The sequence below is a fragment of the Actinoplanes awajinensis subsp. mycoplanecinus genome (assembly GCF_001509495.1).
Lineage (GTDB): Bacteria > Actinomycetota > Actinomycetes > Mycobacteriales > Micromonosporaceae > Actinoplanes > Actinoplanes palleronii.
The window spans coordinates 1-57,671 of the sequence record NZ_LLZH01000281.1 but is presented as its reverse complement, the minus strand read 5'-3'; the positions used below and the strand labels follow the sequence as shown (position 1 = coordinate 57,671).

At 70.6% G+C, this 57,671-nt stretch carries 39 protein-coding genes (1 of these 39 running past the window's edge); 27 read left to right on the top strand and 12 right to left on the bottom strand.

The window, feature by feature from the left end; genetic code table 11:
* Positions 1-3,354: the 5' portion of a type VII secretion protein EccCa gene (eccCa, locus tag ADL15_RS28850; RefSeq protein ID WP_067697748.1), read on the bottom strand. It extends 600 nt beyond the left edge of the window; 3,354 of the gene's 3,954 nt are visible here — the first part of the coding sequence; its start codon is at positions 3,352-3,354; its stop codon lies off the left edge, out of view.
* A gap of 180 nt (positions 3,355-3,534) precedes the next feature.
* Here eccCa and eccD point away from each other — a divergent pair, with 180 nt between their 5' ends.
* Positions 3,535-4,929, top strand: coding sequence for a type VII secretion integral membrane protein EccD (eccD, locus tag ADL15_RS28845; protein ID WP_067697747.1), 1,395 nt, complete (start codon positions 3,535-3,537; stop codon positions 4,927-4,929).
* A gap of 31 nt (positions 4,930-4,960) precedes the next feature.
* On the opposite strand, the gene ADL15_RS28840 is transcribed toward eccD, so the two are convergent.
* Positions 4,961-5,638: a hypothetical protein gene (locus tag ADL15_RS28840; protein ID WP_067697746.1), complete on the bottom strand. Its 678-nt coding sequence runs from the start codon at positions 5,636-5,638 to the stop codon at positions 4,961-4,963.
* A 37-nt stretch (positions 5,639-5,675) separates the two neighbouring features.
* The gene (eccE, locus tag ADL15_RS28835; RefSeq protein ID WP_083971869.1) at positions 5,676-6,887 is read right to left on the bottom strand and encodes a type VII secretion protein EccE; all 1,212 of its coding nucleotides are present in this window, start codon (positions 6,885-6,887) and stop codon (positions 5,676-5,678) included.
* Positions 6,888-7,050: 163 nt separating this feature from the next.
* Between eccE and eccB the strand changes: the two genes are divergently transcribed.
* The 3 genes from eccB (at position 7,051) to ADL15_RS28820 (ending at position 10,265) form a co-directional block, all read left to right on the top strand.
* Positions 7,051-8,478 (top strand): type VII secretion protein EccB, encoded by a 1,428-nt coding sequence (eccB, locus tag ADL15_RS28830; RefSeq protein WP_338025579.1) that lies wholly within the window; start codon positions 7,051-7,053, stop codon positions 8,476-8,478.
* A gap of 132 nt (positions 8,479-8,610) precedes the next feature.
* Positions 8,611-8,967: a hypothetical protein gene (locus tag ADL15_RS28825; RefSeq protein WP_067697742.1), complete on the top strand. Its 357-nt coding sequence runs from the start codon at positions 8,611-8,613 to the stop codon at positions 8,965-8,967.
* Positions 8,967-10,265 carry a WXG100 family type VII secretion target gene (locus tag ADL15_RS28820; RefSeq protein WP_067697741.1) on the top strand — a complete coding sequence of 433 codons (1,299 nt, stop codon included), beginning with the start codon at positions 8,967-8,969 and terminating at the stop codon, positions 10,263-10,265. The genes ADL15_RS28825 and ADL15_RS28820 overlap by 1 nt, the downstream gene beginning before the upstream one ends.
* Before the next feature lie 57 nt (positions 10,266-10,322).
* Here ADL15_RS28820 and ADL15_RS28815 read toward each other — a convergent pair whose 3' ends face one another.
* Positions 10,323-11,564: an ROK family transcriptional regulator gene (locus tag ADL15_RS28815; RefSeq protein ID WP_067697739.1), complete on the bottom strand. Its 1,242-nt coding sequence runs from the start codon at positions 11,562-11,564 to the stop codon at positions 10,323-10,325.
* Positions 11,565-11,776: 212 nt separating this feature from the next.
* Between ADL15_RS28815 and mmsA the strand changes: the two genes are divergently transcribed.
* The 4 genes from mmsA (at position 11,777) to ADL15_RS28795 (ending at position 16,921) form a co-directional block, all read left to right on the top strand.
* Entirely contained in the window at positions 11,777-13,324 is a 1,548-nt protein-coding gene (mmsA, locus tag ADL15_RS28810) for a multiple monosaccharide ABC transporter ATP-binding protein (RefSeq protein WP_067697732.1), read from the top strand.
* Positions 13,321-14,625 carry a multiple monosaccharide ABC transporter permease gene (gene mmsB / locus ADL15_RS28805; RefSeq protein ID WP_067697730.1) on the top strand — a complete coding sequence of 435 codons (1,305 nt, stop codon included), beginning with the start codon at positions 13,321-13,323 and terminating at the stop codon, positions 14,623-14,625. The genes mmsA and mmsB overlap by 4 nt, the downstream gene beginning before the upstream one ends.
* A gap of 45 nt (positions 14,626-14,670) precedes the next feature.
* Positions 14,671-15,786 carry a substrate-binding domain-containing protein gene (locus ADL15_RS28800; RefSeq protein ID WP_067697728.1) on the top strand — a complete coding sequence of 372 codons (1,116 nt, stop codon included), beginning with the start codon at positions 14,671-14,673 and terminating at the stop codon, positions 15,784-15,786.
* Positions 15,787-15,889: 103 nt separating this feature from the next.
* Positions 15,890-16,921, top strand: coding sequence for an ROK family protein (locus ADL15_RS28795; protein WP_338025578.1), 1,032 nt, complete (start codon positions 15,890-15,892; stop codon positions 16,919-16,921).
* 76 nt (positions 16,922-16,997) lie between these two features.
* On the opposite strand, the gene ADL15_RS28790 is transcribed toward ADL15_RS28795, so the two are convergent.
* Entirely contained in the window at positions 16,998-18,041 is a 1,044-nt protein-coding gene (locus ADL15_RS28790; protein WP_067697724.1) for a LacI family DNA-binding transcriptional regulator, read from the bottom strand.
* 231 nt (positions 18,042-18,272) lie between these two features.
* Here ADL15_RS28790 and ADL15_RS28785 point away from each other — a divergent pair, with 231 nt between their 5' ends.
* From ADL15_RS28785 to ADL15_RS28765, 5 genes are all read left to right on the top strand, one after another.
* Complete coding sequence (locus tag ADL15_RS28785; protein WP_083971866.1) at positions 18,273-19,082, top strand: hypothetical protein; 810 nt, start codon at positions 18,273-18,275, stop codon at positions 19,080-19,082.
* Positions 19,083-19,153: 71 nt separating this feature from the next.
* Positions 19,154-21,550 (top strand): glycoside hydrolase family 127 protein, encoded by a 2,397-nt coding sequence (locus tag ADL15_RS28780; protein WP_067697722.1) that lies wholly within the window; start codon positions 19,154-19,156, stop codon positions 21,548-21,550.
* 11 nt (positions 21,551-21,561) lie between these two features.
* A complete protein-coding gene (locus tag ADL15_RS28775; RefSeq protein ID WP_067697720.1) occupies positions 21,562-22,965 on the top strand; it encodes a family 43 glycosylhydrolase in 1,404 nt (467 codons plus the stop codon).
* A 41-nt stretch (positions 22,966-23,006) separates the two neighbouring features.
* Complete coding sequence (locus ADL15_RS28770; protein ID WP_232344421.1) at positions 23,007-26,237, top strand: discoidin domain-containing protein; 3,231 nt, start codon at positions 23,007-23,009, stop codon at positions 26,235-26,237.
* A 44-nt stretch (positions 26,238-26,281) separates the two neighbouring features.
* Entirely contained in the window at positions 26,282-29,794 is a 3,513-nt protein-coding gene (locus ADL15_RS28765) for a hypothetical protein (protein WP_157441665.1), read from the top strand.
* A gap of 124 nt (positions 29,795-29,918) precedes the next feature.
* Here the strand turns inward: ADL15_RS28765 and ADL15_RS28760 are convergent, their stop codons facing one another.
* On the bottom strand, positions 29,919-30,188 hold the full coding sequence (locus tag ADL15_RS28760; protein ID WP_067697716.1) for a hypothetical protein: 270 nt from the start codon (positions 30,186-30,188) through the stop codon (positions 29,919-29,921).
* Positions 30,189-30,746: 558 nt separating this feature from the next.
* On the opposite strand from ADL15_RS28760, the gene ADL15_RS28755 reads away from it, so the two are divergent.
* Positions 30,747-30,950 carry a cold-shock protein gene (locus ADL15_RS28755; protein ID WP_067697713.1) on the top strand — a complete coding sequence of 68 codons (204 nt, stop codon included), beginning with the start codon at positions 30,747-30,749 and terminating at the stop codon, positions 30,948-30,950.
* Positions 30,951-31,170: 220 nt separating this feature from the next.
* Positions 31,171-32,757 carry a peptide chain release factor 3 gene (locus tag ADL15_RS28750; RefSeq protein WP_067697711.1) on the top strand — a complete coding sequence of 529 codons (1,587 nt, stop codon included), beginning with the start codon at positions 31,171-31,173 and terminating at the stop codon, positions 32,755-32,757.
* Between the two features lie 26 nt (positions 32,758-32,783).
* Here ADL15_RS28750 and ADL15_RS28745 read toward each other — a convergent pair whose 3' ends face one another.
* Genes ADL15_RS28745 through ADL15_RS28735 form a run of 3 tightly spaced genes read right to left on the bottom strand, consistent with a single transcriptional unit; the run spans position 32,784 to position 37,691 of the window.
* Entirely contained in the window at positions 32,784-35,975 is a 3,192-nt protein-coding gene (locus tag ADL15_RS28745) for a helicase HerA domain-containing protein (protein WP_067697709.1), read from the bottom strand.
* A complete protein-coding gene (locus tag ADL15_RS28740; protein WP_157441664.1) occupies positions 35,972-36,691 on the bottom strand; it encodes a hypothetical protein in 720 nt (239 codons plus the stop codon). Before ADL15_RS28740 ends, ADL15_RS28745 begins: the two co-directional genes overlap by 4 nt.
* On the bottom strand, positions 36,645-37,691 hold the full coding sequence (locus tag ADL15_RS28735; RefSeq protein WP_157441663.1) for an endonuclease domain-containing protein: 1,047 nt from the start codon (positions 37,689-37,691) through the stop codon (positions 36,645-36,647). Before ADL15_RS28735 ends, ADL15_RS28740 begins: the two co-directional genes overlap by 47 nt.
* 217 nt (positions 37,692-37,908) lie before the next feature.
* Here ADL15_RS28735 and ADL15_RS28730 point away from each other — a divergent pair, with 217 nt between their 5' ends.
* From ADL15_RS28730 to ADL15_RS28705, 6 genes are all read left to right on the top strand, one after another.
* Positions 37,909-38,631, top strand: coding sequence for a hypothetical protein (locus tag ADL15_RS28730; RefSeq protein ID WP_232344419.1), 723 nt, complete (start codon positions 37,909-37,911; stop codon positions 38,629-38,631).
* Positions 38,628-40,601 (top strand): ATP-binding protein, encoded by a 1,974-nt coding sequence (locus tag ADL15_RS53325; protein WP_067697705.1) that lies wholly within the window; start codon positions 38,628-38,630, stop codon positions 40,599-40,601. The genes ADL15_RS28730 and ADL15_RS53325 overlap by 4 nt, the downstream gene beginning before the upstream one ends.
* Complete coding sequence (locus ADL15_RS28720) at positions 40,598-42,574, top strand: hypothetical protein (RefSeq protein WP_157441662.1); 1,977 nt, start codon at positions 40,598-40,600, stop codon at positions 42,572-42,574. Before ADL15_RS53325 ends, ADL15_RS28720 begins: the two co-directional genes overlap by 4 nt.
* A 38-nt stretch (positions 42,575-42,612) precedes the next feature.
* Entirely contained in the window at positions 42,613-43,146 is a 534-nt protein-coding gene (locus ADL15_RS28715; RefSeq protein WP_157441661.1) for an SMI1/KNR4 family protein, read from the top strand.
* Between the two features lie 113 nt (positions 43,147-43,259).
* Positions 43,260-44,051, top strand: a complete 792-nt coding sequence (locus ADL15_RS28710) for an alpha/beta fold hydrolase (protein WP_067697700.1) — start codon at positions 43,260-43,262, stop codon at positions 44,049-44,051.
* Positions 44,052-44,160: 109 nt separating this feature from the next.
* On the top strand, positions 44,161-44,712 hold the full coding sequence (locus ADL15_RS28705) for a TetR/AcrR family transcriptional regulator (protein ID WP_232344417.1): 552 nt from the start codon (positions 44,161-44,163) through the stop codon (positions 44,710-44,712).
* 110 nt (positions 44,713-44,822) lie between these two features.
* On the opposite strand, the gene ADL15_RS28700 is transcribed toward ADL15_RS28705, so the two are convergent.
* Together ADL15_RS28700 and ADL15_RS28695 are read right to left on the bottom strand one after the other, a co-directional pair.
* Positions 44,823-46,976, bottom strand: a complete 2,154-nt coding sequence (locus ADL15_RS28700) for an AAA family ATPase (RefSeq protein ID WP_198171060.1) — start codon at positions 46,974-46,976, stop codon at positions 44,823-44,825.
* A gap of 46 nt (positions 46,977-47,022) precedes the next feature.
* Complete coding sequence (locus ADL15_RS28695; RefSeq protein ID WP_157441660.1) at positions 47,023-50,091, bottom strand: S8 family serine peptidase; 3,069 nt, start codon at positions 50,089-50,091, stop codon at positions 47,023-47,025.
* Positions 50,092-50,383: 292 nt separating this feature from the next.
* On the opposite strand from ADL15_RS28695, the gene ADL15_RS28690 reads away from it, so the two are divergent.
* From ADL15_RS28690 to ADL15_RS28670, 5 genes are all read left to right on the top strand, one after another.
* Positions 50,384-50,875, top strand: coding sequence for a hypothetical protein (locus ADL15_RS28690; RefSeq protein WP_083971856.1), 492 nt, complete (start codon positions 50,384-50,386; stop codon positions 50,873-50,875).
* Between the two features lie 90 nt (positions 50,876-50,965).
* The gene (locus ADL15_RS28685; protein WP_232344415.1) at positions 50,966-51,730 is read left to right on the top strand and encodes a hypothetical protein; all 765 of its coding nucleotides are present in this window, start codon (positions 50,966-50,968) and stop codon (positions 51,728-51,730) included.
* Positions 51,731-51,994: 264 nt separating this feature from the next.
* Positions 51,995-52,858: a TIGR03620 family F420-dependent LLM class oxidoreductase gene (locus ADL15_RS28680; protein WP_067697692.1), complete on the top strand. Its 864-nt coding sequence runs from the start codon at positions 51,995-51,997 to the stop codon at positions 52,856-52,858.
* A gap of 227 nt (positions 52,859-53,085) precedes the next feature.
* Positions 53,086-53,289 (top strand): cold-shock protein, encoded by a 204-nt coding sequence (locus ADL15_RS28675; RefSeq protein WP_067697690.1) that lies wholly within the window; start codon positions 53,086-53,088, stop codon positions 53,287-53,289.
* Between the two features lie 429 nt (positions 53,290-53,718).
* Positions 53,719-55,710 carry a beta-1,3-glucanase family protein gene (locus ADL15_RS28670; protein WP_067697688.1) on the top strand — a complete coding sequence of 664 codons (1,992 nt, stop codon included), beginning with the start codon at positions 53,719-53,721 and terminating at the stop codon, positions 55,708-55,710.
* Between the two features lie 83 nt (positions 55,711-55,793).
* Here the strand turns inward: ADL15_RS28670 and ADL15_RS28665 are convergent, their stop codons facing one another.
* A complete protein-coding gene (locus ADL15_RS28665) occupies positions 55,794-56,273 on the bottom strand; it encodes a hypothetical protein (protein ID WP_067697686.1) in 480 nt (159 codons plus the stop codon).
* Positions 56,274-56,425: 152 nt separating this feature from the next.
* Between ADL15_RS28665 and ADL15_RS28660 the strand changes: the two genes are divergently transcribed.
* Entirely contained in the window at positions 56,426-57,484 is a 1,059-nt protein-coding gene (locus ADL15_RS28660) for a hypothetical protein (protein ID WP_157441659.1), read from the top strand.
* Positions 57,485-57,671: the final 187 nt, after the last annotated feature.

Here is a 57,671-nt window from a genome sequence, read left to right as displayed (position 1 = left end):
GTCACCGAAAATGATCAGATGCGGCTCGGTGGCGAAATCGAGCATGACCGGGGCCAACGCGGCCTCGTCGACGCCGAGCCCGATGCCCGGCGCGGCCGGGTCGATCAGCCGGGCCAGTTCGGCGACCGGCAGCTCGCGCGGCAGCAGCCGGACCTTCGGCGCGGGTTCGCCGGGCCAGGCCGCGGCGATCCGCTTGACCATGTCGCCGGTGGCGTCGCCCAGGTCCTCGATGTCGTGCCGTCCGTCCAGACGCGACACCGCGGCGAGCATGTGCAGCTTGTCCCGGGTCAGACCGCGACCCGGCGACTTCTGCGGCACGTTCGCGGCCGACCGGCGGTCGATCTCCGACTCGCCCGGTTCGCCGAGCCGCAGCTCCAACCGGGTGCTCAGCAGGTCCCGCATGTTGATCCGGATCTCCGCCCAGCGGGCCGCAGTGATCACCACGTGCACACCGAACCCGAGCCCGCGGCCGGCCAGCAGGGTGATCGCCTGCTCCAGCTCCTCGTACTCCTGGCGCAGCGTGTTCCACCCGTCCACGACCAGGAAGACGTCGCCGAACGGGTCGTCGCGGAACTCGCCCGCGGCACGCCGCCGACGGTATCCGGACATCGACTCGACGCCGTTCTCGGCGAAGTGCAGCTCGCGCTGGTCGAGCAGCGCGGTGACCTCGGCGACGGTCCGGCGGACCCCCTCGACGTCCCGGCGGCGCGCCACCCCGGACAGGTGCGGCAGGCCGTCCAGGCTGGCCAGCGCGCCACCACCGAAGTCGAGGCAGAAGAACTGCACCTCACGCGGGGTGTGGGTGAGCGCCATCGAGGACAGCATGGACCGCAGCAGCGTGCTCTTGCCGGACAGCGGAGCTCCGACGATCACCACGTTGCCGCCGGCGCCGTCGAGCTCGACCATCATCGGGTCGCGGCGCTGTTCGTACGGCCGGTCCACCACGCCGACCGGCACGTGCAGCCGGCCACGACCGGCCCAGCCCGCCGTGGTCAGCCCGAACACCGGGTCGACCACCAGGGGCGGGAGGATCTCGTCGAGGCTCGGCGGCTCGCCCAGCGGCGGCAGCCAGACCTGGTGTGCCGGGCTGCCGTGCCCGCGGAGCCGGTCGACCATCACGTCGAGCATGCTCAGCTGCTTGCCGGAGGCCTCCTGCTCGGACTCCGGCGCGGTGATCTGCTCGCCGATCGGTTCCGGCACCGGTACGAAGTCGATGCCGTACGGCACCACCTGCCGCTGCACCACCGCCTGCGAGCGCGTGGCGCGGCCGGCCTGGCGGTAGTCGCCGGACACGTACGCGCCACGGAACCGCAGCATGGTCTGGGTGTCGGTCTTGAGGTAGCCGTGCCCGGGTGCGTTCGGCAGCTCGTACGCGTCCGGCACCCCGAGCACGATCCGGCTCTCCACCGCGGAGAACGTGCGCAGACCGATCCGGTACGACAGGTGCGTGTCCAGCCCGCGCAGCTTGCCCTCCTCCAGCCGCTGACTGGCCAGCAGCAGGTGGACGCCGAGCGAGCGGCCCAACCGGCCGATCATCACGAACAGCTCGATGAAGTCCGGCTTCTTCTCCAGCAGCTCGCTGAACTCGTCACAGATGATCAGCAGGCTGGGCATCGGCTCGAGCGGCTCGCCGTCCTGGCGCGCCTTCTCGTACTCGAAACGGGAGACGTAGTTGCCGGCGGCGCGCAACAGCTCCTGACGCCGCACCATCTCGCCGGCCAGCGAGTCCTTCATCCGGTCGACGAGCGGCAGCTCGTTCTCCAGGTTGGTGATCATGGCGCTGGTGTGCGGCAGCACGTCCAGCGACGCGAACGTCGCGCCGCCCTTGAAGTCGACGAGGACGAAGTTCAGTTCCTCGGACGAGTGGGTGACCGCGAGCGCGCCGACGATCGTGCGCAGCAGCTCGCTCTTGCCGGAGCCGGTGGCGCCGATGATCAGGCCGTGCGGGCCCATGCCCTCGTGCGCCGACTCCTTGAAGTCCAGCTCGATGACGCTGCCGTCCGGTCCGACGCCGAGCGGGATCCGCAGCCGTTCCCGGTGCGGGCGGACCCGCCAGGTGAGCCGGGGGTCCACCGCGCCGGCGTCGCCGACGCCGAGCAGGTCGGGCAGCTCCATGCTGCGCGCCAGCGGCTCGTCGGTGACCGCCGGGGCGGACAGCCGGAACGGCGCGATCTGCCGGGCCAGCGCCTCGACCTGCGGGACGGAGAGCCGGTCCGGCCGGCCGAGCGGGGTGCTCGCGGCGCCCCGGTCGATGCCGACGCTCTCGGCGCCGACGTCCAGGCACAGCAGCCACCGGCCGGCGTCGCGGGGCACCGCCCCGGAGAGGTCCAGCACGGTGGTGCCGAGCAGACCGGAGCCGAGCAGCTGGCAGGTCGGCGTCACTTCACCGCCGTCGAGCACCACGAGTACGTGCGGCGCGGTGGTCAGCGGCCGCGCGTCCGCGCTGTGCCGGGGGCGGCTGCCGAGGTCCTCGCCCAGGGCGGCCTCCGCCTCGGCGAGAGTGCTGAAGACCATCCGCCGGCCACCGGCCGCATCGGTACGCCGGGTGTTCTGTGCGTGCGGCAGCCACTTCACCCAGTCCCACACCGGCTGCCGGTCCGCCGCCGCGACCACGACGACCAGCAGGTCGTCCGGCGCGTGGAAGGTGACCAGCTGGCCGAGCAGGGCACGGGCCATGCCCAGGACCGGGTCGCGCTCGCCGCGCAGCACGATCCGGCTGAACGCGCGCACCGACAGCGCGATCGGCAGTCCGGGGATGCTGGACTGGGCCCGGACGAACCGCCGCAGCGCGACGGCCGTCATCGGCTCCAGGTCCTCGACCGGCTTGGTCTCCGGCGGGACGATCTGGATCGCCAGCCGCTGCGAGCCGACCGCGACCCGCACCTCACCGAAGTCGTCCTCGGTGATCCGGCGCTCCCACAGCCGCCGGGACGCGGCGATCGACCACAGCGCGTCCGGCTCGGGGTGCTTCCAGGTGGTCGCGGAGCGCTGCTGCGCAGCCGCGCGACGGGCCCGCTTGCGCATCTGGGCCAGGTACCGCATGTAGTCGCGGCGTTCGGCGTTCAGCTCCGCCTTGGAGTCGTTGTTGCCGCCACCCATGGTGCCGACCGCCATGCCGAGCATCGAGACGCCCATCAGGCCGCCCGCCACCCACATCATGGTGCCGCCGCCCTTGCCGGCGTACAGGAACGCCATCGCGCCGACGCCACAGATCATCGGCAGCACCATCAGCATCTGCCCCATGCTGCGGGGAAGCGCCTCGGGAATTTCGGGCGGCGACTCCAACAGCAGTTCGCCGCGTGGCATTTGCGGGCCCATGCGCCTGGGCGGGCGTCGGAACAGCACCGTACTCACGACGGGTCACCTCCCCCGGATGTCCGTCTGCCGGCTGACGCCGATCTCTTTGGGTGGGCATCGTACGCGCACGACATCATAGGTACGCTGCACCGGTCGTGCGCGTGCCCCATCGATGGACGTGGTCGGTGAGGGTGACGGGCACCGGACATACGCGACTTCAACGGCACGGGGGCGAATGTGACGAGCAGCATCGTGGGCGGTCTCACCCGGGTCACCATCGTCGCGCCACGGACCAGGATGGATCTGGCGCTGCCGGCCGACGTGCCGATGGCCGACCTGCTTCCGATCCTGCTGTGGCACGCCGGCGAGGACCTCGCCGACGAGGGCGCCAAGAACGGCGGATGGTCGCTGAACCGGCTCGGCCAGTCGCCGCTGGACTCCAGCCGGACATCGATGGAACTCGAGATCCGCGACGGTGAGGTGCTCTACTTCACCCCGCGCAACGCGGCCGCGCCCGAGGTCCTCTTCGACGACGTGGTGGATGCCGTGGCGACCGGCACCCAGAACCGCTCGGGCCGCTGGGAGGTCAAGCACACCCGGCGGTTCGCCGTGGTGTTCGCGGCGACGATGGCCCTGGCCGGGGCGGTGGCCGTGCTCTTCTCCGGCCCGCCGCAGCTGCCCGGCGGGCTGGTCGGGCTGTTCGCCGCGATCGCCCTGCTGGCCACCGCGGCCGTGCTGTCCCGGGCGGCCGGGCACACCACCGCGGCCACCCTGGTCGCGCTCGCCGGGCTCGGGTACGCCGCGGTCGGCGGCCTGCTGGTGCTCGGCGGTGACCGCAAGCTCGGCGAACTGGCCGCGCCGCACGTGCTGCTCTCCGCGGTGACCCTGCTGGTGGCCGCGGCGGCCGCCACCGTGGCGGTCGGCGCGTCCGGGCCGTTGTTCCTGGGCACCATGGGCGTGGCCGGGGCGCTGGCCCTGGGCACCGGCGTCTGCCTGGCGTTCGGGGTGGCCCCCGGTGCGGGCGCCGCGGTCGCGGCCGCGCTGGCGTTCGCCGTCGTGCCGTCGCTGCCGCTGCTGGCGTACCGGCTGGCCCGGCTGCCGATCCCGTCGGTGCCGACCGGCCCGGACGACCTCAAGACCGACGACGACTTCGTCGACGGCGCCCGCATCCTGATGCTCAGCGACCGCGCCGACCGGTTCCTGACCGGCCTGATCGCGACCGTGGCGACCATCATCTGCGGCGCGTCGCTGGTGCTGGTCCTCGACGGCGACGCGCCGAACCTGGCGCTGTGCGCGGTGTTCGCGCTGCTCCTGCTGCTGCGGGCCCGCCCGCTGCTGACGCAGGCCCAGCGGCTGCCGATGCTGGGTGCCGGCAGCCTGGCGCTGGCCCTGGCCGCGTACGGGCTGTACCACCAGGGTGGACCGGCGCTGCGGCTGACCGCGGTGACCGGTGGCCTGGTGGTGGCGGCCGCGATCAGCCTGGTCTACGGCACCGCGGTGGCCGGCCGGCGGATCTCCCCGGTCTGGGGACGGCTGCTCGACATCGCCGAGATCCTGCTGATCGTCGCCGTCGTGCCGCTGGCCGCCTGGGTCTGCGGCCTGTACGGCTGGATCACCACGGTCAAGTCGTGAACCCGGGGCCCCCGGTGACGGGGGCCCCGCCTCACGTGGTCAGGCCCAGGTGCTGGCGCTCGGTGGCGGTCGGCGTGAGCCACACGTAACTGGCCGTGTCCGCCTGCACCACGCCGACCATGTCCGGGTTCAGCACCGCGAGCGGGTCCACTGCTCGTACCGGAAGCCGGAGGCTGGAGACCGCGACCGAGACCTCCTCCGCCGTCAGGCGGGAGAAGACGTAGGCGTCGGCGTCGGCGACCGTCCGGGCGTTGCTCACACTCAGGTCCGGCAGCAGGGTCAGCCGGGTGTGCCACGGCTGCTCCGGCGTGGTCACCGACAGCGCGGCGGACCCGAGGTCCAGCACGATCAGCGCCGGCTGGGTGGCGTCGGACGGGATCGGCGGGACCACGTTGCCCTCGGTCATCAGCCACAGCCGGTCGGACCGGCCGGTGGCCCACTCGCCGAGGCCCTGCCAGTGCGCGGGCGACTCGGTGCGCACCACCACCCGGGCGCCCATGGCGAGTGCCCGGAAGACCAGCAGCCGGCCCAGCGCCAGCTTGCCGATCAGCGCGATCCGGGTCCGCTCGGGCCGGAACATCGGCACCGTCGCGACGCTGCCGTCCTGCACCCGGCCCAGGACCAGCCCGGTCGGACCGGCCGGCAACGGCTGCACGGCCGGCGACGCGGGGTCGGCGGCGTGCCGCAGCATCAGGGTGTTGTCGCTCACTTCGTCGGCCTCCCGGTCGTCAGGCGCGTGCAGGGTCTCACAGCGGGCCGGCCGCGGTGGGTGCGGCCGCGTAGACGCCCACGGCCTGCTGCCCGTCGAGGCGCTGCATGCTCACCCCGGCCTGGTCGGCCCGGGCCCGCACCCAGGTGCCGACCTCCTCGAGGCCGTCCGGCGCCGCGGCGACCCGCAGCACGCCGCTGAGCGTCAGCGCGCCCTCGGCGGCCGGTGCCATCCGCACCGCGACGGTGGTCGAGGTGACCGGGCCCTGCGCGGTCTCCTGCAGCAGCCCGCTGAGCGAGCGCGGCGGGATGCCGGTCAGCGCGAAGACCAGGTGCCCGGCCTCGCCGCTGACCCAGCGGGCCCACTCCTCCCGGGGCGGGGTCGGCGATCCGGTCAGGCCGGCCGCGGTGGCGATCGCGGCGGTCAGCTGGTCGGCATCGAGGATGCGATATGTCACATCGCCGCCGCGCAGGGCCTTGCCGACCCGGCCGGCGAACGCGGTGAGCGCGCGGTGCACGCCGTCGATCCCGCCGCCGCGCGCGGCCGACGCGGTCCGCGCGTCGCGCGGATCGAGCCGGATCACCACCCAGATCTGCCGGCTGGCCGGCACCGCCTCACCGTTGAGCAGCTCCAGGTACGACTGCACGGCCGGCGCCGACCGGTGCAGCAGCGCGCTGGGACCGGGCACGGTGTGCACCACGATCTGGATCGCGGAGGCCGGGTTGCCGCTGGTGGTGACGGCGGCCAGCCGTTCCAGCACCGGGATCGGCAGGGCGTGCGGCTGCTGCCGGGGCAGCGTCACGGCCAGCGCCACGAAGAAGCCGTCGCCGTCCTGGCCGATGCCGACCTGGTTGCCGCGGTCGGTGATCTGGGCGATCCGCAGGTCCGGCGCCAGGGCCGCGAGAGCCGCCGGGAGCGCACCGGTGCGGGTCTGCGCGGCCGCCGCCGCCGACCGCCGGGCGCGACGCTTGAACCGCCGGTTGACCAGCAGGTGCTCGAACCACCACCGGCCCTGACGGCGGCCGAAGCCGGCGATCAGCACCAGTGCCGCGGCGCCGCCGACCACGCCGACGATCCACATCGGCTGGTGCAGGCTCAGCGCCACCGCGAGGGCCGCGATCTCGACCGCGATCACCTGTCCGACGTGCAGGCCGGCGATGCGCCCTGTCCGCCGTCGAGCCGGGGACGCCGGTCCTCCGGCCGCGACCGGCTCGCTCCCCCGGGTCGGTTGCGCCTGGGTAATCGTCATCCCCCGCGTTCTCCTTCTCGACCGTGCCCCGCTGTCCGGGCCAAGCGTGTGTCACACGCCGCCCGGCGGACCCTTATCGTAGGGAAGCTCCGCGGAGCCGGTAGGGCCGCGGCGGGGGTGCTTCCGGACTTTCTCCGGGTGTATTGGCGGATTCGGCTCGGAGGTGACCGTGCGCACGCGGCGGGAGCAGGTTCAGGCGTACCGGTTCGTGACGCGGCGGATCGTATCCGCCATGTTGTCCGGGGAACCGGAGAGTAACGAGCTACCCATGCGCCGGCTCGGCATGGCGCTGTTCGCCAGCGCCATGGTCGGCGCGATCGTGCTGGCCGGGCTCGGCGTCTACGGTCTGGTGACCGGGAAGCAGAGCGGGCTGTCCGACCAGGCACTGGTCATCGAGAAGGAGACCGGTGCGAAGTACGTCTATCTGAACGGCAAGCTGTACCCGGCGCTGAACTACACGTCGGCGCGGCTGGTGCTGGACTCGGAGGCGCCGGACGTCCGCACCATGTCGCAGAAGTCGTTGCAGGGCCTGCCCCGGGGTCTCCCGGTGGGCATCGCCGGCGCGCCCGACGCGCTGCCGGCGGCCGGCAACCTGCTCGGCCTGCCGTGGCAGGTGTGCCAGGCGGCCAGCGAGACGACGGCCGGCGGCTCGGTCTCGCGCGCCGTGATCGGGCGCGAGCTGCCCGGCGCGGCGCCGCTCGGCGAGCGGGGCCTGCTGGTCAGCTCCGGTGACGCGACCTATCTGGTGTGGCACAACACCCGCCTGCGGATCGCCAGCACCGCGGTGATGGCGGCGCTCGGCCTGACCTCGGCCACCCCGGTCGAGGTGGACGAACCGCTGATCAACGCGATCGCGGCCGGCCCCGACCTGGAGCCGCTGGCGCTGCCCGGCAAGGGGCTGCCCAGCTCCAAGCCGATCGGTGGCGCGTCGGCACTGGTCGGCGACCTCTTCCAGTCCGCCGGGCAGTACTACGTGCTGACCCGTACCGGTCTGGTCACGATCGGCGAGGTGAGCGCCCGGCTGGCGCTGGCCGGTGGTGGCAGCCCCCGGCAGATCACCCCGGACCAGGTCGGTGGCGCACTGGTGCGGGAGAGCGTCGAGCCGGCGGGCATGCCGCCGGCGATGCCGGCGCTGAACAATCTGCCGGCGCCGGTGGCGGTCTGTGTCGCGGACCGGGACACCGCCGGCCGGATGCCGCTGACCACCACGGTCGAGGTCTTCAAGACGCTGCCCCCGGATCTGCAGACCGCCACCGCCGACGCGGTGGCCGGCCAGCAGGGCGCCCGCGACCAGGTGCAGACCGTCGACCAGGTGGTGATGACCGGTGGCCGGGCCGCCGTGGTGCGCGCGATCGCGGGCAGCGGTGAGTCCTCGGGCACCGCGGTCTACCTGGTGGCCGGCGGGGTGCGGTACCCGTTCGGCGAGCGCAACGGCGACGCGCGCAAGGCGCTCGGGTACGGCGGGGTGACGCCGACGCCGGTGCCCGCCGCGATGCTGACGCTGGTGCCGACCGGGCCCACGTTGGACATCGCCGCCGCCAAGGCGTTCGCCACGACGCAGGCCGCTCCGGCGGCATCGACCGGATCATGAGGAATGTCCTGACAAATAGCGACAGGTCTATAGGCGGTCGCTTCGCTGGCCGGGATCCATTAATCTGACGTCTGCACAGCGAACGACAGTAGATCGCCGATGCGGTCGCGCAGATCGAACGGGGATGACGCGATGACCGACCAACGCACCACGGTGGATGTCCTCTCGTTGGAGGATTTCCACGACACACTCACCGCCCGGCTGGCCGAGGCCGAGTTCGTGCTGCGCCAGCTCGACAACGAGCTGGCGTGCCGGCCGCCGCAGCTGGGCGAGTTCGCCGACGCGAACGCCGGCGCCAAGCGGTACAACGAGTTGCTGCAGGAGCACCGTTCCCGGGCGCTGAGCCTGCGGGCGGCGATCGTGGCCGCCAAGGAGGCGACCACCACGATCATCGCGAACTACAGCACCACGGAGGCGCGCAACCGCGCCAACGCCGAGGCCATCGGCTCGGCCCTCACCGGTGTCTACACGGCCCTGGAGGGCGAGTAATGGCTGACGAGTTCTACGCCAAGTACGAGGGCGTGAGCCACGAGAAGTTGTACAACGACCTCAAGGCCGGTGACCCGGGCCAGATCGACGGACTGGCCGCCAAGTGGTCGGCGATGACGAGCACCCTGGCCGACCTGGCCCGGGCCCTCGACACCGATCTGGGCAAGCTCTCCGGGTCGTGGGACAGCACCGGTGGCGCCGAGTTCAAGCAGCGGCTGTCGCTGGTGTCCGGGCACGCCCAGACGCTGAGCGAGGAGTACCAGCGGTTCGGCACCGGGCTCACCGAGCAGGCCGCCGTGCTGCGCTCGGCACAGGCCAAGGCCGAGGACCCGGCGGAGACCGACGACAACGACAAGGCGATCTCCGGGGCGTTCAAGGGCGGCCTGGTCGGTGGCGCGCCCGGCGCGCTGATCGGCAGCATCTACGGTCGTCAGCAGGACAAGGCCGAGCAGGACAAGGCGCACAACCGCATGATCGAGCTGGTCGCGGGCCTGGCGGCGTCCTACCAGACGGCCGAGGGCTCGACGTGGGCGCCGCCGCTGAAGCCGGTCGACCCGGGCCTGCCGCGCAGCATCAACGACGACGGCTACAAGGCGACGTCGGTCGGCACGTCCGCCGCGGTCAGCAGCGCCGGGTCCACCGGGCTCGGCGGGCTGAAGTCCGAGCGCACCATCGCCACGCCGACGCACGCCTCGACCGGGCCGGACATCGGCACCGGTGGCGGCGGTGACCACGCGACGACCTCACCCACCCTGGGTGTCGGCGACGAGCCGCCCGGCACCGGCCTGGCCGGCGCGGGTGGTGGCGGCGGCACGACCGGTCCGGGCACCAGCCCGGGTCTGATCACGGCCGGCGGCGGCTCCTCGCTGACCGGTGGCAGCGGCAACGGCTGGCTCGCGGCCGGTGGCGGGCTCGCGCTCGCCGCCGGTCTGGTCGGTGGCGCCGCGCTGCTCACCAACGGCTCCTCGGGCGCCGGTGTGCAGGGCGCCAACCCGCCCGGCGGCCGGTCGATGTCGGCCGGTGGCAGTGGCGGCGGGCGTGGCGGCGAGACGGCTCGCGCGTCGTCGTCCGGCGGTCACGGTGCCGGCAACGGGCCCGGTGCCGGTCGCGGGACGGCCGGTGACCTGGGTGTCCGGGACGGCTTGCACGGCAAGGGCGGCCAGGTCCCGGGCAACGCCGCCGGGCGTGGCGCGGGCCGGGGCGACGAGGACGAGGCCGACGAGCGCACCACCTGGCTGACCGAGGACGAGATGGTGTGGGGTGGCAGCAACGCCGCTCCCCCGGTTCTGGGCGGCTGACCAGGCTGTTCGTCCGAAAAGGCTCGTCCGCGTCTCACGCGGGCGAGCCTTTTCCGGTCAGAGCGACAGCAGCTCGGACACCTGCGGCGAGTAGGTGTCGTAGAGGACCAGGGCGGCCGCACCGATCACGGCGGCGCCCGGGCCGAGCGGCGACAGTTCCACCTTCACCGTACGGATACGACGGGCCAGCGTGCGGGTCGCCAGCGCCCGTTCCGCCGCGCTCCGGAACCGGTCCTCGATGTGCCGCAGGCCGTGCCCGCCGAGCACGAACAGGTCCACGTCGACCACGTTCGCGACGTTGACCACCGCGGTGGCCAGCCGCTCGGCGGCCGCCTCGATGATCTCCACGGCCAGTGGCTCGCCGTCGGCCGCGGCCAGGCGCAGCGCGTCGTAGTCCACCGAGGCCGGGTCGTCCTCGAACAGCTTCGCGAGCCGGGATTTCCGGCCGGCCCCCGCGGCCAGCCGGCGCCGGGTCTCGCCCACCAGGGCGGCCGGGCTGATCAGGCTCTCCAGGCAGCCCCGGTTGCCGCAGTAGCAGGGCGGACCGACCTCCTGCACCGAGGTGTGCCCGAACTCGGCGGCGTTCATCGATCCGCCGCGGTAGATCTGGTGGCTGAGGATGAGCCCACCGCCGATGCCGGCGCCGAAGAAGAAGTACGCGAAGTTGCCCACCCCGCGCCCGGCGCCCGCCCAGCGTTCGCCTATCGCCGCCGCGGTCGCGTCGTTGTCCAGGGTGACCGGCATGCCGGTCGCCTCGACCAGCATCTTCTTCAGCGGCACCCGGCCCCAGGTGGGCAGCAGCGGGGGCACCACCAGGATGCCCAGGGACTGGTCGATCGGTCCCGGGGTGGCCAGGCCCAGGCCCAGCACCTGGTCGTGCCGCAGGCCGGCCGCGGCGAGCACCTCGCCGACGATCTCGGCCACCGCCTCGGTGATCCGTTCCGGGTCGGCGTCCGGCGGGGTGGGCCGCTGCATGGTGACCAGCGGCTGGCCCAGCAGGTCGACCACCACGCAGGTGATCTGGACCGGGTCGAAGTGCACACCGACCGCGAGACCGGCGGCCGCGTTGATCCGCAGGCGGGTCCGGGGTTTGCCGCCGGAGGACGACTCGGCGCCGTCCTCCCGGACGATGCCGTCACCGATGAGCCGGCGGACGATACTGGACACGGTCTGCGGGGTGAGACCGGTGAGCTGGGCGATCTCCACACGGCTTATGCCGTCGGCGTGCTGGATCTGGTCGAGTACGACCGCTTGGTTGTACTGACCGACCTTTGGAAGATTCGTCCCTGTTCGTCGCACGCGCGAGCCTCCATCGAGCTGTTACCAACATGATGCCGCCTCGCGTTGACTTAGTAAAACAATTGGATTTACAGTCCCGGCACAAGAAAGTTTCCGTCTCGAAAAGACGGGGCCAGCCTCGAGTAGAGCTACCCCGGCTGCTTCGACAGCTGTACGAGCCCAGCCGCCCCCGGGCGGATGACGGTCTTCGTCTGGCACCCCTGGAGGCGAACATGGGCGGCGCTCCGCCGTTGCTGGAGATGCGAGGCATCACCAAGGAGTTCCCCGGCGTCAAGGCGCTGTCGAACGTCAACCTGGTGGTCGGCTCCGGCGAGATCCACGCGATCTGCGGGGAGAACGGTGCGGGGAAGTCGACGCTGATGAAGGTGCTCAGCGGCGTCTACCCGTACGGCTCCTACAGCGGATCGATCCTGTACCAGGGTGCGGAGACCAAGTTCTCCGACATCCGGGCCAGCGAGAACGCCGGAATCGTGATCATTCACCAGGAGCTCGCGCTGGTGCCCGGCATGTCCATCACCGAGAACATCTTCCTCGGCAACGAGCCGCGCCGGTTCGGCCGGATCGACTGGCAGGCCGCGAACCGTCAGGCCCTCGAGCTGATGGCCCGGGTCGGGCTCAGCGAGGACCCGGACACCCTGATCAAGGACATCGGCGTCGGCAAGCAGCAGCTCGTCGAGATCGCCAAGGCGTTCGCCAAGGACGTCAAGCTCCTCATCCTGGACGAGCCGACCGCCGCGCTGAACGAGAACGACTCGCAGCACCTGCTGGACCTGCTGCGCGGGTTCCGGTCGCGCGGCATCACCTCGATCATGATCTCGCACAAGCTGAACGAGATCGAGGCGGTCGCCGACTCGATCACGATCCTGCGCGACGGCAAGTCGATCGAGACGATCGACGTCAAGGGCGAGGGCGCCGACGAGGACCGGATCGTGCGCGGCATGGTCGGCCGTGACCTCAACAGCCGGTTCCCGGACCACGAGCCGAAGATCGGCGAGGTGTTCTTCGAGGTCCGCGACTGGACGGTCCGGCACCCGATCTCCGCCGACCGGCTGGTCTGCAAGAACTCGAACTTCACCGTGCGGCGTGGCGAGATCGTCGGCTTCGCCGGTCTGATGGGCGCCGGCCGCACCGAGCTGGCGATGAGCATCTTCGGCCGGTCCTACGGCGTCTTCCTCGATGGCACGATCATCAAGGACGGCAAAGAGGTCAAGCTCAAGAACGTCTCGGACGCCATCGCGAACGGCCTGGCGTACGTCAGCGAGGACCGCAAGGCGGTCGGCCTGAACCTGCTCGACGACATCAAGACCTCGGTCGTCGCCGCCAAGCTCTCCAAGATCACCAAGCACGGTGTCCTGGACGAGGCGGCCGAGTACCAGCAGGCCGAGGAGTACCGCAAGAACCTGCGGATCAAGACCCCGACCGTCGATGAGGGGGTCACCAAGCTCTCCGGTGGCAACCAGCAGAAGGTCGTCCTGGCGAAGTGGATGTTCACCGACCCGGACCTGCTGATCCTCGACGAGCCGACCCGTGGCATCGACGTCGGCGCGAAGTACGAGATCTACGGCATCATCCAGCGGCTCGCCGACGAGGGTAAGGGCGTCATCGTCATCTCCTCCGAGCTGCCCGAGCTGATCGGGCTCTGCGACCGCATCTACACCGTGTTCGAAGGCTCGATCACCGGCGAGATCGCCCGGCGTGACGCCGCACCCGAACTCCTCATGAAGCAGATGACCTCGATGAAGAAGCTGGCCACGTCATGAGCCGATTTAAAGAATTGCAGAAGAACCTGTTCGGGGGCGGTACCTCGAACGCGCGCCAGTTCGGGATGATCTTCACGCTGCTGGCGATCATCGTGTTCTTCCAGGTGAAGACGGACGGGCTGACGCTCACCTCCGGCAACCTGATCGCGCTGACCCAGCAGTACGCGTACATCTCGATCCTGTCCATCGGCATGCTGATGGTGATCGTGGCCGGCCACATCGACCTGTCGGTCGGCTCGGTCGCCGCGTTCACCGGCATCATCGTGGCCAAGGCGATCACCGAGCACGACGTGCCGTGGCCGCTGGGCATCCTGCTCGGCCTGGTCGTCGGCGCGGCGATCGGCGCGTGGCAGGGCTTCTGGGTGGCGTACGTCGGCGTACCGGCGTTCATCGTCACGCTGGCCGGCATGCTGCTGTTCCGCGGCGGCAACCAGTACATCGGCGACGCCAGCACGGTGCCGGTGCCGGAGGGCTTCCGGGAGATCGGCTCCGGCTACCTGCCGGAGTTCGGCCCGAACACCGGGTACAACAACTGGACCCTGATCCTCGGCCTGCTCGCCTGCCTCGCGGTGATCTGGCGGGAGCTGCGCGCCCGGCAGGTCCGGCAGCAGATGGTCGGCGCCGAGCCCAGCCCGCTGTGGATCGCGATCCTGCGGATGGCCCTGATGGTCGCCGTGATCGTCTTCGCGACGCTGCGCTTCGCCGGTGGCCGGGTCGGCACCAGCTTCCCCATCTCGGGCATCATTCTGGCCGTTCTGGTGATCGCGTACTCGTTCTACACCCGGAACACCTCAGGTGGCCGGCACATCTACGCGGTGGGTGGCAACTCCCGCGCCGCCGAGCTGTCCGGCGTCAAGCTCCGCCGGGTCAACTTCTACGTCATGATGAACATGTCGGTCCTGGCCGCTCTGGCCGGCATGATCTTCGTGGCCCGGTCCGCGGCCTCCGGCCCGCAGGACGGCAACGGCTGGGAACTCGACGCGATCGCCGCCGTCTTCATCGGTGGCGCGGCAGTCGCCGGTGGCCTCGGCACGATCAGCGGCGCCATCGTCGGTGGTCTGGTCATGGCAGTGCTGAACAACGGCCTGCAGCTGATCGGCACCGGCTCCGACAAGGTCCAGATCATCAAGGGTCTGTTCCTGCTCGGCGCGGTCGCCCTGGACGTCTACAACAAGAAGCAGGGCAAGTTCTCGATCGTCGGTGCGTTGACGAAACCGTTCCGCCGCGACGAGCCGGTCACCCCGGCCGCGGCGCCGGTCGTCGAGCGCGTCGCCGACGACAAGACCCCCGCTTCCAACTGACTTCTCTCACTCCCAGATTAAAGAAACAGAAGGGTCTACCGCACCATGAGCAAATTCTTCACCCGGAGCCTGGCCGTCAGCACGGCCGCTCTGCTCGCCCTCGGTCTCGCCGCCTGTGGTGGTAGCGACCGTGACGGCGACACCGGCACCGACACCGGTACCGCCGCCAAGGGCTTCGCCAAGGACGCCCTGATCGGCGTGGCGCTGCCGTCGAAGACCTCGGAGAACTGGGTCCTCGCGGGTGACCTGTTCACCAACGGCCTCAAGACCGCCGGCTTCCAGTCCGACGTGCAGTACGCCGGTGCGTCGACGACCGTCGCCGACCAGCAGGCGCAGATCACCGCCATGGTGACCAAGGGTGCCAAGGTCATCATCATCGGCGCGACCGACGCCGCGCAGCTGTCGACCCAGGTCACCGCGGCCAAGGCCGCCGGCGCGACCGTGATCGCCTACGACCGGCTGATCACCAACACCAAGGACGTCGACTACTACATCGCGTTCGACAACTTCAAGGTCGGCCAGCTCCAGGGCCAGGCCCTGCTGGACGGCATGAAGGCCAAGAAGCCGACCGGCCCGTGGACCGTCGAGCTGTTCTCCGGCTCGCCGGACGACAACAACGCCGGTGTCTTCTTCAACGGTGCGATGGACGTCCTCAAGCCGCTGATCGACAAGGGTGACGTCGTCGTCGGCTCCGGCCAGAAGGACGTCAAGCAGACCGCCATCCAGGGCTGGAAGGCCGAGGGTGCGCAGTCCCGCATGGACTCGCTGCTGACCTCCACCTACAACGGCGCCAAGACCCTCGACGGCGTCCTCTCGCCGAACGACACCCTGGCCCGCGCCATCATCACCTCGGTCAAGGCCGCCGGCAAGCCGATCCCGGTCGTCACCGGTCAGGACTCCGAGGTCGAGTCGGTCAAGTCGATCATGGCTGGCGAGCAGTACTCCACCATCAACAAGGACACCCGCACCCTGGTGGCCGAGAGCATCAAGATGGTCCAGGCCCTGCAGACCGGTGCCGCGCCGACCGTCAACGACACCAAGTCGTACGACAACGGTTCCAAGGTCGTCCCGGCCTACCTGCTCCCCCCGGTCATCGTGACCAAGGCGAACGCTGCCGAGGCCTACGCGAACGACCCGAAGCTGTCCGCGCTCACCAAGTAATTCCCGGTTAGCGACTGCGGGTGTCCCCGGCTCTGCCGGGGGCACCCGTTCGCTGTTTGCGACACCATCAGAGGGATTTGCGATACCACCAGAAGGAGACGTCGTGTCCGTCCCTCACCAGGAGGCGGTGCGCCGGCGGAACCTGGGCGCGGTGCTGCGCTACGTGCACCTACGAGGTGCCACCTCACGCGCCGAACTGACCAGCGAACTGGGACTCAACCGCAGCACCATCGGCGCGCTCGCCGCCGAGCTGACCGCCGTCGGGCTGGTCCACGAGGGCGCGCCCCGGGCCAGCGGCCGCGCCGGGCGCCCGTCACCGGTGGTGCGCACCAACGCCGCCGGCTTTTCCGCGTACGCGCTGACCGTGGAGGCAGGCCGGCTGCGCGCTGCCCGGATCGGGCTCGGCGGCGACATCCTGGACAGCCGGACCGTCGCCCGGCCGTCCGGAAACGATCTGACCGCCACGCTCACCGGGCTGGCCCGCGAGCTGCGCCCCACCGATGGCAGCGTCCCGCTCGGCTGTGCCGTCGCGGTGGTGGGAACGGACCGCGACCCGGCCCTGGGCGAGACCCTCGGCGAGGCCCTGGGCCTCGATCACCCGGTCCAGGTCGGCAACCTCGCCGACCTCGCGGCGCTCGCCGAACACACCCGTGGCGCGGCGGTCGGCGTCGACGACGTCATCCACCTGCACGGCGACGACGGCATCAGCGCCGGACTGATCATCGGTGGCCGCGGGTTCACCGGCCACAACGGCATCGGCGCCCAGGCCGGCCACATGGTGGTCAACCCGGACGGCCACCCGTGCCGCTGCGGGCACCGGGGCTGCTGGGAGGCCGAGATCAGCGCCGCGGCCGGCGATCGGGCCCGCGCGGCACTCTGGCTGGGCCACGGCCTCGCCAACCTGGTCAACATCCTCAACCCGGGCGCCGTCGTCTTCGGCGGCACCCTGGCCGGCCTCTACCGCGACGGCCACGACCAGGTCCGCGGCCGCCTGCACGCGTCCGCCCTGCCGGCCTGCCGCGCCGGCCTGCGACTGAGCGTCGCCCTGCTCGGCGACGACGCCCCGCTGATCGGCGCTGCCGAACTGGCCTTCGAACGCCTCCTCAGCGATCCGCTGAACACCGCCGCCGCCTGACGACCCGGCCTCCGGTCGCGGTGATCCGCCGACCATCAAGACCCCTTGGGTACGGTGTGGAGCCGCCGTCCCGGCACTATCCGGGGCGGCGGCCCGCCGGTTCCGGGCCGGGCACCGTGGAGTCGCGGACCACCAGGCGGCACGGTTCGCGCAGCACGCCGCGGGACGGGTGGCCCTCGATCGCCGCGAACAGGTGCCGGACCGCCGTCGCGCCCAGCTCCTCGAGGTTGAGGTCGACGGTGGTCAGCGGCGGGCGGCAGTCCGCGGCGAACTCGGTCCAGTTGTCGTAGCCGACCAGGGCCACGTCGTCCGGGATCCGGCGGCCGCGTTCGCGCAGGGTCTGTGCCACCCCGGCGGCGATCTGGTCGTTGCCGCAGAAGATCGCGTCGAGGCCGGGATGCGCGGCGAGCAGCCGGTGCGCGGCGAGCCGGCCCCAGCGCTGGGACCACTCGCCGTACCAGGGTTCGCCGCCGGCCAGCGGCAGGTCGTGCTCGGCCAGCACCGCGCGCAGCCCGGCCGCCCGGTCGCGGGCCGCCCGGTAGCCGCGCGGGCCGGTGATGTGCGCGATGCGGCGGCGACCGAGACTGATCAGATGGTCGGCGGCCAGCCGCGCACCGCCCTCGTCGTCGGCGATCACCGAGACGTCGTCGGGATGCCCGGACTCGCCGTACGCGTAGACGACCGGGACCGGGAGGTTCCGCGGCAGCGCGGGCCGCAGGTCGTTGTTGTCGCCGACCACGATGAAGCCGTCCACCTGCCGGGCCAGCAGCGTGGTGACGTAGTGCCGGCGCCGGGCGTCGTCGCCGCGGGCGTCGCAGAGCAGCACCGACATCCGCTCGTTGCCCAGGGCGTTCTCCGCGCCGAGCAGGATCGGGATCGAGAACCGGCCGCCGAGCTCGTCGGTGAGCAGGCCGATGGCCCGGGTGCGGCCGGAGATCAGGCCGCGGGCGAGCGCGTTGGGGTGGAACGACAGCTCGGCGGCGGCGTCCAGCACCCGCTGCCGGGTGGCCTCGGCGACCTGATCGCGGGCATTGAGCGCCTTCGACGCGGTGGCCACCGAACAGCCGGCCCGGCGGGCCACGTCGGCCAGGGTGATCGCCTCGGATCTTCGCCGTCCCATCAACTGCCTTTCGGTGCCGGTCCTCTGTGGTTGCGGGGACGCTACCAGCACTATCGCCCGTTACGGAGGACCCATTCGTAACACGGTGCACATCTTGCCGAAAACCTTTTCGTAAGGAAGTCTCACCTACGGGCGGCCCGGATCAAGAGTGCCGCTCATCCACCAGCACCGATCGTCGTGGGGGTGAAGTGCCGGGACATAGATAGATCAACATCGATTAAAGGAGGCCTCGTGAAAGCAAAGTGGATCGCCCTGCTGCTGGCGGTCGTCATGGTGCCGGCCCCGGCCTGGGCCGCTCCACCGACCTGGAGCCCGCCGGCGAACCTGGTCACCCCGCTGGCCCAGGTCTGGCAGCACCAGGAACAGACCTACGGCGACCTGTACGGGTTCCGCAACTACGGCTGGGACCAGGTGATGGCCAACCGCGGGTACATCAACTACTGCGTCCGCTGGGACTCCACGGCCTCGGTGACCGCGGCCCAGCGCGACCAGATCCAGGCCACCCTGGCCCGGCAGCACAAGAAGTGGATGGACGAGCTGGTCGGGCACAACGCCTGGCCGTACGCCGACGTGCCGGTCAAGGTGGTCGGCTGGGCCGTGCGCAACCGGTCCCAGCTGCAGTGGACCGACTCCTCGGTGGACATCTACGTCAACGACATCCGGGAGAACGCGCCGCAGTGCTCCGAGCCGTGCGGGCGGTTCTTCCACCAGAACGCGCAGTACCCCAGCTGCCCGGGCGGCTACGCCCACCACTACGACCAGTCGCTGTGGCTCACCGACGGCTTCGGCGGAGGCGCCGGCGGCGACTGGGGCCAGCGGATCGGCCGCGAGTACTTCATGGGCAACCTGACCGCCACGAACATCCACATCCTGCTGCACGAGATGGGCCACACCTGGGGCCTTGACGACTTCTACGACTGGACCCCGACCGGCGTGGGCGGCTTCCTCATGCAGGCCGGCACCGCCACCCAGATCACCGAGTTCGACGCCTGGATGTTCCGCGACTGGTGGCGGCACCTCAAGAACCGCTACGGCTACTGATCGCGCCGTCCCCCTGCAGATCCCGTCCCGGCCGGGCCCCCGGCCGGGACTCCGGCGAAAGGTGCCGTCCCATGCCGTCCCGTCGTACCCTCCTCAAGGCCGCCGCCCTGCTGCCGGCCGGCCCGGCCCTCGCGCTCCGCCCGGACGCCGGCGTCACCGCGTACGCGTTCCCGCTCACCGCCGTCCGGCTGGGCGCCGGTCGGTTCGCCGAGAACACCGCGCGCACCCACGCCTACCTGCGCTTCCTGGACGCCGACCGGCTGCTGCACATGTTCCGGGTGACCGCCGGGCGGCCGTCGTCGGCGACACCCTGCGGCGGCTGGGAGTCGCCGTCCACCGAGCTGCGCGGGCACTCGATCGGGCACGTGCTGACCGCTCTCGCCCAGGCGTACGCGAGCACCGGCGAGGCCGCGTTCAAGACCAAGGGCGACTACCTGGTCGCCGAGCTGGCGCTCTGCCAGCGCCCGAACGGGTTCCTGTCCGCATACCCGGAGAGCTTCATCGACCGGCTCGAGGCCGGCCAGCAGGTGTGGGCGCCGTACTACACGCTGCACAAGATCGTTGCGGGTCTGCTGGACATGCACCAGCTGACCGGGTCCGCGCTGGCCCGGACCGTGCTCGAGCGCAAGGCCGCGTGGGTCCAGGCCCGCAACAGCCTGCTTTCGTACGCGCAGCGGCAGCAGATGTTGCGCGTCGAGTTCGGCGGGATCGGCGAGACCCTGTTCAACCTGTACCAGCTCAGCGAGAACCCGGCGCACCTGACCACCGCGCAGTACTTCGACCACGCGCAGGTGCTCGACCCGCTCGCCGCCGGCGTGGACGCGCTGGCCGGGTTCCACGCGAACACCCAGATCCCGAAGGCGCTCGCCGCGATCCGCGGGTACCACGCCACCGGCGACACCCGGTACCGCGACATCGCGGTCACCTTCTGGAACCTCGTGGTGAAGCAGCACTCGTACGCGATCGGCGGCAACTCCAACGGCGAGTACTTCCAGGCGCCGAACCGGATCGCTAGCGAGCTGTCCGACACCACCTGCGAGTGCTGCAACAGCTACAACATGCTCAAGCTGACCCGCCAGTTGTTCCTCACCGACCCGGCCCGCGGCGCCGAGTTCATGGACTTCTACGAGAAGGCGCTGGTCAACCACCTGCTCGGCGCGCAGAACCCGGCGTCGGCGCACGGTTTCCACTGCTACTACGTGCCGCTGCGGGCCGGCGGGCTCAAGACGTACAGCAACGACTACGACAACTTCACCTGCTGCCACGGCACCGGGATGGAGACCAACACCAAGTTCACCGACAGCATCTGGTTCACCAGCGGCAACACGCTGTATCTGAACCTGTTCATCCCCGCGACGCTCACCTGGCCCGGCCGCGGGATCACGGTCACCCAGGCGACCGGCTTCCCGGAGACCGCCACGTCCCGGCTGACCATCACCGGGACCGGGCAGATCGACCTGCGCGTACGCATCCCATCCTGGACCACCGGCGCCCAGGTCCGGGTCAACGGCGTCCTCACCGGCTCCCCCGTCCCCGGGTCCTACCTGGCGATCAACCGGACCTGGGCGAGCGGCGACACCGTCGACATCAGCCTGCCGATGGCGCTGAGCCTGGAACCCACCCCGGACAACCCGGCGGTCCGCGCGGTCCGGCACGGCCCGGTGGTGCTGGCCGGGCAGTTCGGCACCACCAACCTGAGCGCGCTGCCCAACCTGGACCCGGCCGCCCTGCAACCGACCGGGGTGCCGCTGGAGTACACCGCCGGTTCGGTGCTGCTGCGGCCGTTCTACCAGACCCACGGCCAGCGGTACTCGGTGTACTGGAACGTGGCCGGGACGTTCGCCGCGCACTACCCGTTCGACGAGGCGTCCGGGAGCACCGCGCTCGACGCCACCGGCAACGGCCGCGACGCCGCGCTGGCCGGCGGCGCCACCCGCACCACCGGGCGCAGCGGCGGCGCGGTGCAGCTCACCGGCTCCGGCGCGTACGTGAACCTGCCGGCCGGGCTGCTCGCCGGCGCCACCTCGTTCACCATCGCCGCCTGGGTCCGGCTGGACACCGCGGCCACCTGGCCCCGGCTGTTCGACCTCGGCGCGGGCACCGGCACCTACCTGTTCCTCACCCCGCGCAGCAGCGCCGGCACCCCGCGGTACGCCATCACCACCGGCGGCGCGGGCGCCGAGCAGCGCATCGACGGCCCGGCCGCCCTGCCCACCGGCGTCTGGACGCACGTGGCCGTCACCCACACCGGCAACCTCGGCGTGCTCTACGTCAACGGCGCCGAGGTGGCCCGCAACAGCGCGCTGACCATCCGGCCCAGCGTGCTCGGCGCCACCACCCAGAACTGGATCGGCCGCTCCCAGTACGCCGGCGATCCCTATCTCGCCGCGGCCGTCGACGGGTTCCGGATCTACAGCCGGGCCCTGTCCGCGGCCGAGGTGTCCCAGCTGAACTCCACCGGTCAGTGAAGGAGTCCCCCATGTCCGCCAGAAGATGGGTTGCCGCCGCGTGCGGGGTGGTCACCGCGGTCGCCGCGGTGGCCCTGCCCGCGCAGGCCGCCAACCCGATCATCACCAGCATCTACACCGCCGATCCCGCGCCCCTGGTGGTCGGCAACACCATGTACATCTACGCCGGGCGCGACGAGGCGCCCGCCGGGACCAGCAACTTCGTGATGCGCGAGTGGCACGTGCTGTCCTCCACCGACGCGCAGACCTGGACCGACAACGGCGCCAAGGCCAACATCGGCACCTTCGCCTGGGCCGGTGCCGACGCCTGGGCCGGTGAGGTGGAGCCGCGCAACGGCAAGTACTACTGGTACACCTCGATCAACGGCAACGGCGCGGGCTGGATGAACATCGGCGTCGCGGTCGGCGACACCCCGCTGGGGCCGTTCACCGACGCCAAGGGCGGACCGCTGATCAGCGACAGCACGGCGAACTCGTCCGGGCTCAACATCGACCCGACGGTCTTCGTCGACGACGACGGCCAGGCGTACATGTACTGGGGCGGGTACTGGTCGCCGCGGGCGGTGAAGCTCGCCGCCAACATGATCGACACGGTCGGCGCGGTGGTCACGCCGACCGGGCTCACCAACTACTGGGAGGCCCCGTGGATGTTCAAGCGCAACGGCCTCTACTACCTGATGTACGCCGCGAACGACACCAACGGCTGCGTCACCAACTCCAGCTACGCCTGCCAGCGGTACGCGACCGCGAGCAGCCCGCTCGGGCCGTGGACCGAGCGCGGCATCGTCCTGGGCCAGGTCTCGTCGACCACCAACCACGCCGGGATCGCCGAGCTGAACGGCCAGTCGTACCTGGTCTACCACACCGCTGACGCGCCGGGCGGCGGCAACTTCCGCCGGTCGGTGGCGGTGGACAAGCTGACCTTCAACGCCGACGGCACGATCCAGAAAGTCATCCCGACCGTCGGCGGCGGCACCGGCAGCGGCACCAACCTGGGACCGTCGGCGACCGCGTCGACATCCTACGTGTCCTCGTGGGAGAGCCTGGCCGCGATCAACAACGGCGGCACCCCGGCCGGCTCCGCGGACCGTTCCAACCTGGCCTACGGCAACTGGCCGCAGCAGGGCACCCAGTGGGTCGAGTACACCTGGCCCGCCGCCAAGTCGATCAACAAGAGCTCGGTCTACTGGTTCGACGACGACCAGGGCATCGACCTGCCCGCCTCCTGCCAGCTGCAGTACTGGACCGGCAGCGCGTACGCGGCGGTGCCCGGGCAGTCGGCGTGCGGGGTGGCCGGCAACACCGAGAACGTGAGCACGTTCCCGGCGATCAGCACGACGCGATTGCGATTGTCCATCACGTCCCGGACCGGCTACTCCACGGGCGTGCTCGAGTGGAAGGCGTTCCAGCCGTGATCCGACGACTGTGTTCGTACGCTATGGGTCTGATTTTGATCGTGGGTTTCCTGAGCCTTCCGCAGGCGGCCATGGCCGCGCAGACCATCGGTTATCCCGCCTTCACCGGCGCCGGCTCGATCCCCGCGCCGCCGGTCGGCTACTCCACCGGCGACACCATGCGCGCCATCTACGACGCGGAGGCCGGCGGCACCGACTTCTGGATGGACCGGCTGCTGGCCCGCACCGGTAACGACCCGTCCGGCACCTGGCTGATGACCCGCGGGCGGGCCGCGTTCATGTACACGCACAATCCCGCGGTGATCGGTTTCGGCGGCAACGCCGCCTACTGGGACAACATCAGCAGTCAGAACGCCTACGCGATCACCGCGTCGCCGGGCACGTTCACCGAGCAGCCCGCCCAGCGCAAGCAGGCACCCAGCCACTGGCGCAGCGTGCACACCGGCGGCACCGTCCGGCTGGACGTCACGAAGTTCATCACCGACAACAATGTGCTGGTCACGAACGTTGCGGTGGTCAACACCGGCACCGCCTCGGCGACGCTGACGCTGAACGCCACCTCGCCCTACGCGAGCACGGTCAGCGGCACCGAGCTGACCGGCACCCGGGCCGTGAAGAACAACCTGACCACGCTCTACCCGCGGTTCTCCGGTGACGGTTTCACCGCCGCGAGCAGCGGGCTGAGCCGATCAGTAACGGTCGCGGCGGGCCAGACGGTAACGGTCAAGGTTCAGCTGGGGTTCGTCACCACCGAGATACCGGCGTCCCGGACCGAGTACGACGCCTACCGTGCCCGGACCGCGGCCGACGCGTTCGCCACCCACGTGCGGGCCTACAACAAGTGGTGGGCCGACAACGTGCCCTACATCGACGTGCCGGACGCGGCGATCAAGAAGAACATCTATTACCGCTGGTGGCTGATGCGGTTCAACCACCTCGACGCGGACATCCCGGGGCAGGACTTCCAGTTCCCACAGTCGGTCGAGGGCGCGACCGGATACAACAACGCGATCGCGCTGACCCAGCCGATGCACATCGACGACCTGAAGTACCTGCGCAACGCCGAGTACTCCTACGGTCCTTACCTGGCGGTCGGGCAGTACTCGGCGAACGGCCGGTTCGTCGACAACCCGGGTGACCCGGAGAACTGGTCGAACTCCTACACCCAGTACATCGCCGAGGCGGCCTGGCGGGCCTACCAGATCCACGGCGGGCAGCCGGCCATGCTGCGCAATTTCGCCCGGTACGCCGAGGGCGACGCCAAGGGCCAGCTGGCCACCTACGACACCAACAACAACGGCGTCATCGAGTACGACTGGGGCGCGATGACCGGAAATGACGCCGACGCGGTGTCGTTCCACTGGCGCACCGGCAACCTGGACCGCGCCGAGACCGCCTACGTGTGGACCGCCGCGAACGCCGCCAAGCAGGCCTATGCGCTGCTCGGTGACACCGCGAAGAGCACCGAGATGCAGACGCTCGCCGACCGGATCAAAAACGGCGTGATCACCACGCTGTGGAACCCGGCCGACCAGCTGCTCGAGCACAAGCACGTGGCGACGAACGCGTTCGTGCCGTGGAAGGAGATCAACAACTACTACCCGTACGCGGTCGGCCTGATGCCGAACACCGAGCAGTACAAGGCCGCCCTGCGCCTGTTCGCCGACCCCGCCGAGTACCCGATCTTCCCGTTCTACACGGCGAACCAGAAGGACAAGGCGGCGGCCGCGGCGGCCGGCAACCCGGGCAGCAACAACTTCTCCACGATCAACTCGACGGTGCAGTTCCGGCTCTACTCGTCGGTGCTGCGCAACTACCCGAACGCGTCGATGACCAGTGAGGACTACAAGAAGCTGCTGTACTGGAACACCTGGGCCCAGTACGTCGACGGCAACACCGCCTGGCCCGACGCGAACGAGTTCTGGGCCGACTGGAACGGCAGCGCGATCACCTACCGCTCCTGGATCCACCACAACATCCTCGGCAGCAGCAACTGGACGATCATCGAGGACGTGGCCGGGCTGCGCCCGCGCAACGACGCGCAGATCGAGCTGTCCCCGATCACCATCGGCTGGCCGAACTTCGCGGTGAACAACCTGCGCTACCGCAACGCCGACCTGTCGGTGGTCTGGGACGACCCGGCCGACGGCGTGGTCAAGTACGCCGGTGTCCCGCAGGGCTACTCGATCTACCTGAACGGCACCCGGGTGGCCACCGTCGACCGGCTCACCCCGTTCGTCTACAACCCGGCCACCGGCGCGGTCACCATTCCGTCCGGGGTCGGCACGGTCACCTACAGCGCCGCGTTCCCGTCGCTGCAGGCACCGCAGAACGTGGTGCAGAACAGCGCGCGGATGGTCGACGTCTTCGCCAAGGCCGGCGTGGACCTGACCTCCAGCACCACCAACCTGGCGGCCGGCGCCACCGCGACGGCGTCGTACACCGCCTCCGGCACCACGACCGCGGCCGCGATCGACGACCTGCCGACCAACGCGCCGCTCTGGGGCAGCTACGGCAGCACCAACGCCACCGACTGGTACGAGCTGAACTTCGGCGCGAACCGGACGGTCGACGAGGCCCGGCTGTACTTCCGCAACGACCGGGCCACCAACCGGTACCGGCCGCCGACCGCGTACACGGTGCAGTACTGGAACGGCACCGCCTGGGTCGCCGCGACCTCCCAGGTCAAGTCGCCCGGCACGCCACAGTCCAACTACAACAAGGTCAACTTCACGCCGGTCACCACGTCGCGGCTGCGGATCCAGTTCACCCAGCCGACCGGCACCGCGAAGACCGGGCTCACCGAGCTCAAGCTCTACCAGCGCGGCGTGGTCGTACCCCCGGTGTCGACGAACCTCGCGCTGACCGCCACGCCGAGCGCGTCGTTCACCTCGTCCTGGGAGAGCGTCGCGGCGCTCAACGACGGCATCGACCCGCCGTCGTCGAACGACACGGTGAACCCGCGCTGGGGCACCTGGCCCAACACCGGCCAGCAGTGGGCCGAGCTGACCTGGCCGTCCGCGCAGTCGCTGACGTCCGCCCAGGTGTACTTCTTCGACGACGGCCAGGGCATCGACCTGCCGGCGTCCTGGAAACTGCAGTACTGGACCGGCAGCGCGTACGCCGACGTGCCGTCACCCAGCGCGTACCCGGTGGCGGCGGACCAGTACAACGCGGTCACCTTCGGCCAGATCAGTACCACGCGGTTGCGGGTCGCGTTGACCAGCGGTGCAGCTTCGGTAGGACTGCTGGAGGTGAAGGCCTTCAACTGATCATTCTCGTCAGGTCCCGCCGGGGGCCGTCGATAGCAGCACGCATGACACCCAATCGGTTGTTCGTCCAGAGCCTCGGTGGCGCGATCGTCACCTCCGCGGTCGCGGCCGCCTGGCTCGCGCCGGGTACCGCGTTCGCGGCCACCGCCACCGAGACCCTGTCCGTCACCGGGACGGTCCAGTCAGTCGTCGTCGACCCGCTGCCGGGCACGCCGGAGGGCGCCGAGCAGGAGCAGGCCTTCGTACAGGTCGATGATCTGCTCCTGCCGGTCCCGGCCGGCGCCCTGGCCGGCGCGGACTCCGGCCAGCAGGCCACCCTGAAGCTGAAGACGCGGCCCGGCACGAGCCGGGCCGAGGCGCTCACCGACGCGGCCGGGACGACACCGGTGGCGGCCTCGAGCACGGCCCGCGCGCTCGGGTCGAGCTCGGCGGCGGTCGTCGCGGCCCGGCTGACCGGTACGGCGGCGGCAGCGACGCAGGAGGCCGCGATCGGCTCGCACACGCTGACCGTGTTGCCGGTCTTCTGGTCGGCGAAGGACGCCGAGACGCCGAGCTCGCTCACCACCCTCGCCACCAAGGCGAAGAGCTACTGGGCCGAGCAGTCGAACGGCGGCATCGCCATCAACGTCGACGTCCGCGACTGGAAGCAGGTGTCGGCGCCGTCCGGGAGCTGCAACACCACCGCGATCTACCAGGCGGCCCTCGCCGCGAACGGGCTCACCTCACCGACCGACGCGACCCAGCACGTCGCGGTCTACTTCCCGAAGCAGTCGGGCTGCTCGTGGGCCGGGCTGGGCTCGGTGAACGGGTCGATCATCTGGATCAACGGCTACCCGTGGGAGGACGTGCTCACCCACGAGTTCGGCCACAACATCGGCCTGGGGCACGCCAACAAGGCGACCTGCTCGGGCACCGGCGGCCGGGTCACGCTGTCCACCTCGTGCACCATCGCGGAGTACAACGACGTCACCGACGTGATGGGCTACGCCATGCAGGGCTACGCCTCCGGGAACCTGAACTCGGCGTTCGGTGACTACCTGGGCCTCGCGCAGACCGTCACGGCGTCCACCTCGCAGAAGACCACCGTGGACCTGTCGGCGCTGTCGACGCACTCCGGCACGACCGGCGTGAAGCTCGCCACCTCGGCCGGCACGGTGTTCGTCGACTTCCGCCCGGCGACCGGCCGGGACACCCGCGCGCCGTACTGGGCCGGCGTCCAGGCGCACCTGCGGACCGCGACGAACCCGCCGACCACCCAGCTGCTCGACCTGCAGCCGACCAGCAGTTCGGCGTTCTCGGCGGCGAACCTGCCGCTCAACGGTGTGTGGGCGGTGCCCGGCACCAACCAGACGGTGAAGGTGACCTCGGTCGGCGCGACCACCGCCACGATCGAGGTCGCGGCGGCCGCGGACACCACCGTCCCGAACACCGCACCGGTCATCACCACGACCGCGACCATGACGAACACCGCCACCCAGGCGATCACCTGGAGCGCGGCCGCGGACAAGGAATCCGGGATCTCCGCGTACCGGGTGCTGGTCAACGGCAGCACGGCGGCCGAGACCGGCGGCGACACGCTGACCGCGGACGTCGCGCTGGCCGAGGGCACCAACACGGTGACGGTCGTCGGGGTCAACGGCTCCGGCCTGATCAAGAGCAGCGCGGCGAAGTCGATCCTGCGCGACTCGACCGCGCCGGACGCGGTCACCGCCCTCAAGGTCTCCGCCGACGGCAAGACCGTCTCCTGGACGGCTCCGGCCGACAAGGGCACCACCCGTTCGTACGCGGTGCGCGTCGACGGCACGCTCACCGCCACCGTCACCTCCCCCACCGCGAAGGTGAGCATCGCGGCCGGCCGGCGGACCGTGTCGGTCACCCCGTCGGACGCCGCCGGCAACGTCGGCACCGCCACCGAGACCACCCTGTGGATCGACCCGTCCGCACCGGTCTCACCGGTCATCACCGCGCCGAGCGCCGACACCTGGCAGAACAGCCGGCAGGTCACGCTCGCCTGGAGCGCCGCGTCCGCGCCGGGCTCCGGGATCAGCTCGTACACCGTGACCGTGGGCGGCCGGGCGACCGTCGTCGACGGGGACACCACCTCCACCACGGTCACCCTCTCGGCCGACGGCACCTTCCCGGTGACCGTGGTCGCGAAGAACCTCGCCGGGGTGGTCTCCAAGGCGGCCACCGGCACGATCAAGGTCGACACGCTCACGCCGGACCTGGCCAAGACCATCAAGCTCGCCACCGACCAGTCGAAGCTCACCTGGGTCGCGGGCTCCGCCGCCGGTTCCCCGGTGTCGTGGAAGGTGCAGGTCGACGACGGCGCGGCGGTCCTGGTCACCAAGGCCGAGGCGCCGAACACCGCCGCCGAGGGCCGGCACACCTGGACGATCACCGGCGTGGACGCGGCCGGCAACACCGGGGCGGCCGCGACGTACACGGCGTGGACCGACCGGACCGCGCCGTCCGCGCCGACCATCATGACGCCGGTCGCCGACAGCACCGCCCGGACCGCGCCGGTCACGGTCACCTGGAACGCGACGACCGACTCCGGTTCCGGCATCGCGTCGTACGTGGTGACGGTGGGCACGCAGAAGACGATCGTGCCGGGCACCACGACCAGCTACTCGTACAAGCCGTCCGAGGGGCGCCAGACGGTCAGCGTGGCCGCGGTCAACAACGCCGGGCTCAGCTCGCCGGCCGAGTCGGTCAGCTACACGTACGACCCGACCGCCCCGACCGTCCCCGCCCAGGTGAAGGTCTCCGGCGCGGACGACCGGACCGTGGTCACCTGGGCCGCCGCCACCGACCGCACCACCGGCATCGCCGAATACGTCCTCTCCCTGGACGGCACCCGGGTCACCACCGCCACGACCACCACGGCGACCGTGACCACCCCGCCCGGCAAGCACACCTGGACCGTCCAGGCCGTCGACAACGCCGGCAACACCAGCACGGCGGGCACGACCGGCCCGGTCTGGTTCGACACCACCGCACCCACCGCCGCCCAGCCGACCACCGTGCCGGCCAGCCAGGCGACCCGCGCGGTCAAGGTCTCCTGGTCGGCGGGCAGCGACGCCGAGTCGGGCGTCAAGGGGTACACGGTCGTCGCGTCCAACGGCAGCCGGACGGTCAAGGTGGCCACCACCGCCACCACGGCCACCGTCACGGTCCCCGAGGACGGGTCCTGGCAGATCGTCGTGCAGACCACCAACCTGACCGGGCTCACCACCGAAGCGGCCGCCGGCACCGTCCTGGTCGACTCGGCCAAGCCGGGCGCGCCGGTGATCACCAGCCCGGCCGCCAAGGGCACCACCGGAACGTCGTTCACGGTGACCTGGACGGCGCCGGCCGCCGGCCTGTCCGGCATCACCGGCTACCAGGTGCTGGTCAACGGCCGCGCCTACACCACGGTCAGCGGCAGCACCCTGCAGGCGCCGGTCACCGTGACCGTCGCGAAGGCCACGCCGACGACCGTGACGGTGACCGCGGTGGGCGGCACCGGGCTGGTCAGCCCGGCCGCGACGGTGGCGTTCACCGTCAGCCTTTAGCTCTCTCTGAAGGGCCGGACCCGCCGCTCGCGGGTCCGGTCCTTCTCTGTGGCCGCTCGCGTTTCCGGGGAACGACAAGAAGGCCGGGCCGCTCGCGCGGCCCGGCCTTTCTCACGTCGATCGGTTACGGCGCTGAGCGCTGCCGCACCGCGGTCGGCGGGGCGAGCTGGACGGTCCACGTCCGGGCCGCGCCGACCACCGAGATGGCCCGGCAGAGCAGGTCGCAACCCACCTGCGGGGTGCCTTCCGCGAAGCCGCGGTTGATGATGTTGACGGCTCTCGCGTGGTCACCCGTGGCGAGGGCGTCGTCAAGCGCGGACGTCAGGACCGCGGCGAGGGCGGCGTGGAAGCTGTCCGCACCCTTCTCGCGCAGGGTCTTGGCGGGCTCGCGCAACGTTGAGGCAGTGACCGGGGGCGGGGCTAGCACGGAAGTCGCTCTCCTGGGGTGTCGGTGTAACTCGTGGCCGGAACGCCGGCCGCCTGCGTCCTGAGCAGCGGGCGGGACGATCCGTCTGCGCGTGGTGGTCGTGACGCCTGGGGGGAGGCGTGGCACGGTAGCCATCTGGAAACCGCCATGCTTTCGCCCATGACGGCTTGCCCTGAGTTGTCAGCTGCATCGCCCGGCACGGGCGCCTTCTCACGAGCTGATCCGCCACCCACTGTACCCGCATCGGGCGCGACGGCACCTCCGCCGAATCGGGGGATCACCCATAACCGACACGTCCTGTGACCGGGATCGCGCGCGTGCCACGCGCTGGACGACCCAGAATCCTGTGCTACGGTTTCGACGTTGCAGTTTTGATTTCCGTAGACGTTTTCGGCGCCTGATGGGTTTCAGTCAACCCGTCAAGGCGCTTTTTCGTTGGACGTGTCGGTTCGACGCGGGTGATCAACACAGCGGCGTACGAGATCGCGCAGTGCGGTCTCGAACAGCTCGCTAAGGAGCAAGACAATGGTTACAGGTACCGTGAAGTGGTTCAACGCCGACAAGGGCTTCGGCTTCATCAGCCAGGACGACGGCGGCGCTGACGTCTTCGCCCACTTCTCCGCGATTGCGTCGAGCGGCTTCCGCAGCCTCGAGGAGAACCAGAAGGTGGAGTTCGACATCACCCAGGGCCAGAAGGGCCTGCAGGCGGACAACATCCGCCCGCTCTGATCTTCGTTTGACGAACGGCGGCCCGACTGATTCAGCGGGCCGCCGTTCGGCGTTTCCCCCGGGCGCGCGTCCCACCGGCGTCGCCGGGCTCGCCGGCCGCACCGGGTGAGGGCGATCACCCTGCGCTACGACTCATCAGCGCCTGCGAGAAGATACGTGCGGCAGGTCGTACACCGGATGCGCGCTTGAGGCGTCGAGAACAAGGTCGGGGAGCGAGAACGTGAGTCAGAACGTGCTGGCGTCGGCGGCGGGTGTGGCCGTTGAGGCGAAACGAAGGCGTACGTTCGCGGTGATCTCACACCCGGACGCCGGCAAGTCGACGATGACCGAGGCGCTCGCTCTGCACGCGCGGGTGATCGGGCAGGCCGGCGCGGTGCACGGCAAGGGCGACCGCAAGGGCGTGGTCTCCGACTGGATGGCGATGGAGCAGGAGCGCGGCATCTCCGTCACCTCGGCGGCGCTGCAGTTCTCCTACCGGGACGTCGTGATCAACCTGCTGGACACCCCCGGGCACGCCGACTTCTCCGAGGACACCTACCGGGTGCTGACCGCTGTCGACAGCGCGGTCATGCTGCTCGACGCGGCCAAGGGCCTGGAGCCGCAGACGCTGAAGCTGTTCGAGGTGTGCCGGCAGCGCAACATCCCGGTGATGACGTTCATCAACAAGTGGGACCGGCCCGGCCTCGACGCGCTCGCGCTGATGGACGAGATCGAGCAGCGGATCGGGCTGAAGCCGACGCCGCTGACCTGGCCGGTCGGCATCGCCGGGCACTTCCGCGGCGTGGTCGACCGCCGCACCGGCGCGTTCGTCCGGATGGAGCGCGCGCCCGGTGGCGCCGACCTCGCCGTCGAGGAGGAGATGAGCGCCGACGAGGCGGCCGAGCGGTTCGGCGCGGACTGGACCACCGCGACCGAGGAGCTCGAGCTGCTCGAGATGACCGGCGCCGACTTCGACGAGGCGGAGTTCCTCGCGGCGAAGAGCACCCCGGTGCTGTTCGGCGCGGCGGTGGCCAACCTCGGCGTGAGCCAGCTGCTGAACATCCTGGTCGAGCTGGCTCCGCCGCCGGAGGCCCGGCCCACCGTCGCCGGCGACGACCGCCCGGTCGAGGGCGCCTTCTCCGGGTTCGTCTTCAAGATCCAGGCGAACATGAACCGGACCCACCGCGACCAGCTCGCCTTCGTACGGATCAACTCCGGCAAGTTCGAGCGCGGCATGATCGTCACGCACGCCGGCACCGGCAAGCCGTTCGCCACCAAGTACGCGCAGCAGATCTTCGGCCAGGGCCGCGAGACGATCGACGAGGCCTACCCCGGTGACGTGGTCGGCCTGGTCAACGCGACGACGCTCGGCATCGGCGACACGCTCTACGTCGGGACACCGGTGAAGTACCCGGCCCTGCCGTCGTTCCCGCCGGAGCACTTCGCGGCGGTGACCGCCGCGGACACCTCGACGTACAAGCGGTTCCGCCGCGGCATCGAGCAGCTCGACGGCGAGGGCGTGGTCCAGGTCCTGCGCTCCGAGCAGCGCGGCGACGGCGTACCGGTCTTCGCCGCGGTCGGACCGATGCAGTTCGAGGTCGCGACACACCGTCTCGAGGCCGAGTTCGGCGTCAAGGTGACCCTCAACCACCTGCCGTACGAGGTGGCCGCCCGCACCGACGAGGCCGGCCGGGAGATCCTGCGCGCCGAGTCGAACATCGAGGTGATGACCCGCGTCCGCGACGGCGCCCTGCTGGCCGTCTTCCCGCACCGCTGGCGCATGCGCACAGTCGCCGGCCGCCACCCCGACCTCCGCCTGGACGCTTGACAGCGGGAGTCGCGGGATCCATCACGTTAGGGCTGCTCGGCGCTCCTCTGCAGGTCGAGGCCCGCGCTGGCGTACTGAATCACTTCCTCCTGGGTCAACGGACTTTTCGGATGGTGGCTCAAGCACAGTGACGTGCGGACCTTGCTGAACGACGAGCCTTCTACCGCGACGTAGAACTCGCCGCCGCGCAGCTGCGAGATGCCGGGCAGATCCCCGCCCTTGGCCCGGGCCACCTCTCGCGCGGCTTCGATCTGGACGGGCGCGTTCAGCAAACCGAAGAACTGGGTCGCGGCGTTGCCCGGGATCTGGTTGTGCAGCCCCTTCGGCGACTGGGTGGCGAAGACCAGTCCCAGTCCGTACTTGCGGGCCTGGGAGGCGAGCGACAACGTGCTCCCGGTGCAGGCGGTCATCGCGCCGGACGGGGCGAAGGTCTGCGCCTCGTCCATCACGAACAGGCCGCCGAGCGGCCGCTCCCCGGCCGGATTTCGCTTGATCCAGGCGAACAGTGCCATCTGGAGCTGGTTGACGAAGCTCTGCTTCTGATCGTCGCTGGGCAGGCCGATCAGGCTGATCACCGAGACCCGGGCACGTTTCCCCTCTGCGGGAGTCAGCAGTTCACCCGGGTCCACCGGCTGCCCGACCCCGCCGAACAGTGGATCGATCACGGTGGCCGCGGTCAGCGACTGGCCCAGGTCCGCAGCAATCTTGGTGGCATCGGCCCCGAATCTGCTGGCGGTGTCCGGCAGGTCGTCGAGCATGCCGATGAAACCGCGCAACGAGGTATCCCTATGCCGCTGGGCGTAGTGGACGAGCGCCTCCTTCAGGACGGCCCGGCCCTTTTCCGCCTTGGCGGTCCTGCCGTCCACCTTCGCCCGTGGGGAGAGCGCGGCGAGCGCGGCATCCACGGCCGCCTCGAACTCGTCCGGGTCGTTGAGGAGCTGATGGAAGTCCGGGAGCGGCTGGAAGGTGATCGGCCGCCCGGCCGCCCGACGCGGCGTATAGATCACCACTTCGGTGTTCTGCAGGTAGTCCTGCGCCTTGCCGGCATCGCCCGGGCCCCACGCGGACGGCTGCTCCGGCCATGGATCACCCAGCCGGGCAAGGTCGTTGTTGGGGTCGAGCACGATCGTGGAGACGCCCTGCAGCGCGCACTCCTCGATGATCCGGCGCAGCAGGACCGTCTTGCCGGAGCCCGAGCCGGCGAAGATCGCGGTGTGCTTCCGGAGCGCCTCGAGCTCCACCATCACCGGTTCTGCGGTGTCGAAGCTGACGCCGAGCGAAATGGCCGGTCCGAGCGGCGTCATGACCGGCCGGGCCGATTCCACCGGTCCGGGCTCCTCGCGGGGCGTCTCCTCGCGCACCGGTGCCGGAGCCGAAAGGTCGGGTGCCGGCAGGTCGGCCCCTGCGTCGGCCAGCGCCTCCCGGAGGAAGGCGACCTTGCCGGTCGGTTGCCGCGCCAAGAGCCAGGCCGGCAGGTCCGGCGGCGCTTTCGCGAGCAGGTCCCGCAACGCCCACAGGATCCGGAGATCCTCGTCGGTCACCGTCAGACGCCGGCCACCGGCTTCTTCGAAGGCCGCCGACGCCTCCCGGTTCTTGGCGCTCCGCGGCCACTCCGCGTTACGGAGAAAGAACAACCGCCGATTTTGTACGCCGCCGGCCAGACCCGCTTCGGTGCAGCCGGCACGAATGCGGTTGAGAACGGCGTTGGGGTGATAGTCCGGCGCGATGCCACGGAAGCCCCAGTGCGCCTCCACCTCGGTCTCATCGTCGATAGTGCGGCGGAGCCGGGCGTGCAACGCCGGTTTGGTGCTCGGCGGCGGGTCCTGCTCGAAATACCGGCCCGCGGAACCCCGTTCGAGGATCCAGGCCTGCAACCCGGCCGACAACAGACCGGGCAATTCCAGGTCTTCGGCACTGGAGCTGAGCACGTCGTCGATGGTCGCGGCCGCGATGAGCTCAGCGAACGTCCTGTCGATCGCGATCAGATCCGCGTCCGGTGGCCGGAGGACGGGCGTCTCGTCGACGATGGTCCGGGAGGCCTGGAGTTCGGCCAGCTCGCGTACGACACCGTCGTTGACGCACCCCCGGATGTGATCGTCGACGATCTGCAAGATCTCGCGCGGCTTGAAGTTCACCGCGTCGTCGAACGCTTGTTCCTGGACCGGCCAGGTGGGGTACGGCGCGACGAAGCCCGTCGACTCGTAGTGCGGTGTCAGGCGTCGCGCGACGAGCTCGCGACCGACCGTCGCGGACGGCACCGAACCCAGGTGCTGCCGTGCGACGAAGCGATCCTGGACCGACGCGATCGCGTTCTTCTTGATCACCTCCCAGGTCGCGTGCTGAGCGGCGATCACGGTGACGGTCTTGTGCGTACGTTCGCGCAGATCCATCAATCCGTTGGCGATCTGATCGAGTTGCAGGGAGTCCTGCCACTCGGCGCGCTGCCCGGCCTGGATCGCCTTGGCGACCGGTGCCAGCAGCCCGTCGACCTGATCCACGGCGATCACCGACGGGCCGGTCAAGGACAGCAGCCAGGAGAGTTCACTGACCACCTTCTCCGGCGGATGCACCTCACGGGGCAGACCCCACGGCGCGCGCTCACCCGGCTCGCACTCCTCACCGGACTGCAGGAAGTTGCTCCCCACCTCCCGCGCCCGGAAGTCACCGGCGTTGTAGAGCGCCAGCGCGCGAACGGTGTGCCGGCATTCCATCGCGACATCGGGCGCGTGCCGGTGGAGGGCGTCCAGGAGCGCATCGACAGCCGGGCGGAGCAGCGGGGCAGCACCGATGAGCGCCTGCCGCTCAGCGAAGGGGACCCCGGTCAGCAGCGTGAGGCGGCGCAGGAAGACCTGCGACTGCGTCTCCTGCCCGTCGATCCGGCGAGCCAGGCCGGTTAGCATCGAGTGCGCCACGCTGTGCCAGAAGCGCGTACCGTCCAGGAGACCGACCAGGAAGAAGTAACCGTCCTGGCCCTGGACCTGCTCGCGTACCCAGCCGAGGAGGTGGGTCTTGCCGGTGCCCCGCTGGCCCTGGACCACGACACCGACCGGGCTGCCGGATGGACTGTCCCGGGCGTCCGCGATGGCGTCGAGAACCCCCCGCGCCACCTCCCGGTTCAGGGTGTCGACGTGGAACTCCGAGCGGCGCCAGACGTCGTCGGCGGTCGGCGTGACGTTGATCCGCAGGCTGGAGAGGGCCTTGAGGCCGTCCTCCGTCATAGCTCCTCGATCGCCAGCGCGTGGTGATCCCGGCTGCCGATGACCACTGCGGCGGCGCGATCCCGGCCCTCCAGTCCTTTCTGGTTGGTCTCCTCCTCGAGGTGCACACCCGGCATCCGCGCCATCAGCCGCAGCACGCCGTCGAGGTCAGCCGTGGCGACGTCGCTGAAGTGCTGCCGCAGGTCGGCGAGACCGACCCAGTCGCCGGCTGCTTTCGCCAGCTCGCCGTACGCCCGGCGGACCCGCTTCTCGATCTCGTCCGCTGCCGGACGACTCTCCGACGCAGCGGCCACCGGAACCACCTCGCGGTCGTCGCTCTCGGGCTGGACACCGAGCACCTGGGCCAGGCTGCGGCCGGTCGCGTCGAGATAGTGATCCAGCCGCTTGAGCACCGCGTACAGGGCCTGCCCGGCCGATCCGGCGCCCTTCGGCACTTCTCGGGTCAGCTCCTCCCGGCCCCACCACCAGCCGCCGTCAGCAAGCGAGAAGACGAAGGATCTACCCTCTTTGCGACACTCGATCAGCTTCGCGTCGACGAGCTTGACCCGGGATTTACCGGTCAGCTGCAGGCCAGGTGCGTAAATTTCCGCTATCTGCTTGTTGGACAGCTCGGCATTCGCCGCCATCAAGATCAATAGAATGGCGCGTTCCGGCAAAGAAAGTTTTAAGTCACTCATGAATGGCCCTTTCGCGATGTTCGGCCCGACGCCCGTCAAGGAATTGACGAAGTTGTGACAGGACCAGGTCACGATGCTGAACGACCTGGGCGTTGGTGAATCGGAGCACGGCATATCCGGCGAGCTGGAGCTGCACGTCGCGTTGCCGGTCGGCGGCGAAACGCTCGGGATCCCGATGTTCCGCCCCGTCGATCTCGACGACACACCGCTCGGCGCGCCAGAGGAGGTCGACACGGACAGGATTGGTCAGCGGATGCGCCTGGTACCACTGATTCCACTCACGCCCGCCGGCCCAATCCACGCTTCCCAGAGCGGCCTCCAGCGACTGCTCGGCGCGACTGGCCGGGTGCGGCCGGCCAGCGATCGCGGGGTATCCGACCGGACTGTCCCGGGTGCGCTCGTCGGCGCCGGGTTCCTCGATCGGGACGGTTGCGCCGGACGCCGGCCGGACCCGCACGCGCGCCACGTTGTCGACCGAGTCGAGGGCACCCCCGGCGAACCAGATCCCGTAGCCACCGTTGTCCGCGAGCCAGCGCGCGGCCGAGACTAGAGCCTGCTCGTTCTCCGGAGTCAGACCGGGCGGAAGACTGGTCAAGATCGCAATACGCCGCCGGCCGAAGCTCCGGGCGATCACCTTTGCCAGTTCAGCCGCCCGGGTCTCCGGAGAAAAACGACCAGGCGCCCCCGAACCACGCAGTGCCCGCTCGGCCAGGTCGGCCAGGAACGGCCCGAAAAGGTCACCCTCCCGGGCGGCGCGCAGGGCGATCGACCGCACCGCCACCACACCGGCGCCGGCCGGATCGTCGATCCCGGCAGCGGCCGGCAGCCAGGCCGGGAACAACTCGCGGGCTACCCGATCCAGCCGATCCAGCAGGTCGTCGATGAGCTGGGCCGGACGACGCGGCGCGGTCGCCTCGTAGGTGATGACGGCGGGCGCATCTGCCGGGAGCGGCTCCATCGATAACTCCAGCGCGCTCGCAGTCGGCCCTTCGACGACAATCGGCTGATCAAGAGGAAGATCCGTCCAGGCTCGCGCCACACCATATCCCTTGCCTCACGGGTGCATAGATTCTGCGGGCGCGGCCAAGATCGAGACAAGGCTATTCAGCCTGTCGGGTTCTACTGCAGCCGAAAAAAATCAGGATGAGTGAATCTTCAGCCGCTCTGACCTTTCTGCTAATTGCGGGCGCAGCTCAGCAATCAGGACAATCCACATGGTCTAGCGAGCGGCCGATCGTCTTCCTAGAATGCGATCCGTGTCCCCAATCAAGCCCGGTGGAATGAGCGCCACCAGCCGCGGGCAGGATGCCGTACGGATCCTTTTGATCATTTCCGCGGCGGCCACGCCGATCGCGCCCACGGTCAGCGACCACGTCGGCGATCCGGCGGCGAACGATCTGGCACCGGCCGACGCGGTGGCGGTCCTGGAGAGCCAGGTGTTGCTGCAGAAGCTCGACTTCTGGGTGCGCAATCCCGACTTCCTCGCCGACGAGTTGCTCAACGACTACGAGCAGGGCGGTGACGCCGAGCTCCTCGAGCTGGCCGGCAGCATCCTGGAGTCCGACGAGCCGGAGGTGCGGCGCTACCCGATGATGCGGTTCCTCTTCGGCGCCTACGAACCGCTGGACGACGCACTGGCGGTGCTTCGCAGTGCCCACCTGGTTGTGCGGCGTAAGCGCGGCACCGTCGACGGCCGGGTCCGGCGGCACGACTACTACCTCACCCGGACCGGGCGGTCGGCTGCCGAGCGGATCGTGCACGACGTCCCGGAGTTCGGATATTTCGTGGATCGCACCCTGCTCGTCGCCCGCCTGGCCACCGGTTACGGCGGCAGCCGCCTGAAAGCGCGGCAGTATCAGCAGGACGAGTACCGCCACGCGGTGATCGGCGACCAGATCGCCACGATCGCGCCACGCGTCCAGCAACGCTGGCGCCGATGCGCCGCCGAACGGCAACCGTCGTCGGTCGATGCCGCATGAGCTCCGAGGAACTCACCACCCGCATCGCGGTCCGCGCGGGAGTGCCGGTGCCGGTCGTGGAGCGGGTGTTCGAGGGGCACGGCTTCTCGCCGATCCTGTCCGGTGCACTGCCGCGGCCGGTGCAACTGCGCCGGCTTCGCATCGCCGGCGCCCGGACGGTGGAGCCTCGGGGGCCGTTCGACCGGGTCTTCCAATTCGGCACCGGGCTCACTGTGCTGGCGGCCGACAATCTCCGGGGCAAGACCAGCGTGCTGGAACTGATCACCTGGTGCCTGCGCGGCTCACCCCGCGCCAACCTCCAGGGTGTCGTCCGCAGCTGGCTGAGCCGGCTCGATTGCGATGTCACGGTGGCGGGACGCCCGCTGGGCTTCCGCCTCGGCCTTCGGCACGGGCAACTCATCGAGGGCCGGGTCCTGTCGGCGGCCGACGAGGAGAGCCTGGCCGGGGCCGACGCGGCCGATCCCGGACGAGCAGTCGTGGAGCTCGTGCACGCGACCGAACCTGACACGTTCGCTGCCATGGTCGCGAACCTGATGATGGAACTGCTGGACCTCGAGCGCCTGGAGTCGTCGTCCAGCCGCAGCGCCTCCGGCCGGACCACGTACGGCTGGCCGGCGTACTTCGGCGCGCTCTACCTGCCGCCCGGCGGCGACTCGGCGTTGCTGGGTGACACAGTCATCGGTGGCCTGGCTGGCCGGCTCCTGCAAGTCTTCCTGGACCTGCCGGGCGCCGCGCTGCTCAGCCGGATGCGGACGGCTCGTGACCAGCTCGGGGAGGCCGACCGGGCGGCCGAGGCGGATTCGGCCCGGATGTGGACCCTGCTCGCCACCCAGCGCGCCGACGCGGAACGCCGGCTGGCCGAGGCGCACCGCGAACTGGCCGCCCTCGGTGAACCCGCCGGGACGGCTTCACTGATCGCCGACATCTCCGGCCTCACCACCGCGGCCGTGACCGCCGAAGGGTCGCTGCGCGAGGCACGCGAGAACCACGAACTTCTCCGCTGGCAGCGCCGGGTCGACGAAAAGCGGCTCACCGACCTTCGCGAGCACCAGGCGGCCCGGTTCTTCTTCCACGCTCTCGACCCGGAGGTGTGTCCCCGGTGCGAGGTGCCGATCAGCCCGGCGCGGCGCGCGGCCGAACGGACGTCGGCGATCTGCGCGGTGTGCACCGAGCCGACCGGTCTGACGGCCTCCGATCCGGCCGAGGCCGAGGCCGCCATCCAGGAGGCCCAGTGGCGATGGAAAGCCAGCCGGGAGGCCGAGGATCTGTCTCGGCACCGCCTCGACGACAACGCCGCGTACGCCGCGGACCGCCGTCGTGCGCTGGCCGAGGTGGAAAGCACCTTGGCCGGCGTGCGCAGCGGGAAAGCTGAGGATCAGCGCCAGTCACTCGCGAACCGGGTGACCCGGCTCGAAGGCATGGTCAGCGCCTGGCAGTCACTGTCGATGCCGCGACAGCGCCCGTCCACCGACGCGCGGACGGTGCTCGACGCCGCCATCGCCGAGCTGACCGCGCTGCAGTCCGCGGCCAGCGACACCCTCTTCGAGGAGCTCAACACCGACATCGCCGTGCTCGCCCGGGGCTTCGGTTTCCGCAACCTCGACCGGGTCGTCGCCGATCGGGCCGGGCGGCTGCAGGTGTACAAGACCGGCGGTCCGCGGGAATGGTTCGGCACCCAGTCGCCGGGCGAACGGCTCCGGCTCCGAATCGCGGTGGTGGTCGCCCTGCTCCGGATCGGCCATCGTCACGGCGTGGCCACCCATCCCGGGCTCCTGCTCATCGACAGCCCCCGGTCGGAGGAGGTGCAGGACGACAACGCCGCCGCCCTGCTGATCGCGCTGGAGCAGCTCTGCGAGGCGACGCCCGGGCTGCAGGTGCTGGTCACCACCGCGGACAAGGATCTGGTCGCCCGAGTGCTTACCGCCTCGACCATCATCTCGCCACCCGGTCCTGGACAGCCGTTGTGGTGACGCCGGGTGAGCTCGACCGGTTCCTGATGACGATGGAGGGTGCACCTCCGGCACTGGCCACGGTGGTCGAACGCCTCGCCGGGCCGCCCGCGCCGGAAATCGAGCGGTGCGCCGCAGGGCCGCTCGCGCCATTGCTGTGCGCCACACTGATCCAGCAGCTGGCCGAGCCCGGAGGCAGCGCTCCTGACGAAGGCGTGACCGCGGTCCTGCGGGGACTCGCCCAGCAACAGAGTGCGCTGGCACTGCTGGACGTCACCGATGAACTACTGGGCTCGGGCGCGTTCGTCGAGTCGTACGGGACCCGCCTGCACAGGGTCTTCCTCACCGGCGCCTCGACACCTCGGCCCCTGGTCGCGGCGACGTTCGCCGAAGGCGCACTGCGGCTGGCCATCGCCGGGTCCGGCGACATCATGCGTACGGTCGTGATGTTGACACCGGAGGAGGCCGATGGCCTCGACCCGGACTACGCGGAGCGATTGCCGCGGTTGCTCGGCGCGGCGCTTGACGTGTGGGGCGCCGAGCGGGCGGTCAGCGGAGCGCTGCTGCGTACCCTGGCGGAATTGCGGCTGCACCCGGCTGCGGCGGCCGGCGCGGCGTTCGAGACCGGCCTCCACCAGATCCGATCCGCCGCCGACCCGGGCACCGATGACCCGGTCGCGGTGCTGGTGACGGCGCGGAAGAACCTGGCGCACGCTGAGGCCGCCGAGGAGTGCGGTGGTGACGCGGCTCTGTACGGCACCGGGATCGACGCCGTCATGGCCTTCCGGCGGGGTGACCAGCTCGCGCTCCGGGACGTGCACCGGGGACTGCTTCGCCTGCTCGACGAGCGGGCGAACGGGTTCCGGCGCGGGCATGTCCCGGCCTGGCGTCGTTCCCGCGCCGAGGCCGGCTTCGCCTGGGCGCGCCTGGTGACGATTCTGACCCGGGCGCTGGATGCGACGACCCGACCAGCCTGGCTCGATGCCTGGCCGATGATCGATGCTCTGCTGGACGCGTATGCCCTGGACCGCGCTGTGGTTCCGGTTCCGGGAGCAGTCGATCAGGACGGCCTCGCCCGAGTCGTCCGGCCGGTCATCGCGTCGGCTCTGCGCGGCCGGGAGACGTTGCTGGTGCAGTTGCGTGTCGCGGCGGTGGACGACGCCGACCGCGTCGGCAGGCTGCGGGAGATCGTCGAGCGTCCGGACACGTCAACGGAGGCTTCACCCGACGACGACGCCGATTGTTCACGACTTGTCTCATTGGCGCCGTCGATCGTGGCCGAGCTAGGTCTTCCCGCCGCCACGCGACTTGCCCGTCAAGTTGACGATGACGCCCTCCGCATGATGGAAGGCATGGCCTACAACACCGTCGTACGCCACGGAAGCCTGCGCGATCCGGTCATAGCCGGGCTCCTCGACAGTCTCGTCACCGGCCTCCAGCCCTGCGCCGACTACACCGGATCCGTTCGGCAGTCCTTCGACGCGCTGCTCGCCGAGACCGTCACTTTCCTGGCCACCCGGCATGACCTGCAGCGGTCGGCGGCGGTCGACTACTTGTCACCGGCCCGGCCTCCACCTCGGGAAGCCCGCCTGCAGGACGACTTCGCCGACTGGCTGCGCCGAGGCCCGCTGGCCGGCCGCATCGCCGTCGAAGTCCCGAATGTCGCCACCGGACGGGCCGACATCATGATCGGATTCGGCGTCACCCGGTTCTTCATCGAGGTCAAACGGGAGCTCCGGAACAGCTCGCGGGCGGAATTGGAGCGCGCGTACCTCGCCCAGGCCGCGGATTATTCGGGAACCAGCGCGACCCTCGGCATGCTGCTGGTTCTCGATCTGACGCCACACCCGGCGGGAGTACCGCACCTGAGCGAGTGCGCCTGGGTGACCAGTTGCCGACCACCCGGCAGCACCGTCGACCGCTATATCGTAGTTGGGCGGGTGATCGGCAATCGCTCGACACCGAGCGCGTACTCCCGAGCGGCGGGCCACTGAGAACGCACCGACTGTTTCTGTTGCGAGGTCGCATCCGGATGGCACCAACTGATTGGCCGGTACTGATCGGCAGGCTCGTCCAGGTGCGGGCGGAGGTCGATGCCGCTGACCCGGAGCGCCTTCAGCCGTGCACGATTCCCCGGCTCAGGGCATCCGAGGCGGACGTCGCCGGCTTCGAGCGGGAGATCGGCGAGCAGGTGCCGGCCGGGTACCGCGAGTTCCTGCTGCACGCCGACGGCTGGCCCGAATTCGAGTACGACGTCGACCTGTTCGGCCTCGCCGAGTTGCGCGGCGCCGGCGCCTGGGAGATCGGCCTCCGGACCCTGGAGATCTACGACGACGAGGGCGTCCTCGAGGACAGCGGCGTCTCCTTCGACCAGATCGTGCCGGTGGCCGCGGGCCCGGGGATGTCCAGTGTGTACGCGCTGATCCGCAACGGCTTCACCGGCGCGGGCACGGTGCTGTGGTGGAACGACGGCCAGGAGATCGACCGCTACCCCGGCTTCGCCGAGTTCATCACCTCGACCACCGCCTACGCCGAGCGCCGCCTGAGCACACTGCTCGGCCGCTGACGAAACGGATCTCACACTTTCTTGCGCTCGGGTGCATCGACAGGGCACTCTCTGACCACAGGTAGACGTACTAGTAAGTCTACCGACGACCGGCCAGCTGAAAGGGCGCTCTCATGCGTATCCGTATCTCTCCCCGTGGCGCGATCATCGGTGCTGCCACCCTGGCGCTGCTGGGTGCCGCCGCCGTCCCGGCGATGGCGACGACCCACGAGAAGGCCAAGCCCACGGTCGTGCTGGTGCACGGTGCGTTCGCCGACTCGTCCAGCTGGACGTCGGTGGTGCGGCAGCTGCGCAAGGACGGCTATCCGGTGCGGGCGATCGCCAACCCGCTGCGCGGCATCAGCAGCGACGCCGCGTACGTCTCGAGCTTCCTCAAGGGCATCGACGGGCCGATCGTGCTCGTCGGTCACTCGTACGGTGGTGCGGTCATCAACAACGCGGCGGTCACCGACCCGGACGTGAAGTCGCTGGTCTTCATCGGCGCCTACGTTCCGGCGAAGGGTGAGACGCTGGGTGAGCTGAACGAGCGGGTCGTCGCGCACCCGGTCCCGGCCCTCCCGGTGGTGCCGACCGAGGTCCCCGGCGGCGTGGACCTGACCATCGACCCGGCGCAGTTCCGGGCGGCGTTCGCGGCCGACGTGGACAAGACCACCGCGGCCGACATGGCGATCACCCAGCGGCCGATCTCGGCGGCGGCCTTCGGCGAGCCCAGCGCTGCGGCGGCCTACACCACGATCCCGTCCTGGATGCTGATCACCCGCAACGACCAGGCCATCGCCCCCGACCTGCAGCGCTTCATGGCCGTCCGGGCCAAGGCCACGGTCACCGAGGTCACCGCCTCGCACGCCGTCATGGTCAGCAAGCCGTCCGCCGTCACCAAGATCATCGAGCAGGCCGCCCGCTGATCTCCGCGGCGCCCGGCGGCAGGTCCGCCGCCGGGCGCGCCTCGCGAGCCGATCAATCAAGATCCCTATTGGGTACGATGGAAGCGCGATGACCACGACAGTGACACCGATGCGTGAGCGCATCCTCGACGCGGCGACCGAGTTGTTCTATGCCCAGGGCCTGCGGGCGGTCAGCGCGGAGCGGGTCATCGAGCGGGTCGGCATCACCAAGGTGACGTTCTACCGCTACTTCCGCACCAAGGACGACCTGATCGTGGCGTATCTGGAGCGCCGGGCCGAGCGGGAGCGCGAGGGGACCCTGGCCGCGCGTGACCACGCCGCCGGTGACGTCGACGCCACGCTGCGCCTGATCTCCGAGGGCATCGGTGCCGAGGCCTGCTCCCCCGGGTTCCGCGGCTGCCCGTTCATCAACGCGGCCGCCGAGTTCGCCGATCCGGCCCATCCGGTACGCCAGGTCGTCGACACCCACCGCGCGTGGTGGAAGGCCATGCTCGAGGAGCTCGTCGGCCACCTCGGCCTGCCCGATCCGGCGACCGTCGCCGACGAGCTGATCATCGCCCGCGACGGCGCCCTGGTCACCGGCTACCTCGGCGATCCCGCCACGGTCGCCCCGCGCCTCTACGCGCTCAGCCAGACCATCCTCGCGGCACACACCCGCTGACCGGAGCCCGTCCGCCGGAAGCGGTACACACCCGCTGACCGGGGCCCGCCCGCCGGAAGCGGCACACACCCGCTGACCGGAGCCCGCCCGCCGGGAGCGGCACATCCCCGCTAGTGCTGGAGCAGCCGGGTCGCCTCCGTGCCCCAGGCCGGCAAACCCTTGCCCGCCACCAGGTCCAGCGCGGCACGCGCCTCCGCCCGCCCTTCCTCCGCACGACCGGAACTGATCAGCAGGTCGGCGAGGGCCGTGCGGGCCGGCACCAGCGGCCAGACCGCGCCGACGCGGGTGGCCTCGGCGACGACCGCGCGCAGGCCGGCCTCGTCGCGGCGCAGCCGGGCCAGGTGGAGCCGGGCGTCGGCCATGGCCAGCGGCAGCCGGTACGGCCGGGCCAGGAAGTGCAGCAGTCGCTCCGCCAGCCCGTCGTGCCGGCCGGCCGCCAGGTCGAGTCCGAAGGCGGTCAGTTCCACCACCGGGCGCAGGCGCTCGTAGTCGGCGTCGTCGACCAGCCGGCGACCGGTGTCCAGCAGTCCGGCCGCGACGTCGGTCCGGTCGGTGTGCAGCGCGCCCTGCGCCCAGTTGAGGCAGGCCCGGGCCCGTTCGCGCGGGTAGCCGGCGAACGTGCCGTCGGCCAGCGCCGCCGTGATGGCCGCCTCGGCGTCCGGGTCGCCGGTCTCCAGCGCCAGCGACAGCTGGGCGATCAGCACGGCGAGCCGCGCCGACGGGTCGCCGGAGAGCGCGGCCTCGGCGGCCGCTTCGGCGCAGAGGCGCTGGTGCGCGGTCACGTGCCGGCCGACCACGGTGTCCGGTGCGGAGAGCACGGCGAGGGCGCGGGCCCGGCGGTCGTGCTGGCGCAGGTACGGCACGGCCCGCTCGATCTCGTCGTACCCCTCGCGGGCGTCGCCCTGCTGGCGCAGCATCCGGCCGAGGGCCAGGCCGAGGTCACCGCGCGCGCCGGGTGGCAGGCGGCGGTCGGCGAGCAGCCGGCGCAGCACCGGGATCGCGTCGGTCTGCGCGACGCTCTCGATCGCCGAGCGGCCCAGCTTCACCGCGAGCCGGACCCGGACCGGGCGGGGCAGATCCGGGTAGACCGTGGTCGCCAGCAGGAACCGGGCCGCCGTCGCGTCGTCGCGTTGCGCCGCGGCGAGGTCGGCCGCCGCCTCCGCGTTGCGTACGTGGTCGGCCGGGCTCCCGGCCAGCCGGTAGTGATGGGCGAGCCGCGCCACCGGGCGGGGTTTCTGCTCCTCCAGCAGCCGCGCGGCCCGCAGGTGCAGCAGCCGGCGGGTGCCCGGTGGCACCAGCTCGTAGACCACCTGCCGGGCCAGGGTGTGCCGGAACCACAGCCGGCCGTCCCGCTCGTGCAGCAGTCCGGCGTCGCGGGCCTGGGCCAGGGCGGCCGCCACGGTGTGCTCGCCGGCGCCCAGCACCACGGCGATCGGGTGCGGGTCGGCGGCCGGGCCGATCGCCGCGGCCGCGCCGAGGATCTCCCGCACGGTGTCGCCGAGGTGGCTGAGCCGGCCCTGGAGCACGTCGCGCAGCAGGGCGGGCACGGCGCCGTCGGGGTGGCGCCGGAACTGCTCGACGTCACCGTCGGTCACCAGCGAGCGCACCACCTCCTCGACGAGGAACGGGATGCCGGCCGTCCGTTCGTACAGATGAGTGACGAAGCGGTCGTGGGTGGCCGCGGCCGTGTCGAGAGGGATCAACAGTGCGGTGGCGAGGGCAGCGACCTCGTCGCGACCCAGCGGGGTGACCGGGAGCCGGCGGACCGCGGCCGGCAACGGGCGAGCGGACGGTGACTCCCGCATGGTGATCAGGACGGTCAGGCCGGGTACCGGGTGCGCGGCCAGGTGGTCGACGAGTTCCCGGGTCGCCGGGTCGGCCATCTGGAGATCCTCGAGCGCGACCACGAGCGGGCCCCGGTCTCGCAGCAGGGTCGCCATCGCGCGGAGCAGCCGGGCGCGGTCGGCGTCCGGGTCGAGCGGCGGCCCATCGACCAGCGGGCGGGTCAGCCGCAGCCCGTCGAGCAGCGGCCCGAGCGGCTGGGGTTCGCGCAGGTCGTCACAGTGCGCGACGATCACCGGCACCGGGGAGTCGGCCAGCACCTCGGCGACCAGACGTGTCTTACCGACGCCGGCTTCGCCGGTAAGGACCACCAGGGCGTACGGCTTCGCCAGCTCGGCACGGAGCGCGGTGAGCAACTCCGCGCGGCCCACGAAGGGCCCGGTGGCGCTGGGCAGGGCGAGTGAAGCGGCTAACGAGGACACCGCCGGCAACCATAGCGGCCGGCGGTGTCCCCCAGATCAACTCGGCTCAACCCGTGATCGTCACCGGGATGCGCCGGATCACTGTCTTACCGTCGGTGATGGCGACGACACCGTGGTACTGCTTGCCGGCCTGCAGACCCGACCACCGCACGGTCAGGTCGGTGGTGGCGCCGGCCTTGATCGTGCGCCGGGACGGGCTGACCGTGAACGTCCCGGTGTTCACGCCGGGAGCGCCCGGGGTGATCACCGCGTAGCTCAGCTGCTGGCTGTTCTGCCCGGCCGGCAGGTTCCACAGGTCGGTCTGCTCCACCACCAGGGTGTAGTCGCCCGCGCCGTCGGGCAGCTGCAGCGTCGCGGTGTGCGGCAGGTGCATGAACTGCGCGTCGACGAACGCACCCTCGGCGTCGAAGATCTTGGCGTAGAAGTCGCCGCAGGCGCCCTCCTCGTCGTCGTCGAAGAAGCAGCGGGTGTACTGCGCGTCGATCCGGACGTTCGGGCCGAGGCTGCCCTTCGGCACGTGGATCTTGGCGACCGTCATGGCCGGCGGCGGCGGGTCCGGGATGGTGGCGTACTGGTCGTCCCAGGCGTTGCCGATCATGCCGGTGAGGGTGAAGCCGGTGGTGGCGCCCGCGGTGAGCCCGGCCTTCTCGATCTCGAGCCGGCCCTGCCAGCCGGTCTGCGCCGGGATGGTCAGTGCGCCGCTGGTGCCGGTGCCGGTGACCTTCTCCGGCGCGACCAGCTGGGTGTTGTTCACCAGGATCGGGCTGCGCACCCGGTGGCCCTGACTGTCGGCCCAGGTCAGGTTGCCGCTGACCGGTACGCCGAACGCGCCGCCGGCGTGGGTGACGGTCAGCTTGTAGGTGACCGACGCGCCCGGCTTCACGGTGAACCGCGCCGGGGTGACCGTGACCGTGTAGCCCTTCGGCGCGGCGACCTTCGCGACGTAGGTGCTGGTGCGCTTGCCGACGTTGGTGACGGTACGCGTGATCGAGCGGGTGCCGACCATGGTGCCGAAGGCGATCGACGGGTAGTTGAGCGCGGCGGGCGGCGTCGCCGTGACGCCGGTGCAGTCCGGGGCGTACGCCCAGTCGTTGTTGTCCACCCGGCCGGCGTACGCGCCGCAGAGGAAGCCGGCCCACTGCGCGGGGGTGGACTCGTAGACCAGTCCGGCGTCGATCGCGGTCGCGGGTACGACCTCGCCCGACCCGTAGTTGAGCGGCGTCGCCTGCTGATCGACGTACGTCAGAGGGTTGCCTTTATCGGTCTTGTCCCGCGACCCGGTCATCAGCGCGGAGCGGATCGCGGCCGGGTCCCAGCCCGGGTGTTTCGCCTTGACCAGCGCGGCGATCCCGGCGATGTGCGGTGCCGCCATCGACGTGCCGGACATCATCGTGAACGCGCCGTCGTGCTCGGCCGGCGAGACCGCGGCGACCACGTCGGAGCCGGGCGCCGCGATGTCCGGCTTGATCAGGTCGCCGCCGCTGAGCGAGGACGGCCCGGACGACGAGAAGCCGGCCACGGCGGGCGCCTCGACCTTGGTGAACGTGCCGGCGGAAAGCTTGACCGTCGGCGTGGCGGTGGCCGCGTAGGTGATCAGCGCGGCACCGGTCGGCACGTCGACGTGCGCGGTGGGCACCGCGTGCAGGTCGGCCATCAGCGCGTTCGCGTCCCACTCCGGCTGGTAGAGCACCATGCCGGCCCCACCGGCCTCCGCGACCACCTGGCTCTTCGAGACGCGGGCCGACTCGCCGCGTGCGCAGAGCACGATCGTGCCCTTGACCTTGGCCGGGTCCAGGGTGCCGGGCAGGCACATGCTCGCCCAGTAGTCGTCGCCCTCGATGGTCGACGCGGCCCGGCTGTCGACCAGCGGGGCCGTGCCGCTCGCGGTGCCGATGCCGACACCGGTGTAGCTGCGCCCGTTGCCCAGCTTGATCGTGCGCAGCCAGCGGTGGTCCTGCTCGGTGGCGGCCACCGTGGTCACCCACGGGGTGGTGTTGTCGACCGAACCGGCGCCCGGTCCGGCGTTGCCCGCGGCGGCGGCCACGAAGACCCCGGCCGCGGCGGCGTTCAGGAACGCCTCGTCGATCGGGTTCCACGCCTCGCTGTCGTCACCGACCGAGTAGTTGATCACGTCGACACCATCGGCGACCGCGTCCTCGATGGCGCCGAGGATGTCGGTCATGCTGCCGACCGCGCCACCGGCGCCGTCCGACCAGAGCGCCTTGTAGATCGAGAGCCGCGCGCCGGGCGCCATGCCGCTGATCAGGCCCATGTCCATGCCGGACACGGTGGCGTGCACGCCACTGAGACCGGCTGCGGTGCTGGCGGTGTGCGTACCGTGGCCGTTGCTGTCGCGGGGGGACCTGAACTCTTCCGGGTTCAGGGTGGAGAGGGCGTCGTTGTCGTACCAGCGGGCGCCGATCACCTTGTTGTTGCAGAGGGCCGGTTCGTCGGGACCGAAGTCGCAGACGCCCTTGAACTTCGCCGCGATCGCCGCGGCGTCCGGGCGCGGCTCGGGCAGCGGCGCGAAGCTGGTGCTCTCCGGCCAGTACCCGCTGTCGATCACCCCGATCACGGTGCCCTCGCCGGCGTGCGCGGCGCCGCCGAAGCCCTGCTGCCACACCCCGGCCCGCCCGCTCAGGCCGAGCTCGTCGGCGGGCATCGCGAGTTGCGCGGTGACCAGCTTGTCCTCGAGGACCGCGGCCACACCGGGAGTCTTGCGCAGCGTGGCGGCCTGCCCGGTGGTGAGGGTCGCGGTGAAACCGTTGAAGGTGGTGTCCAGGCTGCGGCCGATGCTGACCCGGGCCGTCTTGGCCACGGCCGCGCGCCGCTCACCGAGATAACCGCGATAGGCGCCGGCGTCCGCGGTGGTCCGGCTGAGCTTCGCGCCTTGCGGCGCTCGGGTCGCTTTCAAACCCTTGACCCCACCGGTGTACGACGCGAGCGGCGCATCCGCGAGTCGCACCACGTAGCGGCCGGCGAGGGTGGGCGTGGCCGGCGATTTTCCGTCACCGAGCGGGTCGGCGGCGGCGGGTGACGCCGCGAGTCCGGCCCCGGCGATCGCGACGAGCAGCACGGCGACGCCGGCCCCCAGCCGCTGGAGGGGATGATCCATGAACGGTTGCACAGCAGTGATTCCTCTCCCCCGGCACTCTTGGCACCGAGCGAGCTGAACCTACGAAGATCGTCGATGCCGCGAACAGCCGGAGAACGGAAACCGGTACCCCAGGAAACAATCTCGTAACCGAACGAGTCGCTTCCCGTAACAATGTGGCCGGGCCGGCTGATGCGCGGCAGCGAGCGCCAGAAAGTGGCCGGGACACGAGGACCCGCGACGGTCGATCCTCACATGTCATTGACGTATGCAAGATCTTGATCCGCGGGCTCGCAGCACATACGCTCCCGCGATGTCCATCAAGGTCGGATGGCGCCCCACGCGCCGACAACTCCTGTTCGGCGGTCTCGCCGTTGTCGTCGCCGCCGGTGCGGTGACGGCCTGGGCACTGCAGCCGCACCCCGAGCCGCGGCAGCGCGAATACCTCGACGCGACCGCCTGCCTCCTCACCGACCAGCAGGGGATCAGCAGCTCACAGGCGGCTCCGGTGTGGTCGGCGATGTCCGCCGCCGGGACGGCCCACCTGGTCCGGGTGCAGTACCTCGCGGTCAACGGCGAGCAGACCGCCGGCAACGCGAGCACCTACCTGACCTCGCTCGCCGACGGGCGCTGCGGCGTCGTCATCGCCGTCGGCGCCGCTCAGGTGGCCGCGGTGTCCGACATCGCGAGGACCAGTCCCGCAGTGAGGTTCGCCACCGTCGGCGGCGGCACCGCGGCGGCCAACGTCCAGCTGCTGGCCACCGGCGAGCAGGCCGGCGACCTGGTCGCCGCTCTGGCCGGCTGACCCCTTTTTCGGTACGACCATGAGCCCGCCCCGGGCTACCATCGCCGTCGCGCACCGCAGTGGTGCCGATCGATCTCGGGGGTACGTGGCGTGGTCCGGACAAAAATGCTCATCGGTCTGCTGGCCGGCGGCCTGCTCGTGGCGGCGGCCGGCTGCACGACCGCCGAGCCGGCGCCCGCCGACCCGCTCGCGCAGGTACGGGCCGCCGCGGCGAAGACCGCCTCGGCCCCGGCGCGGGTGACGATGAGCGTGCCGAACGTCGACGTGGCCGGCGGCACCGACCCGGCCGGGCGGGCGCTCACCCTCACGGTGACCACCGACCTGGACGGCGAGAAGGTCAAGGAGGAGGTGCGGGTCCTCGGCGACCAGGCCTACCTGATGCTCGGCAAGTCGGCCTGGCCCGGGCTGGACAAGAAGTTCGTCGCGTTCTCCACCGCGGAGTTCGCCACCGCGTCGCTGGTCCACCTCGGTGACCCGTTCGACCCGACCGGCGCGAAGGGCCTGACCGCCGCGGCCACCAGCGCGCAGCGCACCGCCGACGGCACCTACACCGGCACGATCGACCTCAGCGCCGCGCCCGGTGCGACGTCGCGAGGACTGGTGCCGGCGACCGCCGAGCAGTTGGAGCGGGCCGGCGACGTGCTGACGGCGGTCCCGTTCGAGGCGTCCGTGGACGGCGAGGGCCGCCTGACCGCGCTGACCCTCAAACTGCCGGCGTACGGCACGGTCCCGGCCTACGACAGCGTGAGCCGCTACTCGGCCTTCGGCGAGCCGGTCACGGTCACCGCACCCGCCACCGAGGAGCTGGCCCAGGTCCCCGACGCCCTCCGCAAGCTCCTCACCCACAGCGTGTGAAGGTGCGGCGTCAAACCCTGAGTGTGTGAAGTTCGGGTGCGGAGCTCGCCGTTACTTCACACACTCGGTTTTCGGGGGTTGACCGTGCCCACCCGCGGACGTCGCCCCGGAGGGGTTCGCGTTCGGGACGCGCCAGCGGCCTGCGAAGCCCGCAGGGGTCCCGGCGGGAGCGACGGTCCGCACCCCAGCGGACGCACGACATCATGATCTTGATCTTCGGGGTTCGCCGGACCCGTTCGGGAAAAGCGCCTCTAGTGTTGACCTATGGCACAACGACTCGTCAGCGTCTGGCAACCGTTCTTCCTCGGCGGCAAGAATGTGGAGGCCGTGGTCGCCGCCGCGGTCGAGCTGGAGGAGCTCGGCTATTCCCGGATCTGGTTCTCGGCCGGTTTCGGTGCGGACGTTCCCGCGCGGTTCCGCGAGATCCTGGACGGCACCGAGCGCATCGGCGTCGCGTCCGGGATCGTGTCCATCTGGCACTCGACGCCGGCCGAGGCGGCGACGTTCACTCAGGACGCGGAACGGGCGCACCCGGGCCGATTCCTGCTCGGTCTCGGCGCCAGCCACGCCGTTCTGGTCGACGGTGACGACACCGCCTACCGCAAGCCGTATTCGAAGATGGTGGCATATCTGGACGCGCTCGACGCGGCCGGGCTGGCACCCGAACGGCGGATTCTGGCCGCGCTCGGCCCGCGGATGCTGGAGCTCTCGCGGGACCGGTCCGCCGGGGCGCACCCCTATTTCGTTCCGGCCGAGCACACCGCGGAGGCCCGTGCGGCGCTCGGACCGGACCGGCTGCTCGCCACCGAGGTCGCGGTGGTCCTCGACGCGGACCCGGTGACCGCGCGGGCCACCGCCCGGCAGTACACGACCGGATATCTCGGACTGCCGAACTACACCAACAACCTGCGCCGTTTCGGCTGGACCGACGACGACTTCGCCGCCGGCGGCAGCGACCGCCTGGTCGATGCAACCATCCCCTGGGGTACGCCCGAGCAGGTCGCCGCGGGCGTCGAGAAGCACTACCGGGCCGGCGCCGACGAGGTGGCGATCCAGGTGCTCAACGGGGGTGACAGCGCCACCTTCCCCGGCGACGCGTTCCGCGCCCTCGCCGCCGTCTTGATCTGACTTTTCCCGGTGGCCCGCGTCCTCCACGACACGGGCCACCGGGCCGGATTTTCTGTGCTACGGTTCCCTCGTTGCAGTTTTGATTTCCGTAAACGCTTTCGGCGCCTGATCGGGTTATCTGAACCCACCAGGCGCTTTTCGTTTTTCGTGTCGTTTCGGCGCGGGGTGATCAATGCGGCGGCCGAGACTGCACATTGCGGTCTCGAACACCCTGCGAGGGAGCAGACATGGCTACAGGTGTCGTGAAGTGGTTCAACGCCGACAAGGGCTTCGGTTTCATCACGCAGGACGACGGCGGCGCTGACGTCTTCGCCCACTTCTCCGCGATCGCGTCGAGCGGCTTCCGCAGCCTCGACGAGAACCAGAAGGTGGAGTTCGACGTCACCCAGGGCCAGAAGGGCCTGCAGGCGGAGAACATCCGTCCGATCTGATCTTCGTTTCACCGAACGGCGGCCGCTGCCTCGCAGCGAGCCGCCGTTCGGCTTTTCCGCGCGGCCGGCTTTAAGGGCCGTCAGGACCAGCTCGGGGTGTCCGGCTGGTCCTGACGGCCCTTAAAACAGGCATATAACGGCCGCCACGGCCAGCCCGGCGTGTTCGGCTGGTGCTGGCGGCCCTTAAAACAGGCGCATAACGGCCGCCACGGCCAGCCCGGCGTGTCCGGCTGGTGCTGGGGGTCGTATCGGGGGGCTTGAGACCGCCGTGAGCACCAGCCGGGCGCCTGCGGGGACTGTAAGGGTTACTTATTGACAAGTGTTACTGGCTGGTCAATCCTCAGAGAGCGCTCTCTCCGACTGCGCACCGCCCTTGTCGCTCCCCCGACTGCTCGACGGGCACCCTCCTACCGTCCCCGGGAGACCCCCATGTCCACACGATCAAGGCTGCTGAGTGCACTCGCCGCCCTCGTGACGGCGATACCGATCGGCGCGGTGGCCGCCGCGCCGGCCGCCGAGGCCGTCGGACCCAACCTGCTGCCGTTCACGGTCACCAACAGCACCGGCCGCGGCGACGCGACCTACCTCTACGTCATCGGCGTCAACCTCACCACCGGGCGGCTCGGCTACGTCACCGCCGGCGGCACCTTCAACGCCTGGCCGGCCGGCTCGCTGCCGCCCTCCCCCGCGCCGGACGTCGCGATCGGCGGGCCGGGCAACGGCGGCAACACCACCGTCCAGCTGCCGCGCAACTTCTCCGGCCGGCTCTACATGTCGCTCGGCGCGAAGCTGAAGTTCTTCCTCACCCCGGACGGCCTGGTCCAGCCCGCGCCGTGGGCCTCCGGCGACCCGAACCACGACATCCTGTTCGACTGGAGCGAGTTCACCTACAACGACGCCGGGCTGTGGCTGAACAGCTCACAGGTGGACATGTTCGCCGTCCCGCACGTGGTCACCGTCTCGGGCAGTGACGGCACCAAGAGCACCGGCGCGGTGGTCGCGAACGGCCGGCAGAACGTGATCGACCAGATCCGGGCGCAGTCCGGCTGGGCGAACACCGTGGTCACCCGCGCGGACGGGACCGTGCTGCGCGTCCTCTCGCCGGGCAAGTCCGCCGACGCCGGGTTGCTCAGCAGCACCTACCTCGACTCGTACATCAACTCGGCGTGGAACGCCTACGCGAGCAAGACGCTCACCGTGGTGCCGTTCGGGGATCAGCCGAACACCAAGTACTTCGGGCGCACCTCCGGCAACACCATGGTGTTCACCAACACCTCCGGTGCGCAGGTCGCGTCGTTCAACAAGCCGTCCAGCGCCAACGTCTGGGGCTGTGACGGCAATCTCGGCGCCCCGAACGACCTGGTCGTGGGGCCGATCGCGCGTACCCTCTGCGCGGCGCTGAACCGGGGCACACTCGGGACCATCGACACCCAGCCGGGCGGGTCGGCGGCCGACTTCTACAAGAGCAACCCCACCAACCAGTACGCGCGGATCATCCACGCGAACATGGCCGACGGCAAGGCGTACGCGTTCGCCTTCGACGACGTGCAGAACCAGGAGTCACTGGTCTACTCGAGCAACCCGACCTCGGCCGGTGCGATCCTCTCGCCGTTCGTCGGCGGTGGCGGCGGGGGCGGTGGCGGCGGTTCGACCACCGGGTACGCGGTGACCGGCCCCGGCGGCAAGTGCGTGGACGTGGCCGGTGACGACAACGGCGCGAACGGCACCGCGGTGCAGCTGTGGGACTGCCAGTCCGGCGCCAAGGACCAGCACTGGACGCTGAAGAACGGCACCCTGCAGACGCTGGGCCGCTGCCTCGACCTGATCGGCAACGGCAGCGCGGCCGGCACCCAGCTCGAACTCTGGGACTGCAACGGTGTGGGCGGCCAGCAGTGGGTCACCCAGGCGGACGGCTCGCTGCGCAACCCGCAGTCCGGCCGGTGCGTGGACTCGCCGAACGCCAGCACCGCGAACGGCGCGCGCCTGCAGATCTGGGACTGCAACGGGTCCGCGGCACAGAAGTTCGCGTACAACGGCGGCGCCACCAACCTCACCACCCCGGGCGGCAAGTGCGCCGACGTGGCCGGGGACGACAACGGTGGGGACGGGGCGGTCGTACAGATCTGGGATTGTCAGCTGACCGCTCGTGATCAGCACTGGGCGTGGACCGGGCAGTCGCTGACCACGCTCGGCATGTGCCTGGACATCGTCGGCGGCGGCACCACCAACGGCACCCAGCTCCAGCTGCACAACTGCACCAGCAACGCCGCGCAGACCTGGGTGGTCAACAGCAACGGCAGCATCAGCAACCCGCAGTCCGGCCGCTGCCTGGACGCCCCGAACGGCAGTACCGCGAACGGCACGCGGCTGCAGATCTGGGACTGCAACGGTTCGGCGGCGCAGAAGTTCGCCAAGGCCTGATCGGCGGGCTCCGCGAACGCGGGCCCGGTGACAGCGATCAGAGGTCGCTGTCACCGGGCCCGCTGCGCGTTCCCTCCGTGACGTCAGCTCTCCCGGAAGAACCAGAGGGCCAGCCGTAGCGGCGCTTCCTTGTCCTCGTGCTGGAACGAGGCCATCACGGACCAGGGCTCCGCCGACCAGACGTCGGCACGGTCGAACTGGCCGGGGATCGGCACCTGCGGGTCGTCGAACTCCGAGATCACGGTGGGCTCGCCGAGGCGGTCCTGGACCCAGGCGGACAGCTGATCGAATCCGTCTTCGAACCGCTGGTAGAGCTCGTCGAAGTCGGCGCCCTCCTCGGGCTCCAGAAGAACGGTGACCACCTGGAAGCTGTCGATCGGACCGAACGCCTCGCGGAATCCCCGGAAGTCGCCGTTGGCCCACTCCTCCCAGTTGCCGGCGCGGCGGCCGGTGACCCACCATCCGAGATCGGCCACCACCTCCGCCACCTGCTGGGCACCCGGAGCGCCCGGTCCGGTGAACGTGTCGAACAGCGTTACCAAAGACTCCGTCCGGTCGAGCATCCTGCCTGCCTCCTTCCCCGGTCGGCTGGCTCACCGCGGATCATCCGTGGGCCCGAGGGCACCGGACCCGTGGCTCGGTACTGTGACGCCACCACACGATCAAGCATGCCTTGCCCCGAGCGAAGCTGCGCCTTGCGCATCAGGAGGACCGAGTGGCGATTCCCGCTCGTCTTGTCGCCACCGTTTCGGCACCGCTCGGCCCTGGGTCCGCCGATACCCCGAGTGTGCTGCACCGGCCCGGCCGCGGGCTGCTCGTCCAGCGTGGCGACACCGAGCTCGTGACCCTGGATCTGCAAGCGCCCGGGGCCGAGGTCCGCTTCCCCGCTCCGTGGCCTCGCACGTTCGGCGCGGCGACGGTGTCACCCGGACAGGACGCTGCGGTGTTCGCCGGCGTTCACGCGGTGCGCCTGGTGGATGCCGGTGGCGCGACCCGATGGGAGCTGCGGCATCGCTGCTGGTCCGGCGACCTGGACTGCGACGACGACCATGCTGACGCCGACGGCGGTTCAGCGGCGTTCAGCTCGGACGGCTCGCTCGTCTGGGCACACGTCCCGGGTCCGCTCGACGGCGACCCGATCGCGGACGAGGACGAGTGGACAGAGCTGTGGGTGGTGCTGGACGCCAGGACCGGCGAAGTCCTCGGCCGGGCGGAGACGAACACCACCGGCTCGATGTCCTTCCACACGACACCACCCGACCCGAGCCGGATGGGTCTGAGCATCGGTGAGGGCGAAGAGGGTTCCCCGGTGCTCTGGGGACGGTGGGACGGCCAGGAGCTGACCGCTCAGCAGGTGGACGACGAACTGATCCTGCTCGACGTGCACCCGGACGGAGGGGACCTCCTGACCGTCGACGCCGGGCAGTGGACCCTGGCCCTGCGCGATGCCCGGACCGGCGCCACCCGGGGCGAACTCGACGCCGCGGACGCGGTGCCGGCGCACCCGCTGAACACCCGGGGCGGCCGGGTGTACTGGGATGTCGACGCGGCGTTCCTCGATGCGGAAACCATCGTCGCAGGCACCGCGGAATCCGACGCGCCCCATGGCCCGGGCCGCCACTGGGTGGTCGACGCCCGCGAGTTGACCCTGCGGGGCGAGGTCGGCTACCCGATCGCGGTCGTCGGGCCGGCCCGGCCGGCCGGGTCCGGCGCCTGGTACACCGTGACCGAGGACCGGACCACTGTCCACCTCTGGCAACTCACCGACGTATAACCGGCGTCAGGAACGACGCCTGGCCGGACAATCACCGAGCCGCCAGCCGAGCCGGCGAATCTACGCCGCACCACAGCTCATACCGAGGCTAACCTCGGTCTTTCACTTGGACGCTCGCCCATAGTCAGCATTCGATGAATACGGTTCGCGTGCTTGATGGCGTTTTCCTGGCATGCCAAGGGCCCGG

What these genes read in the sequence shown, in the direction of transcription:
- eccE (WP_083971869.1), bottom strand. Translation starts at nt 6,887, where the DNA reads ATGACGATTACCCAGGCGCAACCGACCCGGGGGAGCGAGCCGGTCGCG.
- ADL15_RS28825 (WP_067697742.1), top strand. Translation starts at nt 8,611, where the DNA reads ATGACCGACCAACGCACCACGGTGGATGTCCTCTCGTTGGAGGATTTC.
- ADL15_RS28820 (WP_067697741.1), top strand. Translation starts at nt 8,967, where the DNA reads ATGGCTGACGAGTTCTACGCCAAGTACGAGGGCGTGAGCCACGAGAAG.
- mmsA (WP_067697732.1), top strand. Translation starts at nt 11,777, where the DNA reads ATGGGCGGCGCTCCGCCGTTGCTGGAGATGCGAGGCATCACCAAGGAG.
- mmsB (WP_067697730.1), top strand. Translation starts at nt 13,321, where the DNA reads ATGAGCCGATTTAAAGAATTGCAGAAGAACCTGTTCGGGGGCGGTACC.
- ADL15_RS28800 (WP_067697728.1), top strand. Translation starts at nt 14,671, where the DNA reads ATGAGCAAATTCTTCACCCGGAGCCTGGCCGTCAGCACGGCCGCTCTG.
- ADL15_RS28790 (WP_067697724.1), bottom strand. Translation starts at nt 18,041, where the DNA reads ATGGGACGGCGAAGATCCGAGGCGATCACCCTGGCCGACGTGGCCCGC.
- ADL15_RS28780 (WP_067697722.1), top strand. Translation starts at nt 19,154, where the DNA reads ATGCCGTCCCGTCGTACCCTCCTCAAGGCCGCCGCCCTGCTGCCGGCC.
- ADL15_RS28775 (WP_067697720.1), top strand. Translation starts at nt 21,562, where the DNA reads ATGTCCGCCAGAAGATGGGTTGCCGCCGCGTGCGGGGTGGTCACCGCG.
- ADL15_RS28765 (WP_157441665.1), top strand. Translation starts at nt 26,282, where the DNA reads ATGACACCCAATCGGTTGTTCGTCCAGAGCCTCGGTGGCGCGATCGTC.
- ADL15_RS28755 (WP_067697713.1), top strand. Translation starts at nt 30,747, where the DNA reads ATGGTTACAGGTACCGTGAAGTGGTTCAACGCCGACAAGGGCTTCGGC.
- ADL15_RS28745 (WP_067697709.1), bottom strand. Translation starts at nt 35,975, where the DNA reads ATGACGGAGGACGGCCTCAAGGCCCTCTCCAGCCTGCGGATCAACGTC.
- ADL15_RS53325 (WP_067697705.1), top strand. Translation starts at nt 38,628, where the DNA reads ATGAGCTCCGAGGAACTCACCACCCGCATCGCGGTCCGCGCGGGAGTG.
- ADL15_RS28715 (WP_157441661.1), top strand. Translation starts at nt 42,613, where the DNA reads ATGGCACCAACTGATTGGCCGGTACTGATCGGCAGGCTCGTCCAGGTG.
- ADL15_RS28710 (WP_067697700.1), top strand. Translation starts at nt 43,260, where the DNA reads ATGCGTATCCGTATCTCTCCCCGTGGCGCGATCATCGGTGCTGCCACC.
- ADL15_RS28705 (WP_232344417.1), top strand. Translation starts at nt 44,161, where the DNA reads ATGCGTGAGCGCATCCTCGACGCGGCGACCGAGTTGTTCTATGCCCAG.
- ADL15_RS28695 (WP_157441660.1), bottom strand. Translation starts at nt 50,091, where the DNA reads ATGGATCATCCCCTCCAGCGGCTGGGGGCCGGCGTCGCCGTGCTGCTC.
- ADL15_RS28690 (WP_083971856.1), top strand. Translation starts at nt 50,384, where the DNA reads ATGTCCATCAAGGTCGGATGGCGCCCCACGCGCCGACAACTCCTGTTC.
- ADL15_RS28680 (WP_067697692.1), top strand. Translation starts at nt 51,995, where the DNA reads ATGGCACAACGACTCGTCAGCGTCTGGCAACCGTTCTTCCTCGGCGGC.
- ADL15_RS28675 (WP_067697690.1), top strand. Translation starts at nt 53,086, where the DNA reads ATGGCTACAGGTGTCGTGAAGTGGTTCAACGCCGACAAGGGCTTCGGT.
- ADL15_RS28670 (WP_067697688.1), top strand. Translation starts at nt 53,719, where the DNA reads ATGTCCACACGATCAAGGCTGCTGAGTGCACTCGCCGCCCTCGTGACG.
- ADL15_RS28665 (WP_067697686.1), bottom strand. Translation starts at nt 56,273, where the DNA reads ATGCTCGACCGGACGGAGTCTTTGGTAACGCTGTTCGACACGTTCACC.